Genomic DNA, 57671 nt, shown 5'->3' with positions numbered 1-57671 from the left:
CATTAAGTCCCCTTTCCATGAGTTTTTTGTTTGCTCAACACATTCCGTCCAAGCCGTTCTAGAGCTTGGCGCAAATCGTCATTATCAACCCCAGTCGCTACCTTGGCAGCCTCAGCCACATCTTGCGAATCGGGTTTGGGTTTATCTTGCACCTTGGGTGCATACTGAAACTGCGCCTGACCATCCGCAAAGCCGGTGGGCGCTGTTTGGGTAATCCGCACTTTGGAAATGGCGTTATAACCATAGACTGAGTTCACTTTTTCACGCAGCCGCTCTTTTTGCATCTCCAGCATGGGGGCCTGAGCCCCAGTGGTCAGCACCGTCAGGGTGGCGCCAAAACCGCCGCGCCCATAGCCGACATTTACCGGGCGGGCGATGGAGGCTATGTCCTCGCCGGCAATATCTGCCCAATGGGTCAACAGACGCGACACCGCAAAACCGCGGCTTTCGCCAGCTTTGCGGATCTGCTCGTTGAGCAGCGATGCGGTGCGTTTGAAACCGCGCGTTGAAGACCGTCTAAATGCCATGACCATGGTTTTGCGTGACTGTTGGGCCTATTGTAAAGACCGCAGAAGCGGGAACCAGTGAAACCGCACCACAAGGGGTAAAGAATGCGTGACCTAAAGGATGATCCATTGGAGCTGAGTGATCAGATTCTCACTTGGTACGACAACCATGCCCGTGCCCTACCCTGGCGGATCAGTCCGAAAGATCGTGCCCTGGGAATACAGCCCGACCCTTACCGAATCTGGCTGTCTGAGGTCATGTTGCAGCAAACCACTGTGGCTGCGGTAAAAGACTACTTTCACCGTTTCACTCAACGCTGGCCAACCGTGCAAAAGTTAGCCGCAGCAGAAGATGGCGACGTGATGGGGGAATGGGCCGGGTTGGGCTACTATGCTCGCGCCCGAAACCTGTTGAAATGCGCTCGTGTGGTTACAGATGAATACGCCGGTGTATTTCCAACGACCCATGATAGCTTGCTGAAGCTGCCGGGCATCGGCCCCTACACCGCCGCCGCGATATCCTCGATCGCCTATGACCTACCGGAGACTGTTCTGGATGGGAACGTCGAACGTGTCATGGCCCGGCTGTACAACATTGATGCACCGTTGCCGGGGTCCAAACCTCAGTTAAAGATACTGGCCGCGGCATTGACCCCGAACCGCCGCCCCGGCGATTATGCGCAGGCGGTAATGGATCTGGGCGCAACCATTTGCTCTCCGAAATCTCCGGCTTGTGGTATTTGCCCGTGGCGCGACCCATGTCTGGCCCGCACTGCAGGCACCGCGCAGTCGCTGCCCCAAAAGACCCCGAAAAAACCAAAACCCACCCGGCGGGGTCATGTCTATCTGGCCCGAGCAAGTAACGGCGACTGGCTGTTAGAGAGGCGTCCGGACAAGGGACTATTGGGCGGTATGCTTGGCTGGCCCGGATCTGAGTGGTCCGAAGACCCCGCGCCGAACCCTCCGTTTGCATCGGACTGGCGGGACCTTGGGGGTGAAGTGCGCCACACATTCACCCATTTCCACCTGATATTGCAGGTCCTGGTAACGGAACTACCGACACAATACCCTCCAACCGAAAGGCATCTTCGCGTTGCCGCCGATGACTTTCGTCCCTCGGATCTGCCCACAGTCATGCGCAAGGCCTTTGATCTGTGGCATAGCTCATCAATCCAGCGTAGGATCTCCCGATCCCACACTGACACACCCGGAGTTGCCCGATGACTACCTCGAACACCCTTGCCCGCTGGCAAAGCGCGCTGCCGTTCTGGATGTCATTTGCGCTGCTCCCCCTCGTCTGGATCGGAGCGGTTTATGGCGGTTGGACCGTGTTTTTGGCCCCACTGGTGACCTGGTATCTGTTCGCCGTTCTGGATGGCGTTTTTGGCCTAAACCTAGACAATGCCGATCCACTAACTGATGAAGATGACCTGATTTGGTACACCGCCCTGACTTCAGCTTGGGTGCCTTTGCAATTTGTGACCCTCTACGGGTTGATCTGGTACGTCACCCGCGCCAGCCATTTGACAGGATTGGAAAAATTCGGTGCGTTTTTTGGAATGGGCGTCCTCACCGGCACTGTCGGCATTAACTACAGCCACGAGTTGATGCACCAAAAAAACAGGGTCGAGCGCTGGTTGGCGGACATTCTGCTGTCGATGGTGCTCTACTCACATTTCCGCTCTGAGCACCTGCTGGTGCATCATCGGTTTGTCGGCACACCTCGTGATCCGGTAACTGCGCGTTATAATGAAGGCTTTCACCTGTTTTACCCAAGGGTACTAAAGCAAAGCTGGCACTCATCTTTTCGTGCCGAGCAGGAAATGTTGGCCCGAAAAGACCTACCATGGAGCGATCTGTCTAACCCATTTTTTCGCTATTGGGGGCTTCAGGCCGTGATGCTCCTACTGGCGATGTTGTTAGGCGGTTGGGGCGGGCTAGTCCTGTTTCTGGTGCAAGCCGGAGTGGCCATCTGGCAATTAGAGCTGGTGAATTATGTCGAACATTATGGATTGACCCGTAAATATCTGGGTGACGGCAAGTACGAACATGTGCAACCGCGCCATTCATGGAACGCGTCTCAAAAGGCGTCGAACTGGTTGCTCATCAACCTGCAACGGCATTCAGATCACCATTACAAACCTAACCGCCGCTTTCCCTTGTTGCAGCACCATGCCGAAGGAGACGCACCTCAACTGCCTTATGGATATCCTGTAATGACTGTGGCAGCGATGATCCCACCGTTGTGGCGCCGTGTCATGAACCCACGAGTGCGCGGTTGGCGCCAAAAATACTATCCTGAAATCACAAATTGGGCCTCTTACAACAAGTCAAGCAACCCGATGCCAAAATAGATCCCGAACACATCAATCTAAATCCTATTTGCTTGTACACAGCCCACACTTCCGGCACTCGCAGTCATTTTAAATTTGCAGCCTCTGCTGCTCACCAAGCGCTGGGCCTGAGCCCTTGGCTTTGCAATCCTAGGCCGTATTTGACAACAGCTTACTAAAAGCGATCCTGCCATGTCGCACACACAGAATGGGGCATGTTGAGGGATTCTTTGAATCTCGGGGGAAATAAAGCCCGCCATCCCGGTTCCCGTAAGGAGGATACAGAAACCGGGTTGGCGGTGGCCATATTCTGGACAACCTTTCTTGACGGTACCAAACGTCAAAGCGGTAATCCGGCCTTTCTTTGCCTGTGTCTTCTACTGCCACCCAATCGAAGTCCATCCAAACTTAGGTAACATTTTTACCCACTTCCGCTTAGAAAGTGGTCTTTATTCACCGGGCCAAAACAGGCGCTTAACGTGACCCTGAACACCAATTGACTTGCTTGCGCCCTTCACTGGTTAACAACACAATTCTTACAACCTAGCGTTTCAATTTGGTTACCATAAGCGTCCTCAAGGTGCGATTTACGCACAAACCCTTAGTTCAATTGACTATTAAAATTACAGAAAAATCAAAGCCGCCTTAAAGGCGAAAAGATTACATCCAAAAGGAGGCCAATTTCAACTTAGCGTCCAGAGCGTCATGGTCTGATCCAACCCTCTGACCTCTTGATCGGAGTGCTTCACCAAATCATCAAACAGGCTAACCTCAACCTCTTCAGCCTCGACCTGAAAGCGGAGCTGCTCGCTGATCACTATATTCGCATTTAGCGCACGGGTCATCTCTTCCAGCCTTGCAGCCACATTCACAGCAGTACCAATCACCGCGTATTCCAACCGGTTGGCACCGATGTCGCCCAGAACCGTTTCACCGTAATGAATACCGATACCTACATGAATTTCTTTGTCCCCCTTTCGGCGGCGCTCCAGGTTCCACTGTTCCAGAACCTCCATCATATCTCTGGCACAGGCCAATGCATTGGTAGCATCCTGCGGACCTGCCATTGGTGTTCCAAACGTAGCCATCAGGCCATCACCAAGATATTTGTCCAAAGTGCCATGATGACGGAACACCTCTCGCTCCATCCGTCCATGAAACCCGCGCAACAGTTCAATTACCTCTAAGGCATCGAGTTTAGCCGCCATACGGGTAAACCCAACGATATCGATAAATAGAACCGCCACATCCTGCTTCCGCACCTGCTTCAACGGGTCGTCATTCTGCGAAAGCTGGTCCACTACATTGGGCGAGAAATACCGGGAAAGATTTGCTCGTTCGCGCGATAGGCTGGCGTTGTTCATCAGCAGCGCGTTGAACCGGCGTACAGAAAACCCAAGAGTCACCGCAACGATAACAAAAACAACCACTTCCTGTATCCTGAGGTGGAACATAAAGCTGGTTGGATCCATAAATCTCGCAAGCAAATCGTTGTCACCAAAGAGCTCGACTGCCGCCTGTTGCAAAGCCGTATCAACTGACGAAAACCACCAGGCAATTATCAAAGCGGTGGTCCACATCCCGGCGCTCCAAAAGCCGATAGCAATCACCGTGCGCCAAGAATAAGCCAGTGTCCCAGCCGCCAAAATCACATAAAAATAAATGAAATTGTCGAACCGATACTGCATCGCGATCGGAAAATCTTGCGGAGCAAACGGATTAGGCACCACCATCGTGACCGTCATAAGCAGCAGATCCAGAAAGATCAGGAACAACTCAGCCTTTGATCGGCCCACCTTCCCCATGCGGCCCATCATCCAGCCATTGGCGCACAGCAGCACCAATATTCCATGATAATATACTACGTCCCAGGCTGGATTAATGAAAACCAACATGATGCCAATAATCGGCATCGCAATCCATCTTGCTCGGACGGCCCACTCCAACCCTCGCTGCTTGTGCGCCTCCAGTGCAGCCTCGGCATAGGCGTTGTCGGCAACTGTGTCAGCGAGATCAACATGTCGCTCAGGTCGTTCAATTGCCTGCGTTGCAAAGGTAGTATCGGTCATATCTATTCCTCTGGGACGACGCCAAGATAAGTATCCATAGATCAAATTGAACCCCAAGATCCAACAATTAGAATCAAAAGACCCCGCCTGATAGGCGGGGTAAGGTGTGGTGCCACGCGACAAGTCGCGAGCACCGGCGGTGTTCCAGTATTTTTTGGTATTTTGTGAGGCTAGGCCTGCATCTCGGCGCGGATCTGTTGGCGCAGCACGTCAATCGGCACTGTCTTACCGTCGCGCTTAAAGCACCAATAGGTCCAGCCGTTGCACGACGGTGCATTTTCCAGCTTGGCGCCAACCTGATGGATTGAGCCTTTGACATCGTCGCCAACCAGTGTGCCATCAGCGCGCACTTTGGCCTTATGACGACCATTCATGCTCAGCAGCTGTTCGCCTGGGCGCAGCATGCCACGTTCGACCAGCTGGCCAAAAGGCACCCGCGGTTCAGCACGTTTAGAGGTGGAAACCTGTAGTGCGTCGCGGTCGAACTTTCGCACTGATGCGATGCGTTTTTCGGCTACTTCGCGGTACTCTTGCTCGCGTTCAATGCCAATAAATTCGCGGCCCAGCATCTTGGCGACTGCACCTGTTGTGCCTGTGCCAAAGAATGGATCTAGCACAACATCGCCAGGATTGGTTGAACCAACCATGATGCGGTGCAGCAGGCTTTCGGGTTTTTGCGTTGGATGAGCTTTCTCGCCAGCTTCGTTCTTCAGACGCTCGTGGCCAGTACAAATCGGTAGAACCCAATCACTGCGCATCTGAATACCTTCGTTCAGTGCCTTCAGCGCTTCGTAGTTGAAGGTGTATTTGCCGCCCTCGGCCTTAGAGGCCCAGATCATTGTTTCATGTGCGTTGGTAAAACGCTTACCGCGGAAATTGGGCATTGGGTTAGACTTGCGCCAAACCACATCGTTCAGGATCCAATAGCCTTGATCCTGCAGGGCAGAGCCGACGCGGAAAATGTTGTGATACGAGCCAATGACCCAGATCGCACCATTGGGTTTCAACAAGCGGCGGGCGGCTTTCAGCCAGGCCTTGGTGAATTTGTCATAGGCGGCAAAGCTGGAAAACTGGTCCCAATGGTCGTCAACAGCGTCGACCTGGCTGTTGTCAGGACGGTGCAGCTGACCCTTCAGCTGCAGGTTATATGGTGGGTCTGCAAAAATCAGATCGACTGACTCTGCAGGTAGACTGTTCATCACATCGATGCAGTCACCACCAAGAATCGTGTTTAAAGGGAGCGCGGATGCGCTCTTAACCATTGTTTTGTTCATGTCTCTGCCTCGATACCACGGCGCATTTTTGCGCTCATTAGGTTGTCCACAGGATGAGTCATCCGGGATTCGAGGTCAATTTCTTTTTTAAAACAAATACCTGCGGTTCAATCTTGATACAACATCTTGTGTATCGGCTTGAACGAACGCCTATGATGTTGTGTCACCCCCAGATCGACCAAGGCTTCTCTGTGTTGTTTTGAGGGGTAACCGGCGTTCTTTTCCCACCCATATCCCGGATACTGTTGCGCCAAATCCACCATCAACCGATCCCGGCACTGCTTTGCCACGATTGATGCGGCTGCAATTGATACCGATTTTCCGTCGCCCTTGATCACCGCTTCACATGGAATTGTCAGTCCTCTGGGGATCAGATTGCCATCGATCAGCAGGTAATCAGGCGCAGGGTCTAGCATCGCCACCGCACGTTCCATCGCCAAATGTGACGCACGCAGGATGTTGATCTCGTCGATCTCCTCCACTGAGGCGTGAGCAATCGCCACTTCAGCAGCATCAAATATCTCCTGTTCTACCGCGTCTCGTTTTTTTGCACTCAGCTTCTTAGAATCGTTCAAGCCTGTGGGGATGTTGTCTGGATCGAGGATCACCGCCGCAGCAGTGACTGGCCCCGCAAGCGGCCCGCGCCCCACCTCGTCAACTCCGGCAATTCGCACATGCCCGCGCTGAAGCGCGGCACTTTCAAAACTATAATCTGGCTGTTCCATACTCCCGTCAGACCCAATTTCCTGCATCCTTTCAAGAGCTAATTTTCATACAGAAAAGAGGGCAAGATGCCCCCTCCTCCGACTGCTCAATTTTTGTTGCTGGGATTTTCAGCGACGAACGATGCGATATCCATTGCGGCGCAAACAGCGAGGTTTGAAAGCGTTCTTATGACGGCGGCCGTTCCAGAATGTAACTCTACATTGCTGAGGCAGCGCCTTTGCATGGTGGTAGTTCTTGCGCAGACATTTTTGACCCATCAAGTTACGGCCATCTTTGTAGGCAGGGAAAAACCGCAGGCAATGAGCTGGCAGGTCGTAACGCGACACCTGCGGCGGTAAGGGTCGAGGTTTTGGGTGAACCGGCTCCGGATCAACAATTGTCCGGGTTACTGTTCTGTTGCGTTTGCGGTCCTTGTTGATCGCAACGCCTATAATCCCCAACACGGCCAGGCCAGTAAGAATTTTGGCGACATTTTCGTCTGCGCGAGCTGGTGCGGCAGAGAACCCGGTGATTGCAATCGAGGTGGCAAGAACAAAGGCAATGAACTTACGATGCAGGTTGACGTGTTTGGCGGGTTGCATGGTGTGACCTTTCCATTCTGGGTGCGGTAGTCGGCACTTGGCCGGTATGCCTCAAACTGGTCCAACCCCGTCCAGACAGGCAATAACACTCCACTGTTATCGAATATCTACGCCTTCAAATGCTTGTGGTTATTGAATATCACCCAAGCTTTGCGCAGGATGTGCCTTATGAAACATCTGGCTCTCAAACCCGCTCTGATTGCTGCTTTACTGGCGCTGGCGGCGCCCGCACAAGCAGCGGAATGCTATGCCGATTACAAGGCAAAACAGGACAGTCCCTTGCGACTACACTATGGTGTAATTCAACTATCTGGCGCTTGCCAAAAAGGTGCCGCTAAGGCCGAGATTGGTGGCCGCATTGGATCACAAGGCTGGACCTTACTAAATGTTCTGTCCGTTTTCGGACCTGAGGGATTGCAGCAAAGGAGAGCAGATGCCGGATCCTACTACCTCCGTTTCTGAGGCCCGCAGCGCCGGCAGCCGGGTAATCACATTGGGCATTATTGCAATTGTTGGTCTACTGGTAGTGGCTGGCACTCTGTTGTTATTGACTCTGCCTGATGCCAATGCGTTCAACGCGCGGGTTGAACAATTGTTTATTGAAAACGATCTGACCACCCAGGCTGAAATCAAACTGCTCGAAATCCTGGCCCAATCCGGAACCTCATTTGCGGATACACTCAGCAGCTATCGTATGGTGATTTTTGTCCTGCTGGTCTTTGCCACCGCAATGATGGTTGCTGCTTTGGTCGTGCTGGCCATGTTAATGATGCTGAACCGACGCATGGCACAAATTGAACGATCCGGTATTCAGGTGACTGAGCTGCTGATCAGCCGCGAAGAAAACACGGTTTACCTGAACAATATGGGGTTTCGCCTGACGCCAGCGGCGATGGAAACTCTATCAGTCCTGGCCGAAGCGCGGTTGGATGGCGACGTAATGTCAGGCGCGGAAATTGAGGGGGTCATTTCAGGTCGCGACGCGACCGATTGCGAAGAGGCTGCAGGCGCCACCCGCATCAAGCGCTTACGTGACACATTGGGCAACCAAATGATCAGCGAACTATTGGTCAAAAACATCGCCAAACGCGGTTATGTGCTGGCTATCAGCAAAGACGTGATCCGAATGATGTAAGAAACTGTCATCAGGGTTGAATATCAAAGCGTAGCAAATGAGGGTATCTTGCAGAAAGAAACGCTGCCAGAGACACTAATGTTCACGTGGCTTCAATATCGGGTGCTGGCTCTGGAAATCGCTGTACTGCACCCCACATATAGGCCAATCCAGACAAGCTGATGACCGAACACGGAAGGACCCGGCCAATGAATGTGCATGTAAAGCCGGAACATGATGGCTACGGGATCCTGATCGAGGCGCTTACTGGGACAGTAACTCTGCGCCACAACGGGATGTTACTTGCGCGCAGTGATCGCGCCAAGGTGATGTATGAAACCCGCCTGAAGCCGACAATATACTTCCCACCTGAAGATGTCAGCGCCGATTTGTCCAAACGCACTGAGTTGCAAACCTTCTGTCCGTTCAAGGGTACAGCCATTTACCGCGACCTGTTGTTGCCGGACACCTGCATCAAGAACGCCACCTGGGCTTATGATAGTGCCCTACCCGAAGCCGCTGGAATTAAGGGCCATATTGGTTTCATGCCCAATGCCTTTACTGACTTGGATCTGGGGGACAATGAATTCCTGGAGCGCAACGATGGTAATATTTCAGGACCAGTAATTGATTGGCTGTTGCGCGAGGCTGCTTATCTTCCAACACCGGAAGAGTTCACCGCAGCGCTGGCCGTCAAACTGCGAGAACAGGGCGTCTTCCTCTCCCGAATGGCAGTAATGGTCTGGTCGTTGCACCCCATGATCGCGGGTAAGAATTTTGTATGGAAAAAGGACAGCGGCGAGGTCAACACCTACGCACCGTCTTATGAAATTCACGACCACCCATCCTATCAGAAAAGTCCGCTACGGCATGTTTCCAACGGCATGGGCGGGGTACGACACAGGATTGGGGGCGACCACCCAACTGATGCCTTCCCCATCCTAGAGGATCTTCGCAAGGAAGGTGCTACCGACTATGTGGCCATGCCGCTACGGTTTTCCGATGGACGGATCAACGTGATGACGCTGACCAGCGATCATCCCACCGGGTTTTCAACAGCGAACCTCGGCCTGATTTTCGAATGTTCAGCGGTGATTAGCCGCTACTACGAAGTTTTCATGCAGCGCGAGAATGCGCAGTCATTGTTGGAAACCTATGTCGGCAAACGCTCTGGCGCGCGGGTGCTCGGCGGCGAAATCCATCGCGGCGACGGTGATGACATCGACGCCGCCATCATGTTCTGTGACCTGCGCGGATCAACCCGGCTGGAAGAAGAGCTGGGGCGCGTGGCCTATATCAAACTGCTGAACCAGTTTTTTGAAACCACATCGACCATCATCCATGACCACGGCGGCGAAGTGCTCAAGTTCATCGGCGACGCGGTGCTGGCGGTGTTCCCGGCCGGAGATACTCCGGTTGAAGCGCGAAAGCAGGCTCTCAATTCTGCGCAAGCTATCGTTGCCAAGCTCAAAGAAATTGCCAAGGAAGAAGGCGGTCATCACTGCGAATGTGCCATTGGTATTGCCTATGGCGGTGTCACCTATGGCAACGTCGGCTCGCAAGAGCGGCTGGATTTCACCGTCATCGGGCAGGCCGCCAATATCGCGGCTCGGCTGGGCGACTATGGTAAGGCTCTTGGGCATCCAATTGTGGTCAGTGGCGACATTGTGAATGACGCGGTGAAGTCTAAACATCTGGGCGCGGTAAACCTTCACAATGTTTCGCAACCAGTCGAAAGTCACGCAATCCTGACCTAATGATCAGGCGACTACTACTTCGATCTCATGCTCCGCCAGATACTGAGCAATGTCGTCTGGTGGCGGAGCGTCTGAATAGAAAACATCCATGTCGCCCGAGCATTCCAATGCAACGGGCGCACGTTTACCGTATTTCTCGCTGTCAGCCACAATGATCTTGATCTGGGCATTAGCCGCAGCAGCGCGGGCGATATTGGCCTCTTCTAGATCATGCAGCATAAACCCCAGACCCGCGTTCACCGCACCAGCGGAAAACACTGCAAATTGCACGTTAAGCCGCCCAATCATCTCTAACGCTTCGGTACCAAAGGCCCCACCATCATGTGACCGCAGCTCTCCGCCTGCCATAAACACCCGGTTGTTGTTTCGTGTCGCGAGGGCCTGAGCCACAAAGGCGGAATTGGTGACAACATACAAATTGCTGTGCTGCTTCAACGCCAGTGCAACATAGGCCGTGGTAGAACCGATATCCAGAAACACGGAATCGCCATCGCTGATAGTTGCAGCCACCGCCGCCGCAAGCCTTGTCTTGACCGCCGCATTGGTATCCATACGGCTGTGGAACGGCGGTTCCGTCACATCTTCGACCAGATGCACACCACCATGCACCTTGCGTACAATAGCCTTGTCTTCAAGCGTACGGATATTGCGGCGAATGGTTTCAAGCGTCACACCCAGCTGGCCCGCTAAAAAGCTGATACGACATGAGCCGCCCACCAGGCGAATCTCTCGCAGGATTTCCTCTTCCCGCTGATTGGTGGTTTGTCCACTTGCCTGCATATGGTTTCTCGCTGAATTCGCATCGACGTTAGGACGTCTTACGCAACACTTAGCTTAGGTTCCTTCTCTGCACATCAGGAAAATGTTTTTTTTAGCTTATATGTGGCTTTATGTGGTTTCTTCTTGACGCACCCAAAGCCGCACCGCATGCTAGAACCATAATGGATGCCACCCTTTGTTGCAGAGGTTTCAGCATAATTACGCCAGACCACATAACCCGCATTCACGGCCTACCCTGCTGGCACGGCACCCTTACAGTTGATCCGCTGGACGGCGGCATCACTAACGTCAATTACCGGGTTACGGATGACACCGGCACCTATGTAGTTCGGCTGGGCGCGGATATTCCTGAACACCATGTGATGCGATTCAACGAATTGGCCGCTAGCCGCGCCGCGCATGCCACAGGGGTAGCGCCAGCCGTTGTCTATTCTCAGCCAGCCCTGACCGTGCTGCAGTTCATTCATAGTCAAACGCTCAGCCCTGCGGATGTGGCCCGTCCCGACATGCTCCCCCGCGTATTGGAACTGGTGAAACGTTTCCACCGTGAGGCGCCACAACATCTGCGCGGTCCTGCGTTAATCTTCTGGGTGTTCCACGTAATCCGCGATTATGGCTCTACCTTGGATGAGCGAAACAGCGTCCATGGTGCTCTGGTGCAAGAACTTGTGGATATTGGCGATGCGCTCGAACGGGCTGCTGGGCCTTTTGACATGGTGATGGGGCATAACGATCTATTGGCGGCCAACCTTCTGGATGATGGCACTCGGCTATGGCTGATCGACTTTGACTATGCCGGGTTCAACACACCACTTTTCGATCTGGGCGGATTGGCCAGCAACAACGGTCTGAGTAAAGCGCAGGAACTGGCCATGCTGGAGAGCTATTTCGAATGTCCAGTCACCGGTGATCTTGTTCACCGTTACGAGGCGATGAAATGTGCCTCACTGCTGCGCGAAACCATGTGGAGCATGGTCTCAGAACTCACCTCATCTCTCGATTTTGACTATACCGCCTATACCGCAGAAAACCTCGCCCGCTTTCGCGCGGCATATACCGATTTCCAGAACATCTAAGGCCACACCATGACCGAATTCCCAACCAGCGCAAAAACCATCGTGATTGGTGGCGGCATCATCGGCTGTTCGACAGCTTATCACCTCGCCAAATTGGGCGTTGAATGTGTGTTACTTGAGCGAAAAAAGCTGACCTCGGGCACCACGTTTCATGCTGCTGGGCTGGTGGGACAACTGCGCAGCAACGCCAATATTACCCAGCTGCTGGGCTATTCCGTTGATCTATACAACTCGATCGAACAGGAAACCGGGTTGGGCACCGGGTGGAAAATGAACGGTGGGCTACGACTGGCCTGCAACCAAGATCGCTGGACCGAAGTAAAACGGCAGGCCACCACCGCCCACAGCTTTGGTCTGGAAATGCAGCTACTCACGCCGCAAGAGGCGCTGGACCTGTGGCCGTTGATGAATATCGATGATGTCATTGGTGCCGCATTTATGCCCACCGATGGCCAGGCCAATCCGTCTGATATCACCCAGGCTTTGGCCAAGGGGGCCCGGATGGCTGGCGCACAGATATATGAGGATACAACGGTCACAGATCTTGAGATTAAGGATGGAAAAATATGCACTGTGATTACTGAGCTGGGCCGGATTGAGTGTGAAAAAGTGATCTGTTGCGCCGGGCAATGGACTCGCAATTTCGCCGCTCGCTTTGGAGTCAACGTTCCTTTGGTACCAATGGAACACCAGTATATGGTCACCGAGCCCTTTGACGGTGTGCCCGCCAATCTGCCAACCCTACGGGACCCTGACAGGTTGACCTATTACAAGGAGGAGGTCGGGGGGTTGGTCATGGGTGGGTATGAGCCCAATCCAATTCCATGGGCCACCGAGGGCATCCCAAAAGGCTTCCACTACTCTCTGCTCGACAGCAACTTTGATCATTTTGAGCAGTTGATGGAACTGTCCTTGGGCCGGGTGCCTGCGTTGGAGCATGCGGGCATCAAGACCCTGACCAACGGCCCCGAAAGCTTTACTCCCGATGGCAATTTTATCATCGGTGAGGCCCCCGAACTGGCGAATTTCTTTGTCGGTGCTGGTTTCAACGCCTTTGGAATCGCCGCAGGTGGCGGCGCTGGCATGGCGCTGGCAGAGTGGGTACATAAAGGAGAACCACCGTTCGATTTATGGTCCGCCGACATTCGACGGTTTGGACGCCCGCATTTCGACAGCGACTGGATCCGCACCCGCACAGTCGAGGCCTACGGCAAACATTACACGATGGACTGGCCACATGAAGAAAGCAGCTCGGGCCGCCCCTGCCGCAAGTCACCTCTGTACGAAATACTTAAGGATCAAGGCGCCTGTTTTGGTGAAAAACTGGGGTGGGAGCGCCCCAACTGGTTCGCGGATGCCGCGCTAAACGAAACGCCACAGGACCAATACAGTTTTGGTCGTCCCAACTGGTTCAACGCTGTGGGCCGCGAACACCATGCTGCGCGCAACAGCGCCGTTCTGTTCGACCAAACATCCTTCGCCAAGTTTGCCCTCAAAGGCCCCGATGCGTTAGAGGCCCTTAATTGGATTGCAGCCAATAATGTAGATCGGCCAGTTGGAACACTAACCTACACCCAGATGCTGAATGATCGCGGCGGCATCGAATGCGATTTGACCGTTGGTCGCGTGGCTGAAGATGAATTTTACATCGTCACAGGAACCGGATTTGCCACTCATGATTTTGACTGGATAAAGCGAAACATTCCCGTCGGTTCAAACTGCCAGCTGTTCGACATTACCTCCTCCAATGCGGTGTTGTCGCTGATGGGACCAAAGGCGCGTGATATTCTGACGGCTGTAACCCGCGACGACGTGTCAAACGAAGGGTTTCAATTTGGCACCCTGCACACCATTGGCATCGCTGGTTGCCCGGTTCAGGCCCTACGCATCACCTATGTCGGAGAGCTGGGCTGGGAACTGCACCTGCCGGTAGAATATGCCACAACCGTCTACACCGCGCTGATGCAGGCTGGACAGTCACACGGGCTGATCAATGCTGGCTACCGTGCAATTGAATCTTTGCGCTTGGAAAAAGGCTATCGCGCCTGGGGTGCCGATATCGGACCGGATCACACACCAGTTGAGGCTGGGCTGGGCTGGGCGGTCAAGCTGCGTAGCAACATCGACTTCAAAGGTCGCAACGCCATTCAGGCTCAAAAGACTCAGGGCGTGAAAAAACTGCTGGCCTGCTTCACTACTGATACTGATGTCGTGCTGTTGGGCCGCGAAACCATTTTTCGGAATGGGGAACGGGTCGGCTGGCTGTCCAGTGGTGGTTACGGGCATACAGTCGGGAAATCTATTGGCTATGGCTACATCCGCTCAGAGGGCGGTGTCTCTGCCGAATATGTGGCTTTTGGTGAATATGAACTGGAAGTGGCGACAAAGAGGGTGCCGTGTAAAGTTCACCTGCAGCCACTCTACGACCCAGCCATGAACAAGGTAAAAACCTGAGCCCCTTATGTAGAGGGGATGTTCGCTCACATTTGCCTTCACCCCTAAAAAGCGCCCAAAGAAATCGTTTCATATTTGAAACGATTTGAGTAACGTACCATCTTCCCCACGGGAAGTGGCCCTGCCCTTCCTCACAAGAGTAAAACCTCGGAGGTAGGAACATGGGAAAACCCACACTCCTTATCGTTTCAATGGGAGAACTTGGGACCAGCTTTCTGGAAGCTGTTGCCAGAACTGAAATATTTGAAACCATCGTGGTCGGAAGCCGTGATCTGACCAAAGCACAGCAGCGGGCAAACAACGCCCTGATTGGTGCTGGTCTAGAAGGTTACTTTCCTCAAATTACCGCCGAACACCTTGATGTTGCAGGTCCGGATTTTGCAACCAAACTTAAAGCGATCAATCCAGACTACATTTTCTCCGCGCCGTCCCTTTTGCCATGGTGGAAAGTCGACGATAGCAAAGTTCAATTACCCTTTGCTGGCTACATGGCGTTGCATTTGTCGCTGATGGCCATCTTCAGGGACAAGATAGAGGCTGCTGGAACCGATGCCTTCTGGATTGGCGCATCTTTTCCAGATGTCATCAACGCGGTGCTCAATCGGACTGGGTTTGGTCCAGATTGTGGTATCGGCAACGTTCAGGAACCAGTTGCCAAGATACAATCTGGAATTGGCAAAACCCTGCGCTGCAATCCTCAAGATGTGCGTGTGCAACTCGTTGCCCAACATGCTTTTGAATACTTTGTACTTGGTGATGCGACTAACAATGATCTGCCCCCATATCTAATGAAAGTTATGGTTGGGGATCGAAATGTTACCGACCTAGCAAACCATGTTCTGCGCACTCCGTTTCCCTTTCCTTATGATCTTAGCTTCAACCGGGTTACGGCCTCTGCAGGCGTTTCAGCAATGCGCGCCCTGACTTCGCCGACCCAAACCCCTGTTCATCTTCCCGGTATTGGCCCTCTGATTGGTGGCTATCCGGTCATGGCCAGTTCGGCAGATATCGAAATCGATCTGCCGCCTGAATGGTCCATGGAGCAAGCCATCGCTATAAACGAAGCATCGTTGAAATGGGACGGAATTGATGCCGTGGAGCCTGATGGAACGGTTCATTACTCCCATAAAACACGCGAAGCACTGCACCAGTTGCTGGGTCAAAGAATTGAAACTCTGAGCATCGCAACAGCTGAGGCACAGGCCAAAGCGCTTCTTTCCGCTCTCTAGCCCCTCCATACCAGCCCACAAATTGGAATAACTCACAATGAAAACTGAAAACTCCGAACAGCTGTTCAATCGCGCGATGGAGGTCCTTGTCGAAGGGTGCAGCTCAGCCTCTCGCGGGCCGATGAACTATAAACCTTTCCCGCCCTACATGCGCGAAGGCAAAGGCGCTCGCATTTGGGACGTGGATGGCAACGAATTCATCGACTGGCAACTGTCGTTTGGGTGCTTACCAATGGGGCATTCCCACCCAAAGATCGTTGAAATCGTCCAGGAAAAAGTCGCCGGGGGTACCCATTTTGCCACCGCGCTTGAAGTCGAAGTCGAAACCGCCGAATTGATGGTCAACATGTTACCACATGTGGACAAAGTTCGTTTTGCCAACACCGGCACCGAGGCCTGTATGACAGGTGTCCGAATGGCGCGTGGTATCACCGGGAAACGCAAAGTGCTCAAATTCGAGGGCCACTATCACGGATGGTATGATGGCCTGTTGGTCAGTACTAATCCCCAGCCCATCTCGACCTTGGGTCATCCAAACGACCCAATCCGCATCCCCGACAGCTCCGGACTGACCCCAGGTTCGCTCGAAGATACCTTGGTCTGTGTCTGGAACGACGAAGTCGCGCTGGAGCGGATGCTGGCAACCCACGGCCACGAGATTGCCTGCCTGGTGATGGAGGGTGCGATGTCCAATATGGGTGTGATCCCGCCGAAACCCGGATACCTGAAACGCGCGCAAGAGCTTTGCCGCGCCTACAACGTATTGTTCTATCTGGATGAGACCGTAACCGGGTTCCGCGTTGCGCCAGGCGGTGCGGCTGAGCTGTATGATTTGCAGCCCGACATAGTGACCTTTGGCAAAGCGCTGGGTCAGGGCTTCCCTGTTGCAGCAATTGCCGGGCCGGATCACATTATGGAAAGCATCGAATACGGCAAAGTTCTGCACTACGGCAGCCACAACGCCCCACGTTTGGGTCTCTATGCTGCCAAAACCATGCTTGAAGAAATGAGCCGGGATAACTTTGCGGGGTTCCATAAGATCACAGCTATTGGTGAACAGATGACCAAACGTTTGAACCAGGTGGCGCGCGATACTGGCCAAAACATGCGGGTGCAAAACGTAGGTTCCATGTTCCATCCGGTGTTTACAGATCTGGATGCCATCACTGGCTACCGCGAGTTTTGTGCGGCTGCGGATTTGGCAAAATACGCTGACTTCTCACAAAAAATGCGGGATCAGGGTGTCTTCTTCTCTGGTAACAAGATCCTGCACAACCTCAGCTGTACCGAACACACACAGGCCGATATCGACACTTCGATCGAGGCCGCCGGCAATGCGCTGGAACAGATGGCGCGTGACTAGGCCAACCAAACCCAAAGGAGACGGGCTTCCTCGTCTCCCTTATTCACCACTAGGTGCTCCACACTGCTGACAAAATATACGGAATCCCCAACGCTCATCTTACTGCTGCTTTCTTCTGCGCTGATGAATTCAACTTCGCCTGACAAAACAAAGAAAAACTCTTCACCGCCATGCGATGCCGGCCGTTTGAAGGTTTCAGTTTGTTTTGGCAGCACTGTTGTGACAAAGGGCACCATCTTGCGGTTTTGTAGTTCGGTGAAAAGAAACTCAAACTCATAGTGCCCCTCGGTCGCCTTTACACCCGTGCCCGCCCGGCAAAACGAAAGCACATCGCCGCTTTCTCCGCTTTGTGACAACAGATCAACGGCGGACAAGCCAAGCCCCATTGCAATCTTTTCGATCATCTCAAAAGTCGGAGAAATGACGTTATTCTCAACTTTTGACAGATTCGATTTCGACACATTCGATTTTGTGGCTAACTTTGAAAGCGAGAGCCCCTGCCCCAAACGCGAGCGGCGAATACCCCCGCCAACATCAAGTTTTGCTTGTGGGTCACTACTTTGTTTTGTTGGTAGCATAGATCACAGTCAGATTTGGTTCGAGCAGGGATGAGAACCACACTATTGAGCATGAAAGTGGCCTTGCACAAGCATATGTGCCGTATCGTCAGAGGCATTTCGGGCCTGATTACACCACGCAGCAGCACAACATCACCCAACTTATAGATTGAGAAATCCGCAGCGACGGCAACTGGCGTCACATCGGAACACCGGTAGCGTAGTGGGCTGAAAATAAACGTGTTTTCATCTCTCGCAGCTGTCGAAATTATCGTGCGGCTCTGCCTCCTTTTTGGAGCGTGTTCCTCTGCCCGACAGACGGCAGGAGCTCAAATTTCATGTTCACAAAATTCTTTTATGGATTTTGTATCCATTATCCCTTATCACACATCCAACGCCTACTTCAGGGCCCAACATACATCTCAAAACCCGCCAGCGCGTTGGCTGACAGAGATCCGAATCCGAAAGGGAAACCTATGTCCAAGAATGTTTTTTCCGGCACCATGCCTGCCCTGATGACCCCCTGCAAAGCAGACAGAACCCCTGACTTTGATGCGCTGGTCAAAAAGGGCAAAGAGATGATCGATGCCGGCATGTCGGCCGTCGTGTATTGTGGATCCATGGGCGACTGGCCGCTGTTGACTGACGCAGAGCGTATGGAAGGCGTGGAACGTCTGGTAGATGCTGGCCTGCCTGTGGTTGTTGGCACCGGGGCTATCAATTCCAAGTCGGCTGCGGCTCATGCGGCTCATGCTCAAAAGGTCGGCGCGGCAGGCCTGATGGTCATTCCCCGTGTCTTATCGCGCGGCTCATCTGCGACTGCGCAGAAACATCACTTCAAAGCCATTCTTGATGCAGCGCCAGATGTGCCGGCGATCATTTACAACAGCCCGGTCTACGGCTTTGCCACACGCGCAGATCTGTTCTTTGCCCTGCGCGCTGAGCATAAAAACCTTATTGGCTTCAAAGAATTCGGCGGCAAAGACGATTTGCGTTTGGCGGCTGAACACATCACCAGCCAAGACGATCAAGTCACACTGATGGTTGGCGTTGATACCGAAGTTTACCACGGTTTTGTCAACTGTGGCGCAACCGGGTCGATCACCGGCATTGGTACTGCTCTGCCAAAAGAGGCGCTGCTGTTGGCGGCGCTGGCGCAGAAGGCTGCCAAAGGACATGCCGAGGCACGCAAACGGGCGCTGGAGCTTGAAGAAGCCTTTGGCGTGCTGGCCAGCTTTGACGAAGGCACTGATCTGGTCCTTTACTACAAGCATCTTCTCGTTTTGAACGGCGAGGACGAATACATCCTGCATTTCAATGAAACTGACGTGCTGAGCGATGCGCAGCGGAACTATTGCGAACAGCAGTACACGCTGTTTCGCTCATGGTTTGCAGACTGGTCCGCTCAGGGCGGAATCATTGCAGAATGCATGTAATCGATAGCCATACCGGAGGTGAACCTACGCGGGTCATCCTTGATGGCGGCCCCGATCTTGGGTCGGGGCCACTGGCCAAACGAGCGCAACGGTTGGCAACCGACTATGTAGATTTCTACCACTCTGTGATGCTTGAGCCCCGAGGTCAGGCGGCAATGGTTGCGGCCATGCTTGTCGAGCCCGTCGACACCAGCTGCGTAACAGGGGTGATATTTTTCGACGCCGATGTGGTGCTCGGCATGTGCGGTCACGGAACCATTGGTTTGGCTGTAACATTGGCCCACCTTGGAATGATTAAGGTTGGAACGCATAAGATTGAAACCCCAGTGGGCGTGGTTCAGGTTGAACTGTCTGATGCCAATACCGTCACTGTCACCAACATTGAAAGCCGCCGCGTTCAAAAACAAGTTGCGGTCCAGGTTGATGTATTGGGTCGCGTCACCGGTGATTTGGCCTATGGCGGCAATTGGTTTTTTATTGTCGATCCCAGCCCAATCCGCGTCATGCCAGCCAATATCGGCGACCTGACCAACGCTGCCATCGCCATACGCGACGCCACCATATCCGCAGGCATTTGCGGCGAGGCTGGCGAACCCGTAGACCACGTCATTTTTCAGGACACATCGCCTAAAGAAGGGGTGCATAGCCGCAATTTTGTGCTTTGCCCGGACGATGCCTATGATCGTTCGCCCTGTGGCACTGGCAGTTCCGCGCGCTTGGCCTGCCTTGCCGCTGATGGGCTGCTTAGCCCCGGAGATGAAATCATCCAGGAAAGCGTGATCGGCAGCCCATATCGCCTGTCGTATCAACCCGGTCCCAATGGCGGGGTCATCCCGACCATCACCGGCCAGGCATTCGTTATGTCCGAAAGCACATTGATCTTCTCAAAGAAGGATCCGTTCAAAAACGGCATCTCTCTGAGGACAAACACAAAGAGCCCGGATTAACCGGGTCACATTTTCTGTCCGTTCACAAGACAGACCAAAAAGTTTCAACAAGAGGAATGCAAATGAAACTGATCTCTACACTTACCGCGGGTGCCGTTGCTCTCGCCATCGCCAGCCCAGTTACTGCTGCTGAAGTCGAATGGAAAATGACAGCAGCCATCGGCGAAGGGTCTTTCCTGTACCAAAACTTCATGGAGCGCTTCGCCAAGAACGTTGGCATGATCACCCAGGATCGCGTTGAAATTCAGCCCTTTGGTGCCGGTGTTCTGGCGCCTGCATTCAAAGCCTTCGAAGCGGTTCAGGATGGTATCGTTGAAGCCGGCCACTCGACACCATCATATCTGGTCAACCAGGATCCAACCAACGCCATCTTCGCCAGCTTCCCCGGCGGCATGTCCCCCGAGGCAACAATGCACTGGGTGTACGAAGGTGGCGGCGAGCAGATGTTGCAGGACTTCCGCCGCGCAGATATGGGGCTACACAGCCTTGTTGTAGGCATCGGCACCTCTGAAATCATGGCGCACTCGAACGTCAAAATCCAAACCATCGAAGACCTGAAGGGCGTAAAGTATCGCACATCCGGTGCTTTTGCAGCAGTTCTGCAGGAAGAGTTCGGCGGCGTGCCAACAGTGGTTCCGGGCAACGAAATCTACACGCTGTTGCAGCGTAAAGGCGTTGATGCCATCGAATGGTCCACCCCAGGTGCGAACATCTCCGAAGGTTTCCACGAAGTTGCGCCATATATGATCATGCCTGGTGTTCACCAGCCATCGTTCCTGTGGGAAGTGTTTGTGAAGCAGGAAACCTGGGATGCGCTGCCCGAAGATCTACAGAACCTGATCACCGCAGCCGCCAAGCTGAGTACCTATGAAAGCTTTACCCGTTTTGGCGACAGCGACATCAAAGCCATGGCTCAGTTCCGCGACACCAAGGTCGAAGTGGTTCTGATGGAGCGCGAAGCGTCTGAAACTATCCGTGAGGCCGGCCGCAACTGGGCCCGCGCCAAGGCTGCAACTCTGGCCGAAGGTGGCAACACCCGCATGCAGGACGTTCTGGACAGCTACCTGGCCTACCAGGCCGATTGGGCCGCCAACTCCAGTTACCTTGTTCGCGACTCCGCCGAATAATTTAACTGACCAAAGATGGCCGGCACACGAGTCGGCCATCTCACGACGGAGGCTTTCATGACATTCTTTCGAAACAGCGCCGAGATGCTATCAGCATTTCTAGGGGTTATAGGCAGGCTGACCATTTTCTGTCTGATTGCCGCAATGCTATATGAGGTTGTCGCGCGCTATGCCTTTGGCGCCCCAACCCTTTGGGCCTTTGACATTTCCTATATGTTGAACGGGTCTATCTTCTTGCTGGGGGCCGCCTATTCCCTGCGCGAAGACGCCCATGTGCGTATTGATTTTCTGTCACAGAAATTCCCACTGCGGGTGCAGCAACTCTTGAACGGGTTGATCTATCTGCTGGTGATGGCACCTATTTTTGGCGCGTTTACATGGGTGGCCGGCTCCAAAGCGTACAAGGCCTTTGCTAGCGGCGAAGTCGAAGCCGTCAGCCCCTGGGCCCCCTTGGTTTGGCCCTTCTATGCGGTGATTGCGATCGGACTGTTGGCCTTTGCCCTGCAATTCGCCTTGGAAGCCATCAAATATCTATCCGGTGAAAAGTGCCCTGGTGGCACCGATGCCGAACTGCAAGACTTGGAGTCTTAATCCATGACACCTCTGCTTATGTTTGCAGCACTGTTTGTGCTGGTTTTTGCAGGCATTCCTGTTGCCTTTTCGCTGATCATCATTGCGGTTGGCTTTGGCTATACTGTGTTTGGGGATCTGATCTTTCTTCAACTGTATGGGCCTTTGCTACATACGGCGTCGAACTTTGTTCTGGCTGCCATTCCGCTGTTCATCTTTATGGGTGCCGTGCTTGAACGGTCTGGCATTGCCAAACGTCTGTTTTTTGCCCTTCAGCTCTGGCTTGGCGGCGCGCCTGGTGGGTTGGCCCTGTCGACCATCGCCATGTGCGCCATATTTGCCGCCGCTTCCGGCGTTGTTGGCGCGGTGGAAATCGTTGTTGGCCTGATGGCGATCCCCGCGATGATGAAAGCCAAGTATAAAAACGATCTGATTGCCGGTACAATCTGCGCCGGTGGATCGCTGGGCACCATCATTCCGCCTTCCGTCATTGTGGTTGTCTACGCCTCGATCGCTCAGCTCTCGATCGGCCAGCTGTTTGCCGCTTCGATCCTGCCCGGCCTACTGATGGTGCTATTCTTTGTCGGCTATATTCTATTCCGAAGCATCAAAAGCTCAGCGGACGCGCCGCCACTGCCACCTGAAGAGCGCAGCATGCCGCTGCCCGAGAAGCTGAAGGTTACATTCACCGCACTAGTGCCGCCCCTTGCTCTGATTGGCATGGTTCTTGGTTCACTTTTGATGGGTGCTGCATCGGCAACCGAGGCTGCTGCTGTAGGGGCTGTGGGTACGCTGGTGCTGACCATGCTGTTCCGCGAGCTGAACCTGAAACTGCTGATGGATTCGCTGGGTGTGACCCTGCGCATCACGGCTATGATCATGCTGATCGTTGCAGGCGGCACCATGTTCACCAGCATCTTTGCTGTGACCGGCGGTGGCAATCTAGTACGCGACACCGTGGCCACCATTGGCTATGGCAATGCCGGGATTATCACTTTCTTCCTGTTGGTTGTCTTCTTCGCGGGCTTTGTTCTGGATTGGGTTTCGATTGTTCTGATCTTTATCCCGATCTTTGCCCCTATCGTCAGAAGCGCAGGCATTGACCCGATCTGGTTTGCGATGATGGTTCTAGTGGTGATCCAAACATCCTATCTGACTCCACCAATGGCCCCTTCAATCTTCTACTTGCGCTCTATTGCCCCCCGCAGCATGACTTACGGACAAATGTATCGTGGCGTGTTGCCCTTTGTCGGTGCGCAAATGCTGGTGCTGCTGGTGATCATATTGTTCCCGGCAGTTGCAACCTGGCTGCCGTCAATACTTGTTGGATTATAGAGGTGTCGATGAAGCGGGATGATATCATTGTAGTTGGTGCCGGTATTGTCGGCATCAGCACAGCCCTAGCGTTACAGGCAAAGGGGTATTCGGTGCGTGTGCTTGACCGCAAAGGCGTGGCCGCCGAGGCCTCTCAAGGTAATGCAGGTGCCTTTGCCTTTACTGATATCATTCCACTGGCTACGCCAGGGATTATGCGTAAAGCGCCGAAATGGTTGCTTGACCCAATGGGGCCGCTTTCGGTGCCTCTTGCCTATGCGCTGAAAATCGCACCGTGGATGCTGCGGTTTTGGCGCGCCAGTTGGCCGGATCGCTATGTGGCAGCTATCGCGGCTCAGACCAGCCTAATGGGGTTCTCGCGGGAGGCGCTGGAACGTCAGATCGTGGCGGTTGAAGGCCAAGACCTGATCCGGCGTGAGGGACAGTTGCAGCTGTATGAAGGTGAGAAAGAGTTTCAGGCCAGCCTGCCGGATTGGGAGGTGCGCCGCAAACATGGTGTGGAGTATACTTGTCTGGACGGGGCAGAGGCCATCGCCGAACTGCAACCCGGGCTTCATTCCCGCTTTACCCACGGGGTGTTCACCCCAGGATGGATGAGCACAACCGACCCCAAGGTATGGACCGAACATTTAGCCAAGGTGTTTTGCAACCGCGGTGGTGTGATTGATACGGCGGATGTTCAAAAGATGGAACAGCAGGGTGATCTTGTTTCTCTGCAGACCTCGGATGGGCCGATCATCGCGCAGCAGGTGGTGGTTGCCTGTGGGGCCTGGTCGCATCACCTTGCCCGCACAATCGGTGATCACCTGCCGCTGGAAACCGAGCGCGGCTATAACACGACGATTCCAAATGGCGATTTTAACCTGCGCACTCAGCTGACCTTTGGCGGGCACGGGTTTGTTATCACCAAAATCGGCGATGGTTTGCGGGTCGGCGGTGCGGTTGAACTGGGTGGGTTGAAGCTTCCCCCAAATTACAAGCGGTCGGAACACCTGCTGCAAAAAGCGGCACGGTTCATTCCGGAACTGGATACCAAGGGTGGTACTCAATGGATGGGCTTTCGCCCGTCGATGCCAGACAGCTTACCAGTGATTGGTCGCTCACCTCGTGCCAAAGGCGTATTGTATGCGTTTGGCCACGGGCATCTTGGCCTAACCCAGTCTGCCGGGACAGCTGAATTGATCGCTGCCCTTGCCGATGCTGCCTCGCCCGACATATCAATTGAAGCCTACGCCCCAACGCGGTTTTGAGCACAAGTGTCGCGCGTTGCCATTCGCTGACATAGAGGACCAGACATGCGAAGCTGCAAAACAATCCATGTGATCTCGGCCCATGCAGAGGGCGAAGTGGGGGATGTTATCGTTGGTGGTGTGTTGCCGCCACCGGGGGAGACCCTGTGGGAGCAACGCTCGTTCATTGCCGAGGATCAGGTCCTGCGCAATTTTGTGCTGAATGAACCGCGTGGCGGTGTGTTTCGCCATGTGAACCTGCTGGTTCCGCCAAAACACCCCGATGCCGACGCTGCCTTTATCATCATGGAGCCGGAAGATACGCCACCGATGTCGGGGTCCAATTCGATTTGTGTGTCAACGGTGCTGCTGGATGGCGGCATCATCCCGATGCAAGAACCCGAAACGCATCTGACGTTGGAAGCGCCGGGAGGTCTGGTGCGGGTGCGGGCCGAGTGTCACAATGGCAAGGCAGAGCGGATTTTTGTGCAGAACGTGGCCAGCTTTGCCGGGCAGATTTCTGTGCCGCTAGATGTGCCGGGACTTGGAACCATTACGGTTGATACTGCTTATGGGGGCGATAGCTTTGTCGTGGTCGACGCCAAAGCACTGGGGTTTGACATTGTCGAGCAGGAGGCCAAAGAGCTGGCTCGCCTAGGGGTGGTCATCACCAATGCGGCCAATGAGCAATTGGGTTTCACCCATCCTGAAAATCCCGATTGGAAACACATTTCGTTCTGTGCGTTCTGTGGACCTATCAATGAAACGGCAACCGGGTTTGCTGGTAAGTCGGCTGTGGCGATCCAGCCGGGCAAGATTGACAGATCCCCCACAGGAACCGCTGTATCTGCACGCATGGCGTTGATGGCCGCTAAGGGTCAAATGCAGGTCGGGCAGACGTTTGAGGCAACCTCAATCATCGGGTCACGCTTTACTGGTAAGATCATCGAACCCGCGCAGGTGGGCGATCGTGCGGCGATTATCCCAGAAATAAGTGGGCGTGGCTGGATCACCGGGACACATCAACACATGTTAGACCCGGATGATCCTTGGCCAGGTGGCTACCGCCTAAGCGATACCTGGGGCGCTTAATCCAGCATTGCCGTTAGTTCAGCGTGCAGCGCCGCTGGCATCTCGACGTAGCCGCGTGCTGTGTTGCGGGCGCGCGCTTCAAACCGGCGTTGGGAAGGCAACCGCGCGCCTTGGTCCAGAATGTCGGCAAACAGCCGTTCCGCGCGAGCATCATTATCCGCGACACGACCACCGCTGAAATGGTCCGGATCAAAGGCCAAAATGATCTCTCCGTGATAGGGCGCACCACCGGTTCCTTCGGCAAACGCCATGCTTTCCATGCTGGTCAGATCATCAATCAACGGCCCGGCCATCAGTTCGATCATGATGGACAGGGCCGAGCCTTTGTAGCCGCCAAATGTAAGCATCGCGCCATCCAGTGCCGCCTGCGGATCTGTGGTTGGATTACCCTCCGCATCCACCGCCACGCCCTCGGGCAAGGGTTTCCCGGCGCGCAGGTACAGTTCGATCTCGCCCCGGGCAAAGCCGCTGGTCGCAAAATCGAATGTAAACGGCGTCTGGTTTTGCCGAGGCCAACTGAACGCCAAAGGGTTGGTGCCAAGAGTACCACGCTTACCGCCCGCTGGGGCAACCCAGGAATGGCTGGGGACCATGGCCAGCCCAGCAAGGCCTGCGGCTGAAAGCTGCTCTACCTCAGGCCAAAGCGCTGAAAAATGGAAACAGCGATTGATTGCCATCGCAGCGATGCCGTACGAACGCGTTTTTTCGATGAGCAGCGGCATTCCAGCTTCCACAGCCAAGAGTGACATACCTCCTCTGGCGTCAACCCGAACAATGGCAGAATCACTAGCTTCAACCACTGGCAAGATGTGACCGTCAATCTTACCACCCCGCATGGTCTGACAACACATCAGTAACCGGAACAGCCCGTGCGATTGGCAATCGTCTATCTGACATGTTGATAACATTTCAGAAATCGCAGCTGCATGCGCACCACTGAACCCGGATCGTGTCAAGATAGCAGTGCTAAGCGCATACAATTCATCAAGTTCTACCTGGACCGACTCAACCATTTTCTATTTTGCTTCCTGAAACCATCGATGCTGGATATTGGATACATGTTTTTACCCAGAATTCACAGTCCATTTCTTGCAAGTCAGAGACAGATTTTGGTTTAAATAACAGCGTGAAATAGGTAAATGTATCCAAAATTCATATAGTCGAAGGAACCCAGTGTGGCAGGAAAACGTGCGATCCCAAGACTGAGCCTACCCGAAGTCATTGCAAATGATCTGCGTGAACGAATTCTGTCTGGTGATCTCGCAGAAGGTGAGACAATTCGGCAAGAGAACTTGGCTGAAGAGTATGAGGTTTCTCGCATGCCAATCCGCGAGGCGCTGAAGCGGCTTGACGCTGAGGGCCTTGTCAACCTGACCACAAACCGAGGGGCGACGGTGACCAAGCATTCGCTTGCCGAAATGGGGGAGATCTTTGATCTTCGCACGTTGCTCGAAGTTGACCTATTTCGACGCGCTATTCCACTGATGACAGAGAGCGACTTTGCACGCAGCACCAAGATCCTTGACCAGATGGAAGAGTCCTATGACGCTGACGATGTGAGCCGCTGGGGAGCGTTGAACTACAACTACCATTCGGCGCTGTATTCCGCAGCTGGCCGTGGCCTAACAAATGAGTTGTTGCAACGGATCAACCTGCAGACAGATCGCTATGTCCGCATGAACCTGAGCGTTATGAAACAACGGGAACCCGCCAAAGAAGAGCACCGCAAATTGCTAACTTTGGCGCAGCAAGGTCGAACCGAAGAGGCCTGCGCGCTATTGGCTGATCACATCAAACGGACTAAAGAGCAATTGCTTCAAATGGTTGCCGCTAAGCGGGAAGCCGAAGACCCCTAACAATTCAATCATTTGAGTGTGTGGCCTTGTAGTTTTTGGAGTTTTGGATACATTATCCACAAATAACCAACCACCCGCATTGCCACTGGCAGAACTCGAGGATTCCATGACGTTTGAACCCCACGGTAAACATCTGATTGCAGGCGAATGGATCGCCGGAGACAGCTCGTTCGCCTCATCTCCCGCATCGGGGCCGGCACATAATTTTGCCATCGGCCGCGTCGCGGATGTCGACACCGCTGTGCAGGCCGCCGAAGACGCATTCTGGAGCTTTGGCTATTCCACTCGCGAAGAACGCGCTGCATTTCTAAACGCCATCGCCGACGAAATCGAAGCCCGGGGCGAAGCGATCACTGAGATCGGCTCCCAGGAAACTGGTCTTCCCGAAGCGCGACTTCAGGGCGAGCGTGGTCGCACAACTGGCCAGTTGCGCATGTTTGCCCAGCACATCCTGCAGGGCGACTATCTGGACCGCCGCCATGACGCCGCGCTGCCAGACCGCGCGCCCTTGCCCCGTCCCGACATGCAGATGATCCAACGTCCAATCGGCCCGGTGGCTGTCTTTGGCGCGTCAAACTTCCCGCTGGCATTCTCGACAGCCGGTGGTGACACCGCTGCAGCACTGGCTGCCGGTTGTCCGGTTGTTGTCAAAGGCCACAGCGCCCACCCCGGCACCGGCGAAATCATCGCCGAAGCCATCCACGCGGCAATCAAAACCTGTGGCCTGCACGCGGGCGTGTTCAGCCTGATCCAGGGTGGTGACCGTCAGGTCGGTTCAGCTCTGGTTCAGCACGCGCTGATTAAGGCGGTGGGCTTTACCGGATCGCTGGCTGGTGGTCGCGCACTGTTTGATCTCTGCGCAGCCCGCCCCGAGCCTATCCCATTCTTTGGCGAGCTGGGGTCGGTCAACCCGATGTTCCTGTTTGACACTGCAATGAAAAACCGCGGTGATGACATCGCCAAGGGCTGGGCCGGGTCGCTGACCATGGGCGCAGGTCAGTTCTGCACCAATCCCGGCATCGCCGTGGTTCTGGCGGGTGAACAGGCCGACCAGTTTATCGAGACTGCACAGGGTGCGCTGGCCGGTGTGGGGGCCCAGACCATGCTGACCGATGGCATTGCATCGGCCTATCAGGACGGGCAAAAACGGATCGCGGCCACCAGCGGCGTGCGGGACGTGTTGACCACCTCCTGTGATCTGCGCGACGCAACGCCATATCTCTATGTCACCAGCGCCAAAACTTGGCTCGACAATGAAATACTGGCCGAAGAGGTCTTTGGCCCGCTAGGTCTGGTTGTTGTTGCCGACAGCCAGGAGGAGATGCGCGACATCGCCAAAAACCTGCAAGGTCAGCTGACCTGCACCGTTCACATGGACGACGCCGACACGGATGATGCCGCTGCAATGATGCCAATTCTGGAACGCAAAGCAGGCCGCGTGCTGGCCAACGGTTTCCCAACCGGGGTCGAGGTCAGCGACACCATGGTACACGGCGGCCCTTACCCGGCCTCAACAAACTTCGGCGCAACCTCGGTTGGGTCACTGTCGATCCGCCGCTTCCTGCGTCCGGTTTGCTATCAGAACATGCCAGCAGCCCTGCTGCCTGCTGATCTTTAACACAGCCTGCGGTGGATCTTGGATCCGCCGCAGCCCTCCATTCGCACAACTGCATTCAGCGTTTGCTCAGGTCGAAGTTTACTAAGTTGGGGACTCTCCTATTTCCCCAGTCTGGCGAAGTAGTTCCAGGCTGTTTGCACGCGAATTGGAAGGTGCCTTTGGGGTGCGCGAAGCAGGAACAGGGTCAATGGGGCTGCATCTTCGAACTGGTTTAGGTGGATCAGTTGCCCAGTTCGCAATTCAGCCTCCACAATTACCTTTGGGAGAAACGCGAGCCCTGCCCCATCCACTGCGGCACGCTTTAAGACAAAGCTATTGTTAGCCTGGAGAGCTATTTGAGGTTCTGCCCAGCCTTCGTTTTCACCCTGCCTCAGAAACCACATCATGGGTTTTTGCAACCCACTGAACATAAGCGCTTTGTGGGCCTGCACGTCCGCCAGTGTATCAATTGGCGGCGCTGTTCTTAGATAATCAGTTGAGGCACACAGGATCCGCGGAAGATCGGCAACCTGCCGGACAATGGCCGTACTGTCACTTAGAGAGCGTACAGCTCGAAAAACAATATCGACGTCCTCGTTCAGGACGTCCACAAATCGCTCAGATACTACTACATCAAGACTTAGTTTTGGGTACTTGACCTGAAACGCTGCAAGATGTGGCGCCAGTATATCTATTGCCACGATAGAGGGCACATTTATGCGAACCGTACCAGACACAAGCTTTGCATCACTGTGAATTTTGTTCTTGAGAGCCGTCAGTTCGTCGGCCACATTTCCCGCCGTCCGATAACACTCTTGCCCGGCATCTGTCAGCCGCAGAGAGCGGGTGGACCGGATCAACAGGGCCGAATCCAAAATTGCTTCTAGTCTAGTCACCTGCTTTGCCACCCAAGCAGGTGACATATTTAGCTCACGCCCGGCAGCGGAAAAACTGTCAGCATCCACTACTGCCCTGAAGATCAACAAAAGATCAGAGAGTTTCTCGCTGCCCATTACGTATCGATTTGGAAAAGATGACTGAACATTTTGACTAATTCTCACATTTTTCCAACCAAGTATAGCTGAAGGGACAGTAACAAGGATGATCAGATGCCCCACTCTCGCCTTTTTGAATCCGCCCTACTTGGCAAAATCGAATTACGAAACAGAACCCTCGTCGCACCAATGACACGTACCAGTGCAGAAGCAACGGGTGAGGTCAGCTCATTGATGCAACCTTACTACGAAGCCTTTGGCAGGGGTGGGTTTGGAGCCATTATTACCGAAGGTGTCTATACCGACCGCCAATTTAGCCAAGGTTACCAGTATCAGCCGGGTATTACGGATGCAGCGCAGACTGCCAGTTGGGCAGGCTTGATCAAAGGCATACACACCACCGGTGCAAAAGTCGTCCTGCAATTGATGCACGCTGGGGCATTATCTCAGTTCAATCGGTTTAAAAATGAAACCGGTGCACCATCGGCAGTGCAGCCCAAGGGCACCCAGATGGAGTTTTACCGTGGTCTTGGCGCATATCCAGTACCGGTCGAAATGACACCTGCTGAGATTGAAGCGGCAATTTCTGGTTTTGCTGAAGCTGCGAAACGTGCCCAGGATGCTGGCGCAGACGGGGTCGAAGTGCATGGGGCAAATGGATATTTACTAGATCAGTTCCTGACCGACTATACCAACTATCGAAACGACAAATACGGTCAGGACGTATTTGGGCGAATTCATCTGACCTGTGAAGTTATCGAACGTGTTCGCGAAGCCGTCGGAACAGATTTCACCATTGGGGTGCGCATCTCTCAGGGTAAAGTCAACGACTTTGATCACAAATGGGGAGGGCAGGATGACGACGCAAAGGTAATTTTCAACGCCGTTGAAACCAGTGGCGCTGACTACATTCATACCACGGAGTTCGCAGCCGATGCCCCTGCATTTGGCCAAGGAACGTCCCTGTCTAACCTGGCCAAAACGCTTACTTCGCTGCCAATCATCGCGAACGGTAACCTTGGTGACCCTCAGGTAGCCAATCGTATGATCGCTCAAGAACACAGTGACTTTGTTGCCATCGGGAAAGACGCCTTGGCCTCACCGGATTGGCCAAGCCTGGTAAAAAGCGGCCAACAACCCCGTGAGTTTGATTTCGGGATGTTTTCACCGCTCGCAAATCTTGAAACGGCCAACGCATTTATGCTGGCCAATGCGTAGAACGATAACAACCAAAAAAAGACACCGCATTCCGGAAATCCGGAGTGCGGCATGTCGTTAGGAATTGTACTTCTATTTCCGTTTTTCACATACATAGGGATTGGCTTTGTTGCTCAGCGATACTTGGATAAATCCGAGGCGGCGCAGGTATGGATGGATAGCTTTGTCTTTTACATCGCAATGCCTGCGCTTTTGTTTCAAACTATTATTCGGGCGGGCCATCCAACTGGCGAGATACTGGTACTTCTTGCAGCTACGTCTGCAGTAACTGCAAGCCTGTTTTTGGTTTCAGCAAGCGTCAGTCGCATAAGGAAAAAAGGACTCGATCCTGCCGTCTCCGGGCTCGTAGGGGCATATTCAAACATTGGATACATGGGGCCAATCTTGTCGGTTCAGATTTTTGGCAATGATGCCGGCCTCCCCGCGGCCATGATCTTTTTGTTCTGAGATTGTTGTAGTGCTGACTTTGTGGACTGTGACAACTGCTGGCCGAGTTATGTCAATTAGGGGCATTGGGAGAGAGATCGTCAAAGCAGTCTGTCATCCATTTGTCCTGACTGTCGTAATTGCACTGATTTTTGTCACAGCCGATCTATCCTTGGCCACGTCAATTGATGCGACTTTGACCGGTCTCCAAAATGCGGCGGCTCCCTGTGCCCTGTTTTCACTTGGCGTGACACTTGCACGGCAACGACGGTTGGATTTTTCGCTGGATATCACAGCGAGTATTTTAATGAAGCTGGTGCTACATCCAGTTTTGGTTGCTGTGGGACTATGGCCGTTGCTCGCGCATCAGCCGATTTGGCTGGGAACCGCCATTCTCATTGCATCGCTCCCACCTGCTGCGAATGTCTACGTGCTAGCCAGTGGCGCAGGACGCGGGGCTAGACAGGCCGCAACTGGGGTTATGTATGGGACTGTTGCTTCGGTTGTGACCGTACCGCTGGTCATAATGTTTCTGGTGCAAAAATTAGTGATTTAGACCAATGCACGTTCAGTGATCACGTTCCAAAGTCGGACGAGAAAATTATGCTCATCCATCACTGAATTCCATATCACGATTTGCTTTTGCCGGTTCTCACAGCTGCCGCCTTCACGAAGTTCACCTGGACGGTAAACCACATTTCCGAAGGGGTCCAAAATATCCGCAACAGAGGGTTTTCCATCGTACCAAAAGTCCCATTCGTTTGCTGTAAGATGTGAGCGTGTCGCGCTCGCAGCTGCCATGTAAGCCCCGTTTCGTGCCATGATGGCCCCGGCCGGCCCAGTCAACCACCAGTTCATATAGGCATAGGCCAGCTCTTCCGTTCGTTGATCCACGTGCTGCGATAAAGCCATTCCGCCGCACCAACCGCGATACCCCTCTGTTGGAGTACACATTCGGATAGAAGTGCCCTTTGCTTTTTGCGAAAGGTAATTGGACCACCACATTGTGGACAGTGTAGCGGTACCGTTGGTGCTCGGGGGATTATCATTCCAAAATCCCAGGAAATGATTTGATAGTTGATATTGTTTAACCAACCGAATGAAAGACTCGATTTCGCGCAAACTCAGATTTCCAGGATCGCTACAGGAATATTCATTTTGCGCGCGCAATGCCATCAAGAGATCAGGAACCCCAATAGCGGCGTCAGCCTGAATGGCAACTCGTCCACTCCAGCGATCTGATAGCAAATCGGCCCAGCTATTTGGCTCAGGTTCTGACGTGTCCCCGATGACCGCAAAACTGTCTGCATTGTATACGGTCGGCAGCATCGAGATTTGTCCAGTGGCCTGACACGATAGCTCGCCGCTGTCTTGCACATAGAGACGGCTAAATGGGGTGCCGCTGAGAGTTCCAGACACATGTTGTTCGTTCAAAACGGGCCAAGCCTGCAGTTCATCCCAAATGAGGATGCGGTCAATATCGATGGGCTTGAGTGATCTCGCCGGCCAGACCTGATCCAAATCGTGGAACCATTGATCGTAGATATCAAAAGTTTCAGGTGCCAAAACGCCCCTGCGTTGTGCTTGAATTCCATCCAACACAGTAAATTCCAAATGAATTCCTAAATCGGCTTCAGCAGCATTTTTGAGCGCACCAATCAGCGTAACGTCAGTCCCAAGTACACGCAATTTGGGTGTCTTGGTGTGAACGGATGGAGTTTTCAGCGAATCCGGCATTCAATTCCTTAGGCCTGTCGAACAGGTTTCACGTTCCTACAAATTTCTCAAAAGACAAGCGAAGTTGCGTCATATCGAGATCGCGGGCAATAAACACGAGGCGTGACTTCTCGTCGGATGCAACTTCACTGTCAAGGTGGCGAGGATGGTGAAGCGTATGCCCGACGCCGTCAATCAACACTGGGCCTGTCTCTTCAGTATTCAACAGGCACTTAACGCGCAGAAGCTTTGCACCGTGACGATGAATAAGCGCAGATAGCCAAACGATAAACTTCACCCAGTCCATTGGCCTCTCCAATGTTAAACTTAAGGTCTGCGCGCCAGTGCCGTCCTGGTGTTGACTAGATCTATCAAAATTGACTGTAGGCAGATGACTGTCCCCAGTGCCATCAATATCGCGAAAACCGGGGCAATCCTGTGCGACGAGCTGTTCAGCAGTTGGATTTACCAGCGCCAACCGCATCCGCAAAGCTTGCAATTTGGACGAAGACACCAAATCGGCTTTTGTCAGCAAGAGGACACTTGCCGCAGCGATTTGGCCGACCCATTCAGGTTGCGCTGAATGAATAGTTGCTCCGTTTTGAGCGTCAGCAACTGTCACAACATGCTGTAAGGACACTTGGTTATGCAGCACCGGATCAAACATCAGCGTCGACAGAATTTGAGAAGGGTCAGCAAGGCCGGTGGTTTCGATAACGATTTTCTCAAATGTTGGAATCTCACCGCGTTTAGCACGGGTGATCACATCCAAAATTGCGTCTTTCAACTCTCCTCGAATTTGGCAGCAGATGCATCCGGAGTTCAACAACACTGTGTCGGGCGCAATAGTGCCCACCAACAGATGGTCGATCCCGACCTCTCCGAATTCATTAACCAACACAGCCGTCCGACCCGCACTCTCATGCCTTAAAGCTCGCGACAGCCATGTCGTTTTCCCTGCCCCCAAGAAACCCGTCAACAGAATGATGGGAATTGGCGCTTGGCGCGTCATGTGCTTGGCCCTTCCGACGGGAAGTTAGCCACATCCAGCGGGTCAAACTTTTTGCCAAAATCATCCTCAAGGCTGGCCCAGACTTCAGTGACATTGCTCACTATGCTCTGTTGGCCCGTAGGCCCACGCAAGACGTAGCTTTGCCCTTGCCAATCAGACAGTTGAATGCGCTGCCGGGACAGCATCTGATTTACAGCAGATATGCGTGCATTCCTGTCACGACGCCTGCCGACAGGATCAGCGGATGCACTCAGGGTCAGACTAGCCGCACTCCAATGGTCATCACTTCCAAAAATCCCACATAAGCCGCACATTTGGTTCTCCTTGCCTGATAGGCAGGACCAAAACTGATCCTGCCCTTCGCTTCCCTTAGCCGCGTGGTGCACGTGCGTTATAGTCGTCTGCGATTTCGTCAAATGTGGCCCAGCGCACACCTTCGTGGCTGTTGATGTACTCGATCAGACGTTCGTGCATCATCAGGACCTGCGGACGGCCAGATACATCCGGATGGATCGTCATCGTAAAGACGGCATGGTCATTCTCGCGGTAGACATAATCGAACTGATCCTTCCACATCTGTTCGATATCGCGCGGGTTGACGAAGCCATGGCTGTTAGGGGATTTCTTGATGAACATCATGGGTGGCAGATCGTCCAGATACCAATTCGCTGGGATCTCAATCAGGTCAGTTTCCTCGCCACGCTCGAGTGGTTTCATCCACGTGTCAGGATGCTGCGAGTAGTCGATTTTGGTCCAGCTGTCGCCAACCCGCACGCGGTATGGGTGAAAATCGTTGTGCATCAGAGAATGGTCATATTTGATACCACGTTCCAACAATAGCTCGTTGGTAACATTTGAAAACTCCCACCACGGCGCAACGTAACCAGTCGGGCGTTTGCCACTCAGTTTGGTGGCCAACTCAATTGATTTATCAAGGATCGCCATTTCCTGTTCTCTTGTCATGGCGATAGGATTTTCATGAGAATAACCGTGGATACCGATCTCATGTCCGGCCTTTGCAACTGCGGCCATTTCATCAGGGAAAGTCTCCATCGAGTGACCGGGAATGAACCAGGTGGTCTTAAGGTCGTATTTCTCAAAGAGTTTTAGCAACCGGGGCGCACCGACCTCCCCGGCAAACATACCACGTGAGATGTCATCAGGAGAGTCTTCTCCGCCATAAGAACCAAGCCAACCCGCTACGGCATCTACATCAACGCCATAAGCGACCAAAATTTCTTTTGTCATATCATTTTCCTCGTTTTGATTGGGGTAAGTGTGTGATTTGCGGAATGATGTGCTTTGCTTGATCCAGCAAAAGTCCATCGTTTCCAGATGCTGCAGAAAGCAGGAACGACCCTTGGACGCGCTCCTCTGCATTTCGCAGGGGTACCGCTAGCCCGGGCCAATCCAGAAGGCTGCCAACCATGGTTGCGGCCAGCAACCGAGCATTCAACGCCTGCGCTGCTTTCAGATCATATTGATAGGTGGCAAGGTCGTGACGCAGAGATGGAACTGTGGGAAAGGCGACAAGCCTGTTGCCGATTTCAGACCGCGACTTTGCTACCAGCTGTGATCTTTTATCTATGTACTTTGCAATCCGGGCATCCGTGAGCACTGGAGCCTGAGACAACCGTGCGCGGATCATTGGATCAATTCGATCAGACTCGGATCCAGACAACAAACCTGAGTATTTCCGCCGAGCTTCGATCGCAACAAGCGGGCCTTCAGCCTTTAGCAGCGCATGTAGGTCATCGACAGATTGCAACCGCCCAATCTGAATGCGCCATCCAGCATTTGAAGCACATTTTAGGGCCTCATCATAAGCGTGGAAAACTTCCGGTGACCACGTTGGCCCCAACGTATCCGATAGGTCTAAGATCACAGCCTTCTCGTAGACCTTGGTCGCCAGAGCTGGGCTAGCCAATACCCGGTCAGCCGCCAGCAGCAGGTCGAACGAGCGAGAGAGGGTGCCAACAGTGTCAAGCGTCTGTGAAAGCTCGTGTACGCCGATTTTACTATAGCGGCTTGAGCTTGGCCGAAACCCTAGGATGCCATTCAGCGCTGCAGGTATCCGTATGGAGCCCGATGTATCAGTCCCCATACCCAAATCAGCAAGCCCATGGGCGACAAGCACAGCTGCGCCCGACGTGGACCCCCCCGGCACCAACGGCTTCGAGGTCGACAGAGCAGAAGGAGGGGTGCCAAAATGCGGGTTGATGCCCAGCCCCGAAAAGGCAAGTTCAGAAAGACCTGTACGCGCAAGTGACACCGCACCTGCGGCCTCAATCTGCTGTACACTACGAGCATCTTGCTTTGAGCGCGGCGCATCCCGTCGCAATGCTGACCCACAGGTGGTTACTTCACCTGCCTGATCAAAAATGTCTTTCCAAACCACATGAAAGCCAGCCAGTGGCCCAAGTGGTTCCCCCCTCATCTCCCGTGCGTCTGTTTCAACTGCCTGCGCCATCGCCCGTTTGGTGGTGATCGCAGTGCAGGCGCCGTTCCACTTATTTTTCTCCAGCTGGAACAATGCCTTAGCCGTTCGTGACCGACACGGTGGGACGTCGCCACCAGAGGCCAAGTCCTGATTTCTGATGTATGTATCTGACATGGCTGCCTCGTGGGTGGGCGCAATTGCACCCACCCGAGTTGGTTGGGTTACAAATCTTCACGGGCAATGGCGGCGGCTGGAATGTCTGCAGTTTTGACGCGCTGCATTCCTTTCTCCGCTGTGTAAACCCAGTTCAAGTTGACCGACGTTGCGAGGTATTTCTGGTCGTCAGGATCTATTACTTCTGCCTGCTGACACTGAGGCATGACCCAGGTTTTCATCAGGACATAGTAGACGACCATCGCAACAGGAAAGCCGACGACATATGCGTACTGAATGAGGTACAGCGCCAGTCCACCGCCGATGACCCAGGCGATCAAACCTGCCGGGTTCCACCCGCCGAAGTACCGGAATTGACCATTTTCACGGTATAGATCCACCACATTCAATCGACGGCCTCGGATCAGGAAATAGTCACAGACCATGATGCCACCAACGGCAGACAAAATCGCTCCGTACATTCCCAGATAAGTGAACAGATGGTTCAGGATTAACCACGGCATCGTTAGCGTCCCGACGATGCCTGCAAGAACGATGCCCACCGCGTAAGAAATACGTGGCGCCCCGGCATTCACAAAGGTCAGAGCGGCAGGGATGAGGTTCGCGCTGGTATTGGTTGACCATTGCGCCAAGATTACCATCGCCAAAAGAACAATGAGCGTAACACCCGTTCCCTGTTCCTGAATAACACTGATCGGGTTCCAGTCACCCGTTGCAATGAATGACACCGCACCGATAAGAGCGATCCAGCTTTGCGCGACTGGCAGTGCAATGAACTGCGCGACAAAGACGTTTCGGTTGCGACGAAAAAAGTTCTTCTCACCACCTTTAGTCTTCAAGAACCGTGTGATGTTCGGGATATCCACAGCAAGGGCAGACCAAAACGCCATGTTTGCAACGAACAATGCAACAATGCTCATTTCTGCATCACCCGCAAAGGTCCAGATGTTATGCCCCTCAGCCGAAGCCACGCCTTCCAAAGTGAAATACATCCAGATGGAGATTGCGATGATGGCTGGTGCAGCGATACTCGCCAGCAGTTGAACCGCACGAATACCCAATGCGGTGTTGATGATTTGGACAACACCAAAGACAACGTACCAGAACACCCAGCTGTCAAAACCGGTCAAATAGGACACGATCCCGTTGAGAGCCAGCGCTCCTAGATAGGTTTGTATTCCAAACCACGCCGATGCCACGATCCCACGTGTCACCGATGGCAAATGCGTCCCCACCGTTCCAAAAGGCGCTCTCAGGTAAACCGCAAAGCTAATGCCATGTTCGGTACCAATGTCAGCGGTCAACGCCATGACCAGACCCAACGCTAGGTTGGCCAGGAATATTGTCGCAATAACAGTTGCCAGTGGTAAACCTGCAACGCCCCCCGCGCCCAGCTGAAACGTCGCGATAATCACCGCCATCCCAATCCAGATCCAAACGTATCCCAGTCCGCCAATGGTCCGTTGATTAAGCCATGTTGGCAGGATCGACGCCTCCAACAAGCTCGACGTTTCACCCTTAGCTGACTGACTGTTCGTCATTTCCGATAGTGCCACTTCCATCCCTCCCTGAATTAATGATTTTTTGTATTCGTAAGTTCATTTTATAGAAAATGGAAGCCTTTTATTGCCCAGTCCGACAACCTAAGTTACACAGAACAGATAGTTGGAACGTTCAGATTGTACCGGTTGAAACGTGCTGCTCCGACTGAAAGCGGAAAGAAGAATCCTTAATTTGTCCCTTATTCCCAGATACATATCGATCTCAAAGGCAGTCGAAGACGCGATTCAAATCGGCCGTCTGAAACCCGGCTGGGTATTAACTGAAGAGCCACTGGCACGACATTTCAACACAAGCCGAACAACCATCAGAAAAGCACTTTCGGCCCTTCATGACGCAAATAGGATCACACGATTTGATGGTCGCGGTTTCTTGGTTGGGTCTGATTCTTCAGTTAACCCCCATCGCGGGTCCATTGAACGCGCCCTGTTCGATGCCACATCAAATGGATCGGTTCCGAGGGCCGTTTCCAATCCCGATCAAATCCTACCGGTGTTGCGGGAGGAGCTGATCCGCGCCTTACCATTTGGCCCTTTGCAGATCAGCGAAGCAAAACTAACAGAGCAGTTTTCTGTCAGTAGATCTGTTGTCCGAGATATGCTCTCTCAATTGCGAAATTCAGGGATCGTTCAAAAAAACGAACGTTCGAAATGGGTACTTCCGGTGCTAACTGCATCTGACGTGCGCAATCATTATCAACTCCGTATCCTGCTAGAACCAGTGGCCTTAGCCGAGTCCGGCCCTTTATTGGCAGATGCGCAAATCGAATTGGCTTTGGCCCGTTTGGCGAACTTGAACGGTCAAAAAGCAGAGCCCAGTTCAGAAGAGATTTCCGAGCTAGAGAACGCTTTACACGTTCGGGCCCTCGCTGGTTGCACCAATGACCACTTGCTTAAAACACTCCAGAAATCACGGTTAGTATTAGCAATAAACGAGATGTTTCGTTTGATCTTAGGACGATCCCCAGACGGCAAGCGCCTTATCCAAGAGCATCTCGTCATCTATGAAGCATTGGCTCGCAAAGATTTCCGAACCGCCTGCGAACTACTTGCGATTCATTTGTCTGGAGCAAGCGAAAGAACCAGTAAAAGACTGCAAACTCTTTCCGTTTTGCAACCCCCTGCTCTGCCTGAATATTTGTCGCCTGGTGCGCTAACGATAAATTAGACTTGGCTGTATGGTTCAGATGACATTCAACTACGTTGCCCTGGACAACCGTCCTGAGCCAAAAGTCCTATACAGCATTAGAGTTTTTGAGATGGTGGGCCGTGCAGGAATCGAACCTGCGGCTTCCAAATTAGGAATTTGGCACTCTATCCGGCTGAGCTAACGGCCCACACACTATGTGTTTTGAAAGAAACCCCTACTTATGTCAACTCAGTAGGCGCCTGCCAAATCCAATCGAAATAAGCCCTTGAAAACATTGCACTTACAGGAAATGCAAGACGAAGGCGGTTGTTTCGCTCTATTCCGTTGAACCACGGTGCCATGTAGCTGCATTAGTACCCTGTCCACTAGTAAGGAGCCCATGCTAGCCTGACTCCACGCAGAGAAGCCCGGTCGCATTTTGTAACACCGCGCGAATTGAGCTCAAAAACGCCTGTATATCAATCCACAACTGTTTCCCAAAAGGCGCTAAATTACCTACGCGCAAAGACGATATATCCACTTGCAATGGCCCCATTGTACTGTGAGGCTTGATTGCGCTAACCTCCTATAAACAACAACATGAGGCAGCCAACGTGACATCGGACAACAAACGCCCCCTGACCCTCCGCGATGTATCCGAAGCCACAGGGGTTTCCGAGATGACCGTCAGTCGGGTGCTACGCAATCGGGGCGACGTATCGGAAAAGACGCGCGTCAAGGTGCTCGCCGCCGCCAAAGAGCTGGGCTATGTGCCCAACAAAATTGCTGGTGCTTTAGCCTCTAACCGGGTCAATCTGGTTGCCGTGATTATTCCGTCACTGTCCAACATGGTGTTCCCGGAAGTCCTAACCGGTATCAATGAAGTTCTTGAAACCACCCAGCTGCAGCCAGTTGTCGGCGTTACCGATTATCAACCAGAAAAAGAAGAAAAAGTACTCTACGAGATGCTTTCATGGCGGCCTTCGGGCGTGATAATCGCTGGATTAGAGCACACAGATTCTGCGCGCGCGATGCTGAACGCTGCAGGTATCCCAGTGGTCGAAATCATGGATACCGACGGCAAGCCGGTGGATGCGATGGTGGGAATTTCACACCGCCGTGCAGGCCGTGAAATGGCCAAAGCCATCCTCAAGGCTGGTTATCGCCATATCGGGTTTATGGGCACAAAAATGCCACTGGACCATCGCGCCCGCAAACGCTTTGAAGGCTTTACAGAGGCCTTGGCCAAAGAAGGCGTCGAGATCGAGGACCGCAACTTTTACTCAGGCGGTTCAGCGCTGGCCAAGGGCCGCGAAATGACCGCCGAAATGCTGGAACGCTCCCCCGATTTGGATTTTCTCTATTACTCCAATGACATGATCGGTGCCGGTGGGTTGTTGTATCTGCTGGAGCAAGGCATTGATATTCCAGGACAGATCGGCTTGGCCGGTTTCAACGACGTTGAACTTCTCCAAGGGCTACCTCGAAAACTGGCCACCATGGATGCATGCCGACTTGAGATAGGGCGCAAAGCGGCTGAGATCATCGCTGCCCAACTAGACAACCCCGAGGAAGAAATCGAAACCCGGATTACGCTGAACCCGACCATCAGTTATGGCGACACGCTAAAGCGACGCTAATGGCCCTGCAACAACTCGACAATCGCACAGCGCGACGGCTGTTTATGGACCGGCACGCACTGATCGAGACTCCGACCGGCTCTGCCAAAGGCCCTGAACTACTGGAACTGATCACCCGGCTTGGCTTTGTCCAGCTGGACAGCATCAATACCGTGGCGCGGGCCCATGACATGATCTTGTATTCCCGGCGCCCATCATACCGCGCCCAAAACCTGAAACAGTTGTACGAAGGTGACCGGGAGCTGTTTGAACATTGGACCCATGATGCGGCCGTCATCCCAATGCAATTCTACCCTCAATGGCACCTACGATTCAAACGGGATGCCGCTCGTCTAAAATCGAGATACCGCAACTGGCACCGTGATAACTATGAGGCGCAGTTCGACACTGTGCTGCAACATATCCGAGATCACGGGGCCGTTGGGTCGTCCGACGTAGGCAAAGACGAGAAAAAGGGATCGGGTGGCTGGTGGGACTGGCACCCGTCAAAAACCGCACTGGAATACCTGTGGCGATCCGGCGCGCTAACCGTAGTTGGCCGCAAGGGGTTCCAAAAACAATATGACCTGACCGAACGGGTGATTGAAGAGCATCTATGCCCCGGTGTCTCGCCCTTTGACGAAGCCAAAACGCTCGATACCCTTTGCAGTGGAGCCTTAGATCGGCTTGGCTTTGCCACGTCGCGTGAGATCGCCGCGTTTTGGGATACTGTCTCAACCACCGAAGCCCGGGACTGGTGCAAAACGCAGCTGGAACAGGGCAACCTCGAAGAGGTCGACGTAGCCCATACCGATGGCAAGTTGCGTCGCGCCTTTGCCCGACCAGGAACAGTTGAGTCCGCTCAGGATATTGGACCAGCACCTGGCCGTATGCGGGTGCTCAGCCCCTTTGATCCCGCTCTGCGCGACCGAAAACGCGCCGAGCGGTTGTTTGGGTTTCACTACCGGATCGAAGTTTTTGTTCCCGCCCCCAAGCGCATCTACGGCTACTACGTTTTCCCCCTATTCGAGGGCGAGCGCATGGTGGGCCGGATCGACATGAAAGCAAAGCGCGATGCAGACATGTTGCAGGTCACAGCAGTCTGGCCCGAGCGCGGCATCAAATGGTCCCCTTCCCGCATTCGCAAGTTGGAAAGTGAACTACAACGCGTTGCACGGTTTGCGGGGCTATCGCAGGTCGTGTTTACGGAAGGCTGGCTACGAGAGCCCGTCTGAGTAACTCGAATGCCCACAGCATTCAAAGCTGTCAGAATAGGGTTGAACTAGCCTAAAAAACCTCGATCTCGGATCAGATCAACCAAACCCGCCAAGGTTTCTTCAACTTCCTGCCCCGAGGTATCCAGCTGCGCCAGCGCCTTGCCGTACAGCGCCTCGCGGCTGGTCAGGATAGACCGCAACTGCTCCATCGCTTCGGGATTGCCGGCCATTGGGCGTTCATCCCCCTGTGCACGGACCCGCGACATGTGTTCATCCGGGCTCGCCTTGATCCAAATGGTATGAAACCCGGTCAACAGGCTGTTGTAGGTCTCTGGTTCACCCACCACACCACCTGCTGCGGCCAGGATCAAACTGTCATGTGTGGCGGTAATCCGTGAAATCGCTTGCGCCTCCAGCTTGCGATATCCCTCTTGCCCATACAGCGCCATGACCTCGTCCACCGGCATGCCGCTTTGCGCCTCGATCTCGGAGTTCAGCTCGACAAAGGGCAGCCCCAGCGCCTGTCCGGCCATTGCCCCCAAAGTGGATTTTCCAGCCCCGCGCAGGCCCACTAGGCAGATCCGCCCGGCCCGCTGGTTGGCCTCGGGTTCAGGTGACAACAAACTCATCACTTTCTGCTGAGTAGCGACGCTGGAACTGCTAAACAAATCACCGACGCGCATTGCATCCGATGTCCACGGGTCCTCTTCACCCGTCAACCACTCAATACGATGATCCAGCGCAATTGCCACACGCTGTAACAACCCGATCGAGATATTGCCCTCACCACTTTCAAGCTGGGCCAGATAGCGCGGCGACACACCGGATTGTTCGGACAGAACACGGCGGGAAATACCTTTGCGTTCACGCGCTCGACGAACCCGCTCACCCACCCGCGCGATTAGGGCCGATACCGAAGTGTCGATTTGATCGCTATCCGACACCGAACTGGTCTCGCCGCGGAAATTGGTGATCTCACTCATAAGGCTGCCGAAATGTGTAACATATTGCACGAATCTAAAGCGACTAAGCCGCACGTTCAAACAGAAACCCGCCTAACAGCAGGGAACCTGCATTATTTTGCGGTTACAGGGTTACTCGGGCCGGAGGAGTGGGGTCACAATATCGCGAATGTCAGGCGGTGCAGGCTTCGTTGTGAACGTTTCGGGCGCGATGAAAACACAAACAAATTTGCCCTCAAAGCACAGCTTGCCGTCCTGCCGCGCGTTGACCCGAAACGCGATGGAGCTACCTCCCAGTTTACAGGGCCAAACTTCACAGATCAGCCTATGACGCGGTGTCACCGGTGACCGAAAATCGATGCTCATGTGTACAAATGGCGTTCCGGTTCCACGGTCCAACTCCATCTGAAACCAGCCATCACCACCTAGAACATGCTCCCACCAAGCGTCGATTGCTTCAAGCGCAAACCAAGGGAGCCGGCCCGTATAGGCAATCTGCGCCGGGTCACAGTCACCCCAGCCAACCCGAATTTGATGGGTGAAATTAGCTGGTTCTGTTGATGCTTCCTGCGATGTCATTCAGTAAGTTTCCACATGATATCTTCCGTCGTCACGCATGCTATCTCTCAACTCAGGCCAATTCAAATTGATACCACGGGCGATATCCCTCAAGGCCTCTTCGACCCCCTGTTCCATCGCCTTTAGTCCGCAAATGTAGATATGCCCATTCGGGTTCTGCAACAGCTTTGCCACCCGATCCGCTTCCTCGCGCAGGCGGTCCTGCACATATTGTTTGGGCGCATCCTCTTGACGGGAAAATGCAAAATGCTTGGCCATAAAACTGTCTGGGATTTTCTTGAGCGGCCCAAAGTAGGGCAATTCCCCCGGTCGGCGGGCACCGAATACCAATGTCATGCTGTCTTTGTCCTGCGGCGAGACCCTCTGTCGGCGCATAGTAAAGCCGCGAAACGGAGCTGACCCGGTGCCGGTGCAAATCATCAGTATGTCGGCCTGAGGATCGCTGGGCATTAGGAAGGTAGATCCAAACGGACCAGTTAGCTGAACTTCATCCTCCGCAGCCAGATCGCAAACGTAATTTGAACACACGCCCTGCGGTTCCCGTTTGACCGTCAGCGAAATGTTCAAATAGCCCGGGCGTTCACCGTCGCGAGGGCTTGAAACTGAGTACAGGCGCGGCAAGTGCGGCTGACCGTTGTCATCAGTACCCGGTGGAATGATCCCGATGCTTTGACCTTCGAGAACCGGAAATGGCAAGCCACCAAGATCAAGAATAATATGTCGGACATCGGCATCACTGGTCTCTTCAGTCAGCCGATAATTGCCCTGAACTCGTGCGGTAGCCGGTTTGCCAAGGTTATACATATTAATCGAGGGCTTGGAGGCACTGGCCGGGGCTTTGGCCTTGCCGCCCGCGCCCGCGTGCGCTTTGGCCAACAGCTCTGCCATAGCATCGTCCAGGGCTTCCAGGCCGCTTTCAGCTTCGCCACCTTCGGCGATATCGGCTTGTTCCGGCATTTCCTCCCAATCGAATTGATCATCAACTGAGTAAGGGCTTGTGACCACCCGCCATTCGTCGATCGAGCCGGTTGGGCAAACCGGGATACAATCCATGCAAAAATTACACTTGGATGCGTCAACAACCACATTGACATCATCATGCACGATCGCCTCTTCGGGGCATGTCATCTCGCAGGTATAACAGCGGATGCAAATCTCGGGGTCGATCAGGTGTTGCTTTACAGCTTGGGTCATTGGGGCCTGTTGGATTTGCTCAGAATTAGATCAGGTAGAGTTAGTGCATCAATCAATGCCTGACACATACCAGTGCAGTTGGTACAGCCCACACATGGCCCTTGAAGGCCGACAATTTGGTCTGACAGGTTATTGATATTAGGCGTCTCTGCTTTGGTGCGGCTGATCTTCATTGCGAATCCTCCGTGAAGTGAAACAACCCGGCCCCAAAAATGGCGCCGGGTCTGTGGGCATCAGGCCATGTGCAACTGTACGTACTCAAAATCGCCGGGCTTATTATCAATGCCTACTTTCGGCGGCGCAATCCAACTCGCGAATTTGCCCGGTTCCATGCAGGGTTTCATCAGTGATTGGATGAAATCGCCATCTGCTTTGGTTGGAAGCCAGTCTTTTGCTTTGGCATCCCATTCTTCTTTGGGAAGGATATCGCCATCAGGCGAGATGCTAACTGCAGCAAAGACACCAATCTTTCGGTGAAAGCCTTCGTGCGGGATGGTCATCTCAAACTCGACCCCCAGCTTGGAGATCAATTTGTTCCAGCGCCCAACCCCGCCAGCGGCATCTTTTACATAGTCATCACGCAACCGCATATTGATCGCGGTCAGTGCTGGGACTTCCTCTGAGACGATCCGGCCATCTTTTATCGAACGCACCATATAGCTGTCGTTGATCAACTTGTGATCGTCCTTGATCCGTTGCTCCATGAACCGGCCCTTGATGCCTGAGTTGAAAGCATTGGCCGCATTGGTCGATACTTCTTGGCCAAACAGGTCCAATGAAAGAGTGTAGTGCAGGTTTAGCTTTTTCTGGATCGTGGGCAGGTCGATGACACCCAAATCGCGGATCTTGTCGATGTCATATGGATCAGTAATCCCGGCCTTTTTCATTGCATCACAGGTGGCCTGAATAGTGCGCCCAACCCCGGTTTCACCCACAAACATGTGGTGGGCTTCTTCGGTCAGCATGAACCGGCAGGTGCGGCTGAGCGGATCAAAACCCGATTGCGCCAGACTCTCCAACTGCATCTTACCATCGCGGTCGGTGAAGTAAGTAAACATGAAGAAAGACAGCCAATCCGGCGTTTCTTCGTTAAACGCACCCAGCATCCGTGGCGCTTCTTCGGAACCAGAAGACCGGATCAGCATATCGTTGGCTTCTTCACGACCATCCCGGCCAAAATACTTCTGCAGCAGGTAGACCATCGCCCAGAGGTGGCGGCCCTCTTCGACGTTCACCTGGAACAAATTGCGCATGTCATAGAGAGACGGTGCGGTCAGGCCCAGGAAACGTTGCTGCTCAACCGATCCCGGTTCGGTATCGCCCTGAATGACGATCATCCGCTTCAGCATATTGCGATATTCACCTGGGACCTCTTGCCAAGCGGGTTCGCCGTAATGCTCACCACACGGAATAGTACGGCCTTCGACCTGTGGAGCAAGCAACACTCCCCAGCGGTATTCTGGCATTTTTACGTAATCAAACTTGGCCCAGCCCTTGGGATCGACAGAAACTGCAGTGCGCAAATAGATCATGCTCTGCTGGAACTGTTGCGGAATCAGGTCGTTCCACCAGTTGATGTACCCAGGATGCCATTTCTCAAGCGCCTTCAGCACCTTTTTGTCGCTGCTTAGGCCAACGTTATTTGGAATTTGAGTGTCATAGCTAACATTAATCAGGTCGAGCATGTTATTCCTCCTACTGGGCGGTGCGTGCAAGCACACACCCTACGGGTTCAATGTTGGGTGCGTATTTGCACGCACCGTTGTGTGTCAGACACGTTCCATGTTGTATTCGCCGCGCTTGCCTGTTCCGTAGCGCTGCAACGCGCCCTCAGGTCCTACTGCGTTGGGACGCTGGAAGATCCAGTTCTGCCAGGCGGTGAGGCGACCAAAGATACGGGTTTCCATGGTTTCCGGACCTGCGAAGCGCAGGTTGGCCTCCATGCCTGTCATCGCATCGGGCGAGAAGCTGGCACGTTCTTCCATGAAGATCCGCACTTCGTCTTCCCAGTCGATGTCGTCAAAGGCATAGGTGATCAGACCACAGTCATCAGAGGCGTCAGCATCCAATGGCTCGCCGATTTGCCCTTTCAGCACGTCAACGTTTTCCGGATCACCCAAGAAACGGGTTTGCAGGCGGGTCAGACCATTCCCCATTGGGTAGCAACCAAAGTTCGACTCACTAAGAGTTATGGTGGCAAGAGCCCGGTTGTCGCCTTCGAACTCTTCTAGCATCATGTAGCTGCGGTCGACTGACCACAGCAGTTCAGCCAACACTCCGGCAAAGCACGATCCATGTTCGACCAGTGCCACCATTGAACGAGACGTCATATCGACCCGCTTCAACACCCGCTTCCAATATTTCAGGATCTCGTTCGCCAGCCAGTGGTCACTGTTGGACAACAACAGTTCTTCATGGGCCAGCAAAACTTCACGGTCGCCCTGGGTGCGAAACACAACCAGACCGATTTCACGTTCGTTCAATCGCAGATGCAACAGGGCATCATCGAATTCACGAGCCAGCCGCAACATGTAGGCTTCAGCTCCCTGCGCCTGCAAGACGGCCATATCAGCCGGAGCAGCGCCGTCAGGCCCCTTCAGGGTGATATTGGCACGACCATTTTTACGATCAATATCGACCTCTACCGTAGAATAGGTCACTGAACCATCGTCACCAAAGCGGCGGTTCAGCGGTGTTAGTTCGATGCCTGTCAAACCCGGTGACTTAGAACTGGCCGCAGCAAGCTCTGCCGCGCGATCAGTGACCGCTGCGTCAAATTTGGAATTGGCAACCACTTCGTCGACCAGTTTCCAATCTACCGCGCGCTGGCCTTTGACACCTTCTTCAATCGAGCAGAACACATCCGCAAGATCGCGGCGCACTTTGCGCTTATCCGTCACCCGTGTCAGACCTCCAGTGCCAGGCAACACCGCCAGCAACGGCACCTCGGGCAGAGCGACCGAGGATGCGCTGTCGTTGGTCAGCATGATGTAATTGCAGGCAAGCGCGAGTTCGTAGCCACCTCCGGCGCAGGCACCTTTGATTGCTGCCATGTACATCTGCCCCGAATCCGCTTCGGCAGCTTCGAATGTATTGCGGGTTTCATTGGTAAACTTACAGAAATTCACCTTGTGCGCATGACTAGCACCACCCAACATACGAATGTTGGCCCCAGCGCAGAACACTTTCTCCTTAGCCGATTGCATCACCACCACTTTGATTTCCGGGTGCTCGAACCGCATCCGCTGCACCACATCGGCTAGCTCTATATCAACGCCCAGATCATAAGAGTTCAGCTTGAGCTGGTAGCCCTCAAACAACCCACCGTCTTCATCTACATCCATGAACAGGTTGGCGACTTCACCGTCATAGCTCACCCGCCAGTGGCGGTAGTTTGACGGGTCAGTTTGAAAGTCAATTATCTGTGTCATCACGCGCGTTCCTTATACCGGCCTTGAATGCAGCATATCGCACTTCAAAGATGCTCGCAAAGTATTTTATGCATGATAGTGCAGAATTACTTCACTCAACCTGATTGGATGAACATCGCTTTCCGCTCAACTCGCGCAATATAATGCACAAATTGAACAATTGGAGTTCACAACCTACCTCCTTCGTCCTTCTCGCGGAGTTTGAATCTTTGGATTTTGCCTGTGGCCGTTTTAGGTAAGTCTTCCGTGAACTCTACCCAACGGGGGTACTTCCACTTGCCGATCTTCTCTTTGACAAAGGCTTTCAGCTCGGCTGCCAACTCGGGACTGGCATCACCTTCCTTCAACACAATATGTGCTTTTGGTTTTTCCAGACCTTCCCCATCGCGAACTGCAACAACAGCTGCCTCCAACACCGATGGGTGCGAGACCAGAGCCTGTTCGACTTCAAATGGCGATAGCCAGATGCCCGAAACCTTGAACATATCATCCGTGCGACCGCAGTAGATGTAACGCCCCTGTGCGTCACGTTCGTATCTATCGCCGGTGCGGGTCCATTCACCCTCAAATGTTGCCCGACTTTTGTCTCGCTGGTTCCAGTATCCCTCTGCCGCCGAGTCCCCACGTACCAACAACTCACCAATCTCGCCCTGCGCAACCTCATCACCGGCCTCATCTGCCAGGCGCAACTGATATCCAGGCACTGCAACACCCGAGGTTCCATAGGTCACGTCTCCCGGTGCGTTAGAGAGAAAGATATGCAGCATCTCAGTGGACCCAACGCCATCGAGGATATCAACGCCCCAGAGATCTCGCCATTTTCGCCCAACATCTTTGGGCAGCGCTTCACCAGCTGAAATACAGCACCTTAGAGGCGCATCTGGTTTGGCTCCCACTTCGAGTTTCGCCAATGTAGCCGCATAGAGTGTTGGCACACCGCAAAATATTGTTGGCTGCTCGCTTTTCAGGATATCCAACACCACATCAGGCGTTGGGCGGTCAGGGAACAGGATCGTTGTCGCGCCCACTGCCATTGGGAATGTCATTGCATTGCCCAGACCGTAGGCAAAAAATAGTTTGGCGACTGAAAACACCACGTCAGTCTCACGAATTTGAAGCACTTGCGCGCCATATGTCTCTGCAGTAGCCCGCAGCGCCCCATGCACGTGCCTGACGCCTTTGGGCAGTCCAGTCGAACCCGAAGAGTAAAGCCAGAACGCTGTTTCATCCGCAGAGCAGGTTACCGCCTGCAACGGGTCTACATCCGCCATGAATTCGGCCATGCCAATGGTGCCATCGGGTGCTTCGCCACCTACGACCACAATCTGCTTCAATTCAGGTACGATCTGCGCAGCGGCCTTTACCACGGGCCATAGCTCTACACTGACAAACAAAGCACTGGCGCGACTGTCACGCAAAATGGCTTCGTACACCGGTGTTGCAAGCAGGGTGTTAAGGGGCACCGGTACCACACCTGACTTGAGCGCGCCCCAAAAAATCTGTGGAAACTCGATCGTGTCCAGCACCAGCATGGCTACGCGCGCTTCACGCGCAATACCTGCACTACGCAATGCCCCGGCGATCAAGTCACTGTCTTTGGCTAACTGACCATAACTTAAACTGCGCTGCTTGCCAGCAGCCTCACGAAAGGCAATTTTGTTTGGGCGTTCCTGACGGTGGCGGTCAACGAAGTAGCTGGCTGCATTTGAGCTGGCTGTCATTTGTAATTCTCCCTCTACGACGGCCGGATCAAGTCTCCGGCAATGTACCACCCTCCCCGATGATACGCATTCGAAGGGCCATAATGCACCCGCCTCAGAGATATGCAACATATTGCGCAATTTTCATGCATAATAATGCATCACAAGTTCACACGAACACGCTTAGCTGCTGATGAACTGTCGAAAACAACGGCCCATAAATGCTGTGAGCAAACACCAAGCCGGGCCGCTCCAAGTTCATCTTGCCAATAGAAAGTCGAAAGCATGACCAATCCGCAACGTGCAATCACCGATTACTCATTGCGGATTGGAGACTGTAGTCTATCCGGTCAGTGCATCAACATGAGTGGCAGCAACGTAATGACTGGGAACAGCACCAGTATGACCACCCGGATCAAGTCTGAGGCGACAAAGAACATCACCGCCTTGTAAGTATCGATCATCTTGGTCTTACGGTCCATCGCGTTGATAATGAACAGGTTCATCCCAACTGGTGGAGTAATCAAGCCAACCTCAACCACGATCAGAACCAGAATACCAAACCAGATGGCAACGTATTCTGCCTCAATCCGGTTTGCCATGCCTTCAGTCACCCGAATGCCCAGCTCTTTCATCTGGTCGCGGGTCAGCTCTACTCCGCCAGCAATAGCTTCCTGTATCGAGGCAAGCATACCATCCGCCATGCCGTCGGGCACCCCGGCATTTAGCACTTCCATTGCTGCGCTCGCCTGCATGGCAGGAAGCGAGACCATGTTAAAGTCCATTGCTGAGATCACCGGAAAGAAGATTGGGATGGTCAGAAGAATCATACTGAGACTGTCCATTAGACAGCCAAACAGCAAATAGAACACCAGGATCAGCGTGAGTACCATCCAGGGGCTAAGGCCCTGACTGACAACAAAATCAGCCAGTTCTTGTGGCACCTTGGTTAGAGCCAGAAAACCATTGTAAAAGCCCGCACCCAGCACGATGAAAAAGATCATCGCAGTTGAGCGAGCCGTGACCATAAAGCTATCAGTCAAACTCTCACGATTCAGGCCGCCATTCAGCCAGGCAATCAACCCGGTGCCAAAGGCCCCCACCGCAGCACCTTCGGTCGGGGTAAACCAACCCAAGTAAATACCTCCAACGACCAGACCAAACACCATCAACACTGGCCAAACCTTGAACAGCGCCGCAAAGCGTTCGCCCCAGGGAACTGCTGGTCGTGTTCCTGCAGATTCAGGAAACAAGCGAACATAAATAGAGATAACAATCACGTAGCCGAATGCTGCCAGCAAACCGGGAATAAAGGCCGCAAGGAACAGTTTGGCAATGTTTTGCTCGGTCAGAATAGCGTAGATCACCAGCACCACCGAGGGTGGAATCAAGATACCAAGAGTGCCGCCAGCAGCCAAAGTAGCCGCTGAAAATCCGCCTGCATAACCATATTGCTTTAGCTCCGGCAGCGCCACGCGCCCCATAGTGGCGGCAGTGGCCAGCGAACTACCGCAAATCGCGCCGAAACCAGCACAGGCACCAATGGCTGCCATCGCGACACCACCTTTGCGGTGGCCAAGAAACCCCTCAGCCGCCTTAAACAAGGCGCTGGACATACCGCCGAGTGTCGCAAAGTGCCCCATCAACAAGAACATCGGCACGATGGTCAGGGAATAAGAGGAAAACGTCGAATAGGTCTCGTTTTTAAGGCGACCAAACGCCACAAGCGTACCGTCTGTGACGATCATCAGCCCACCCAGACCAACAAGAAACATCGACAGGCCAATGGGGACACGCAGAAAGATCAGCACCATCAGGAGCGGGAAAGAGGCAATTCCGATTTCAAGAGCAGTCACTGTTCAGTCTCCACGCCGTCCCAGATCAGGATGCGGCCGGTAAGAAATTCGAAGGTGCGAATTGCACCCATGTATAGGCCAACTATGGCAGCAACCACTGCGGCAACCAGACTGGCGGCATAGGCCCACCAGACAGGGAATTCGAGTAGGAACGAAGTTTCACCATTATTCAGTTTGCTAATCATCCCAGCTTCAAGACGCCAAGCGATGAGAACCAAAACTCCAGCAAAAACAATTTCGGTCACCATGCGCAAAAATCTATTCACGCGAGCCGAAAAACTATTTGCCAGAATATCAACTGATGCGTGCCCTGAGGTGATTTGACAAAGCGGCAAGAAAGCGAAGATAGCAAAAGCTACACCTGCTTCGACCAGTTCAAAATCTCCATTGATTGGACCAACACCAATCGCGATCATCCACTCAGCAAATTCGGGCGCCATGCCCTGCATTAAATTACCATGGAAAAATCCATTTAGCAGGCGGCCGGAAATCGAAAGGCAGGTGAGTAGAATCAAGAGAGTGAGGACAAACCCACCGGTAGCAGCCATGAACCTGGCTAGCTTTAGCATGAACTTGTGCATAGTTACGCATTCCTTTCGCGTCACAAGTAAGGCCGCGGCGAAGTCATCGCCGCGGCCCTTTGATGAGTACCAGACTTACTTCGAGTACTTCTCGATCAGCATGGTTGCTTCGTCGATCAACGCCTGACCGTCGATACCTTTTTCAGTCATGTCAGCCAGCCATTTGTCATAGATAGGCTGAGCGCGCACACGCCATTCGGCAGTTTGCTCTGCATCCAGGGTGATGACATTGTTGCCCATGTCCAGTGCCATTTCACGCGAAGGACCATCAGAATCGGCCTGCGTACCACCGGCGAACACTGAGAATTCCAAGCCCGAGTTGTCATCGATGATCTGCTGCAGATCAGCAGGCAGACTATCAAACTTGGGCTTGTTCATCGCCAGAACGAAAGTCAGCGTATAGAGTGCCTTACCAGTGAATTCGGTGTGGTTTGTGACCAGTTCTGGAACTTTCAGTGCTGCGGTGACTTCCCAAGGGATAGTTGTACCGTCGATCACACCTTTGGACAGGCCCTCAGGTACAGCAGGAACTGGCATACCAACTGGCGTTGCGCCAAGTTCGGTCAGTAGTGAGTTGACCGAGCGCGAACCACCGCGGATTTTCATGCCACGCAGATCATCAGGTGTTTCCACCGGATCTGAAGTGTGGATCATACCAGGGCCGTGAACCCAAGTACCGAGGATTTTAAGATCCTTGAACTCGGTGTCTTTCATATGGGTTTCGAACATTTCCCAATAGGCACGCGACACGGCACGGGCGTCGGTCATCATAAATGGAAGTTCGAACACTTCTGTCGACGGATAGCGGCCTGGTGTGTAGCCAACCACAGTCCAAACAATGTCTGCAACACCATCAATAGCCTGATCCATCAGCTCTGGCGGCTTACCACCCAGCTGCATGGATGGATAACGGTCGATCTTGATGCGGCCTTCGGACGCTTCTTCGATCTTATCCGCCCAGACATCCAGGATCAGTTTTGGCACATTGGCCTGTGCAGGCAGAAACTGGTGCAGTTTCAAAGTAACTTCCTGCGCCATTGCTGATGATGCGCCCATCGCCATGATGGCTGCAGCACCAAAGGCGCCGAGTAGCTTTCTCCGAGTGGTCATGTGATTCCTCCCTAGGACCGTTATCACGCAATATAATGCCTTCATTTTTGAAGTTTGCAATATAATGCCAAATTATTCTCGTTTCTTTCTCCCAGTGACCGCGTACCTGCTCAACAGAGCTGCCGCCACCTATGTCTGGTTCATAAAACAAACCGGTTACACACCAGCTATTAGGCGCATTTGTAACTATCAACCATGAACATGCATTTTCCAATCAACAAAGTTTCCGGAAACTTCGCGACAAGCAAACAATATTTCAAGCATCATCTCAAATCCGTCAAACTAAGGGAAATAGGGTCAAGCCCATCGATCCCACCCTCAATGATATCACCGGCGACAACTGGGCCAACACCCGCCGGAGTGCCGGTGAGGACCAGATCGCCGGGGCGTAGGTGATAGAACTGCGATAAATGACAAAGGATCTCTTCGACCGACCAGACCAGTTCGGCCAATGTCGCATCCTGACGGATCTCGCCGTTGACGTTCAGACATATCCGCTGCGCATCAGGAGAGCCCCATTCCTTGGCGCGGGTCAACGGCGCCATAACTGTGCCGTTTTCGACATCCTTGCCGAGATCCCACGGTCGTTGTTTTTGCCTCTCTCGAATTTGCAAATCACGTCGGGTCATGTCCAATGCGCAGCCATACCCATAAATCGCGGCGCGCGCCTGCTCGGAAGTGGCACGAAACAACGGCGCGCCAATGGCCAGCGCCAGTTCCATTTCATAGTGGAAATTGTCGGTACCAAGTGGATAAGGGGTCTCCGCTCCGCTTAGAACCATGTTGGCTGGTGACTTTGTAAAGTAGAACGGTGCCTCGCGGTCTACTTCAACTCCCATCTCTGCGGCATGAGCGGCATAATTTCGTCCTACGCAAAAAATTCGCGCAACTGGGTACCCCGCCTCTTCATTTCTTACCGGCACCAAAGGTACTTCAGGTAGTTGAAATAGAGAATTTACCATTGATCGCGCTCCTCACCACGGTGGCTTATGGAATTCATAACATGACAACCAATGGCCTGCACCCTTGTTCATCCGCGCAGGTAAACTCTAGTCAGTCATAATCACATCCAATGGATCATGTTCAGCAACAAAATGAGCTGGGTTTATCTCCTGCAGCTTGGGAATATATCCGATTTCCCCAGTATTCAGTCGGCTGGGCAAAAACCGAAGTGCAGCAGACGGATCTAAAGGAGATGGTAGCTCGCCTGGTATTTTAAGGCGGTTTCGAGACCGCTCAATATCCGGGTCCGGAATTGGCACTGCCGAAATCAAAGATTTAGTATAGGGATGTAGGGGTTGCGAACAAATCGTTTCACCATCTGCCAGTTCAACTACGCGTCCCAAGTACAGCACCATAATCCTGTTAGAAATCGCCCGCACCACCGATAGATCATGACTGATGAAAATCATTGCAAGACCAAATTCAGCCTGCAAATCACGTAGAAGCTGAATAATCTGCGCCTGAATAGACACATCCAACGCCGATACCGCCTCGTCGCAGATGATCAATTTGGGCCGGTTGATCATGGCCCGAGCAATACCAACTCTTTGGTTCTGCCCCCCTGACAGTTCGTGTGGGTAACGGTTAAACAGATGCCGCTCCAACCCTACCTTTTCCATCATTGCCGCCACGTGCTCTTTTCGCTCACGCGTGGTCAGGTCGGGTCGATAAGTAAGGAGCGGCTCAGCAATAGACGCAGAAATCGTCATCCTCGGATCCAAGCTGGCCAGAGGGTCTTGGAAAACAATTTGTAGGTTTTTCCGGTACTTGTTCAGTTCGGACCGCTTCAAGCCCACAATTGGCTGACCCAACCAACTCACACCGCCGCCGGTAGGTTCTATCAGTTGCAAAACTGCACGTGCCAGAGTGGATTTCCCACAGCCACTCTCACCCACCACACCAAGAGTTTCACCCTGACGGATATCAAAACTGACGCCATCCACTGCCTTGAGCGGGACATAGCGACCAAATAACCCTCCTGACATTTTCATCTGGAAATGAACTTTAACATCATCAACCCGCAGGATTGGTTCAGCTTTGGCTTCGAACATCTGTGGCGCGTCAGCTGCATCAATGCGGGGCATCGCTTCTAGCAACGCACGCGTATAGGCATGTTTGGGGGCGTGAAAGATCTCACGAACATCGCCATCTTCGACAAACTCGCCCTGTCGCATGACCTGGATACGATCACACATCCGGGCAACCACTCCCATGTCATGCGTGATCAGTGCAATTGCAGTGCCCTGCTCTTTTTGCAGCCCAGCCATAAGGTCGAGTATCTCTGCCTGCACGGTCACATCCAGCGCCGTTGTAGGTTCATCAGCAATCAACAGTTTCGGATTACACAGCATAGACATGGCGATCATAACCCGTTGGCGCATACCTCCAGACAATTCGTGCGGAAACTGATCCAATCGACGCGCAGCTTCGGGAATCCGAACCCGGTCCAGCCACTCGAGGCAACGTTGCCGGGCCTCCCTGCCGACAATCCCCTCGTGAACCTGCAGAACTTCTCGCATTTGATCGCCGACACGAAGATGAGGCGTCAGCGCGGTTAGGGGATCCTGAAAAATCATGCCAACATCACTGCCACGTATGTGATTCAATTCCGGGATGGCCAAATTAAGGATCTCGCTGCCATTTAACAAAACAGAACCACTCGCCCGGCCATTTGGCGGCAGCAGTCCCATTGCCGCCATAAAAGTTTGACTTTTACCTGATCCACTTTCGCCCACGATGCCTAAACATTCACCTGGCTGGATATCAAAGGAAATCCCTTTGACTGCGGCCACGGCCCCATCTGGGGTGGAAAATTCAACGCTGAGGTCTTTTACACTTAGCAGGCTCATAATCAGCGGTCCTTGGGGTCAAGCGCGTCACGCAAGCCATCACCGATGAAAAACATGGTGATAATAATGGTAACGTAAAAGAAAAGAGGAAAGGCCAGTTGCCACAATGTGCCATAAGCCATCGTGCCTGCGCCTTCGGAAATCAGACTGCCCAGCGAGGTATAGGGTTCCGAAACCCCCAAACCGAGGAAGGAGATGAAACTCTCCGCCAGAATCATTTCGGGCACCAACAACGAGGCATAGACGATCACTACACCCAACAAATTCGGTAGAATATGTCGATACATGATGGTGATCTCACTGACACCAGAGGCACGTGCAGCTTCGATGAATTCACGGTGCTTCAAGGCGAGTGTTTGCCCCCGTACGATCCGAGCCATGCTGAGCCAACTGACCGCACCAAGGGCGATGAACAGCATAAAGAAGGAGCGGCCAGCGACCACCAGCAATAAAATAATGACTAGGACAGTGGGGATCGCCATCAGTATGTCCACAATACGCATCATGATGTTGTCGGCACGGCCACCCACAAAACCAGAAATGATCCCGTAAATCGTGCCAACGAACAGCGCCATTGCAGCGCCAACCAGCCCGACTAACAAGGAAGTTGTGGTTGCCTGAATGACTCGACTGTAAAGATCCCGTCCCAAGTCATCGACACCAAAATAGTGCCCCGTCGCAAAAGATGGCATTCCCCGCTCTGCAGCGCTCCCCATGATGTCCCAGTCGATTTCTTCATTGTTCCACTGCGCGAAGTAAGGTCCAACGATAGTGAAGACGACGATCAGGGCTAGGATTAAGACGCAGATACGCGCAGCCCGATTTTGCACAAAGCGCGTGCGCGCATCCTGCCAGAGCGAACGCCCCTGAACAGCTGTGAAATCAGTGACCTC

The 57671-nt window shown here is 53.4% G+C and carries 51 protein-coding genes and 1 tRNA gene (2 of these 52 cut by a window edge); 24 read left to right on the top strand and 28 right to left on the bottom strand.

The window, feature by feature from the left end:
* On the bottom strand, positions 1-3 hold the beginning of the coding sequence (locus tag FEE96_RS09965; protein WP_138162884.1) for a DsbA family protein. It extends 672 nt beyond the left edge of the window; the window shows 3 of its 675 coding nt (coding positions 1-3); the start codon lies at positions 1-3; its stop codon lies off the left edge, out of view.
* Positions 3-527: a DUF721 domain-containing protein gene (locus FEE96_RS09960; protein ID WP_138162883.1), complete on the bottom strand. Its 525-nt coding sequence runs from the start codon at positions 525-527 to the stop codon at positions 3-5. Before FEE96_RS09960 ends, FEE96_RS09965 begins: the two co-directional genes overlap by 1 nt.
* Before the next feature lie 84 nt (positions 528-611).
* Between FEE96_RS09960 and mutY the strand changes: the two genes are divergently transcribed.
* Together mutY and FEE96_RS09950 are read left to right on the top strand one after the other, a co-directional pair.
* Positions 612-1730, top strand: a complete 1119-nt coding sequence (gene mutY, locus FEE96_RS09955) for an A/G-specific adenine glycosylase (protein WP_138162882.1) — start codon at positions 612-614, stop codon at positions 1728-1730.
* Positions 1727-2860, top strand: a complete 1134-nt coding sequence (locus tag FEE96_RS09950; RefSeq protein ID WP_138162881.1) for an alkane 1-monooxygenase — start codon at positions 1727-1729, stop codon at positions 2858-2860. Before mutY ends, FEE96_RS09950 begins: the two co-directional genes overlap by 4 nt.
* Before the next feature lie 662 nt (positions 2861-3522).
* Here the strand turns inward: FEE96_RS09950 and FEE96_RS09945 are convergent.
* The 4 genes from FEE96_RS09945 to FEE96_RS09930 form a co-directional block, all read right to left on the bottom strand.
* Positions 3523-4908, bottom strand: a complete 1386-nt coding sequence (locus FEE96_RS09945; RefSeq protein ID WP_138162880.1) for an adenylate/guanylate cyclase domain-containing protein — start codon at positions 4906-4908, stop codon at positions 3523-3525.
* 170 nt (positions 4909-5078) lie between these two features.
* Entirely contained in the window at positions 5079-6182 is a 1104-nt protein-coding gene (locus FEE96_RS09940) for a site-specific DNA-methyltransferase (protein WP_138162879.1), read from the bottom strand.
* Positions 6183-6289: 107 nt separating this feature from the next.
* Complete coding sequence (locus FEE96_RS09935) at positions 6290-6907, bottom strand: ribonuclease HII (RefSeq protein ID WP_138162878.1); 618 nt, start codon at positions 6905-6907, stop codon at positions 6290-6292.
* Between the two features lie 108 nt (positions 6908-7015).
* Positions 7016-7489, bottom strand: a complete 474-nt coding sequence (locus FEE96_RS09930) for a hypothetical protein (protein WP_138162877.1) — start codon at positions 7487-7489, stop codon at positions 7016-7018.
* A 168-nt stretch (positions 7490-7657) separates the two neighbouring features.
* Here FEE96_RS09930 and FEE96_RS09925 point away from each other — a divergent pair, with 168 nt between their 5' ends.
* The 3 genes from FEE96_RS09925 to FEE96_RS09915 all read left to right on the top strand — a co-directional run bounded on the left by FEE96_RS09925 (position 7658) and on the right by FEE96_RS09915 (position 10360).
* Positions 7658-7951, top strand: coding sequence for a hypothetical protein (locus tag FEE96_RS09925; RefSeq protein ID WP_138162876.1), 294 nt, complete (start codon positions 7658-7660; stop codon positions 7949-7951).
* Positions 7923-8624, top strand: coding sequence for a winged helix-turn-helix domain-containing protein (locus tag FEE96_RS09920; RefSeq protein WP_138162875.1), 702 nt, complete (start codon positions 7923-7925; stop codon positions 8622-8624). The genes FEE96_RS09925 and FEE96_RS09920 overlap by 29 nt, the downstream gene beginning before the upstream one ends.
* A 188-nt stretch (positions 8625-8812) precedes the next feature.
* A complete protein-coding gene (locus FEE96_RS09915; RefSeq protein WP_138162874.1) occupies positions 8813-10360 on the top strand; it encodes a DUF427 domain-containing protein in 1548 nt (515 codons plus the stop codon).
* 3 nt (positions 10361-10363) lie between these two features.
* On the opposite strand, the gene FEE96_RS09910 is transcribed toward FEE96_RS09915, so the two are convergent.
* Positions 10364-11140 carry a DeoR/GlpR family DNA-binding transcription regulator gene (locus FEE96_RS09910; RefSeq protein WP_138162873.1) on the bottom strand — a complete coding sequence of 259 codons (777 nt, stop codon included), beginning with the start codon at positions 11138-11140 and terminating at the stop codon, positions 10364-10366.
* A 161-nt stretch (positions 11141-11301) separates the two neighbouring features.
* Between FEE96_RS09910 and FEE96_RS09905 the strand changes: the two genes are divergently transcribed.
* The 4 genes from FEE96_RS09905 to FEE96_RS09890 all read left to right on the top strand — a co-directional run bounded on the left by FEE96_RS09905 (position 11302) and on the right by FEE96_RS09890 (position 17262).
* Positions 11302-12216: a choline/ethanolamine kinase family protein gene (locus FEE96_RS09905; protein ID WP_171021674.1), complete on the top strand. Its 915-nt coding sequence runs from the start codon at positions 11302-11304 to the stop codon at positions 12214-12216.
* 9 nt (positions 12217-12225) lie between these two features.
* Positions 12226-14670 (top strand): GcvT family protein, encoded by a 2445-nt coding sequence (locus FEE96_RS09900; RefSeq protein ID WP_138162872.1) that lies wholly within the window; start codon positions 12226-12228, stop codon positions 14668-14670.
* 161 nt (positions 14671-14831) lie between these two features.
* The gene (locus FEE96_RS09895) at positions 14832-15899 is read left to right on the top strand and encodes a hypothetical protein (protein ID WP_138162871.1); all 1068 of its coding nucleotides are present in this window, start codon (positions 14832-14834) and stop codon (positions 15897-15899) included.
* A 37-nt stretch (positions 15900-15936) separates the two neighbouring features.
* Positions 15937-17262 carry an aspartate aminotransferase family protein gene (locus FEE96_RS09890; protein ID WP_138162870.1) on the top strand — a complete coding sequence of 442 codons (1326 nt, stop codon included), beginning with the start codon at positions 15937-15939 and terminating at the stop codon, positions 17260-17262.
* Here the strand turns inward: FEE96_RS09890 and FEE96_RS09885 are convergent.
* Positions 17259-17840: a helix-turn-helix domain-containing protein gene (locus tag FEE96_RS09885; protein WP_138162869.1), complete on the bottom strand. Its 582-nt coding sequence runs from the start codon at positions 17838-17840 to the stop codon at positions 17259-17261. The two genes, FEE96_RS09890 and FEE96_RS09885, sit on opposite strands and share 4 nt — an antisense overlap.
* Before the next feature lie 455 nt (positions 17841-18295).
* On the opposite strand from FEE96_RS09885, the gene FEE96_RS09880 reads away from it, so the two are divergent.
* The 7 genes from FEE96_RS09880 to FEE96_RS09850 all read left to right on the top strand — a co-directional run bounded on the left by FEE96_RS09880 (position 18296) and on the right by FEE96_RS09850 (position 25555).
* Positions 18296-19255, top strand: coding sequence for a dihydrodipicolinate synthase family protein (locus FEE96_RS09880; RefSeq protein WP_138162868.1), 960 nt, complete (start codon positions 18296-18298; stop codon positions 19253-19255).
* Positions 19246-20202 (top strand): 4-hydroxyproline epimerase, encoded by a 957-nt coding sequence (locus tag FEE96_RS09875; RefSeq protein ID WP_138162867.1) that lies wholly within the window; start codon positions 19246-19248, stop codon positions 20200-20202. The genes FEE96_RS09880 and FEE96_RS09875 overlap by 10 nt, the downstream gene beginning before the upstream one ends.
* Positions 20203-20264: 62 nt before the next feature.
* On the top strand, positions 20265-21329 hold the full coding sequence (gene dctP / locus FEE96_RS09870; protein WP_138162866.1) for a TRAP transporter substrate-binding protein DctP: 1065 nt from the start codon (positions 20265-20267) through the stop codon (positions 21327-21329).
* Positions 21330-21386: 57 nt separating this feature from the next.
* Positions 21387-21920, top strand: coding sequence for a TRAP transporter small permease subunit (locus FEE96_RS09865; protein WP_138162865.1), 534 nt, complete (start codon positions 21387-21389; stop codon positions 21918-21920).
* A 3-nt stretch (positions 21921-21923) separates the two neighbouring features.
* Positions 21924-23234, top strand: a complete 1311-nt coding sequence (locus tag FEE96_RS09860) for a TRAP transporter large permease (protein ID WP_138162864.1) — start codon at positions 21924-21926, stop codon at positions 23232-23234.
* 8 nt (positions 23235-23242) lie between these two features.
* On the top strand, positions 23243-24484 hold the full coding sequence (locus FEE96_RS09855) for an NAD(P)/FAD-dependent oxidoreductase (RefSeq protein ID WP_138162863.1): 1242 nt from the start codon (positions 23243-23245) through the stop codon (positions 24482-24484).
* 45 nt (positions 24485-24529) lie between these two features.
* Positions 24530-25555, top strand: a complete 1026-nt coding sequence (locus tag FEE96_RS09850) for a trans-3-hydroxy-L-proline dehydratase (RefSeq protein WP_138162862.1) — start codon at positions 24530-24532, stop codon at positions 25553-25555.
* Here FEE96_RS09850 and FEE96_RS09845 read toward each other — a convergent pair.
* The gene (locus FEE96_RS09845) at positions 25552-26568 is read right to left on the bottom strand and encodes an Ldh family oxidoreductase (RefSeq protein WP_138162861.1); all 1017 of its coding nucleotides are present in this window, start codon (positions 26566-26568) and stop codon (positions 25552-25554) included. The genes FEE96_RS09850 and FEE96_RS09845 overlap by 4 nt on opposite strands.
* A 162-nt stretch (positions 26569-26730) precedes the next feature.
* Between FEE96_RS09845 and FEE96_RS09840 the strand changes: the two genes are divergently transcribed.
* Both FEE96_RS09840 and FEE96_RS09835 read left to right on the top strand, forming a co-directional pair.
* Positions 26731-27411, top strand: coding sequence for a GntR family transcriptional regulator (locus FEE96_RS09840; protein ID WP_138162860.1), 681 nt, complete (start codon positions 26731-26733; stop codon positions 27409-27411).
* 106 nt (positions 27412-27517) lie between these two features.
* Positions 27518-29029 (top strand): aldehyde dehydrogenase (NADP(+)), encoded by a 1512-nt coding sequence (locus FEE96_RS09835; RefSeq protein ID WP_138162859.1) that lies wholly within the window; start codon positions 27518-27520, stop codon positions 29027-29029.
* A 98-nt stretch (positions 29030-29127) separates the two neighbouring features.
* On the opposite strand, the gene FEE96_RS09830 is transcribed toward FEE96_RS09835, so the two are convergent.
* Positions 29128-30021 carry a LysR family transcriptional regulator gene (locus tag FEE96_RS09830; RefSeq protein WP_138162858.1) on the bottom strand — a complete coding sequence of 298 codons (894 nt, stop codon included), beginning with the start codon at positions 30019-30021 and terminating at the stop codon, positions 29128-29130.
* A gap of 96 nt (positions 30022-30117) precedes the next feature.
* Here FEE96_RS09830 and FEE96_RS09825 point away from each other — a divergent pair, with 96 nt between their 5' ends.
* The 3 genes from FEE96_RS09825 to FEE96_RS09815 are packed head-to-tail and all read left to right on the top strand — an operon-like array spanning position 30118 to position 32203.
* Positions 30118-31221 (top strand): NADH:flavin oxidoreductase, encoded by a 1104-nt coding sequence (locus FEE96_RS09825; RefSeq protein ID WP_138162857.1) that lies wholly within the window; start codon positions 30118-30120, stop codon positions 31219-31221.
* Between the two features lie 51 nt (positions 31222-31272).
* On the top strand, positions 31273-31668 hold the full coding sequence (locus FEE96_RS09820) for an AEC family transporter (RefSeq protein ID WP_138162856.1): 396 nt from the start codon (positions 31273-31275) through the stop codon (positions 31666-31668).
* 49 nt (positions 31669-31717) lie between these two features.
* Positions 31718-32203, top strand: a complete 486-nt coding sequence (locus FEE96_RS09815) for an AEC family transporter (RefSeq protein WP_138162855.1) — start codon at positions 31718-31720, stop codon at positions 32201-32203.
* Here the strand turns inward: FEE96_RS09815 and FEE96_RS09810 are convergent.
* From FEE96_RS09810 to FEE96_RS09785, 5 genes are all read right to left on the bottom strand, one after another.
* Complete coding sequence (locus FEE96_RS09810) at positions 32200-33384, bottom strand: ABC transporter substrate-binding protein (protein ID WP_138162854.1); 1185 nt, start codon at positions 33382-33384, stop codon at positions 32200-32202. The two genes, FEE96_RS09815 and FEE96_RS09810, sit on opposite strands and share 4 nt — an antisense overlap.
* 28 nt (positions 33385-33412) lie before the next feature.
* Positions 33413-34375 (bottom strand): CobW family GTP-binding protein, encoded by a 963-nt coding sequence (locus FEE96_RS09805; protein WP_138162853.1) that lies wholly within the window; start codon positions 34373-34375, stop codon positions 33413-33415.
* Between the two features lie 369 nt (positions 34376-34744).
* On the bottom strand, positions 34745-35623 hold the full coding sequence (locus tag FEE96_RS09795) for a polysaccharide deacetylase family protein (protein WP_138162851.1): 879 nt from the start codon (positions 35621-35623) through the stop codon (positions 34745-34747).
* Between the two features lies 1 nt (position 35624).
* Positions 35625-36989 carry an amidase family protein gene (locus FEE96_RS09790; RefSeq protein ID WP_138162850.1) on the bottom strand — a complete coding sequence of 455 codons (1365 nt, stop codon included), beginning with the start codon at positions 36987-36989 and terminating at the stop codon, positions 35625-35627.
* 47 nt (positions 36990-37036) lie between these two features.
* Positions 37037-38545 carry an NCS1 family transporter gene (locus FEE96_RS09785; RefSeq protein ID WP_246079385.1) on the bottom strand — a complete coding sequence of 503 codons (1509 nt, stop codon included), beginning with the start codon at positions 38543-38545 and terminating at the stop codon, positions 37037-37039.
* A gap of 178 nt (positions 38546-38723) precedes the next feature.
* On the opposite strand from FEE96_RS09785, the gene FEE96_RS09780 reads away from it, so the two are divergent.
* Entirely contained in the window at positions 38724-39716 is a 993-nt protein-coding gene (locus FEE96_RS09780; RefSeq protein ID WP_171021665.1) for a GntR family transcriptional regulator, read from the top strand.
* Positions 39717-39808: 92 nt separating this feature from the next.
* Here FEE96_RS09780 and FEE96_RS09775 read toward each other — a convergent pair.
* Positions 39809-39885: transfer RNA gene (locus tag FEE96_RS09775), tRNA-Arg, on the bottom strand.
* Positions 39886-40291: 406 nt separating this feature from the next.
* Here FEE96_RS09775 and FEE96_RS09770 point away from each other — a divergent pair.
* Together FEE96_RS09770 and FEE96_RS09765 are read left to right on the top strand one after the other, a co-directional pair.
* A complete protein-coding gene (locus FEE96_RS09770; protein WP_138162848.1) occupies positions 40292-41317 on the top strand; it encodes a LacI family DNA-binding transcriptional regulator in 1026 nt (341 codons plus the stop codon).
* Positions 41317-42531, top strand: a complete 1215-nt coding sequence (locus FEE96_RS09765) for a winged helix-turn-helix domain-containing protein (RefSeq protein ID WP_138162847.1) — start codon at positions 41317-41319, stop codon at positions 42529-42531. The genes FEE96_RS09770 and FEE96_RS09765 overlap by 1 nt, the downstream gene beginning before the upstream one ends.
* A 47-nt stretch (positions 42532-42578) precedes the next feature.
* Here FEE96_RS09765 and FEE96_RS09760 read toward each other — a convergent pair whose 3' ends face one another.
* From FEE96_RS09760 to FEE96_RS09705, 12 genes are all read right to left on the bottom strand, one after another.
* Entirely contained in the window at positions 42579-43496 is a 918-nt protein-coding gene (locus FEE96_RS09760) for a helix-turn-helix transcriptional regulator (protein ID WP_138162846.1), read from the bottom strand.
* Positions 43497-43607: 111 nt separating this feature from the next.
* A complete protein-coding gene (locus FEE96_RS09755; RefSeq protein WP_138162845.1) occupies positions 43608-44054 on the bottom strand; it encodes an acyl-CoA thioesterase in 447 nt (148 codons plus the stop codon).
* On the bottom strand, positions 44055-45248 hold the full coding sequence (gene boxA / locus FEE96_RS09750) for a benzoyl-CoA 2,3-epoxidase subunit BoxA (protein ID WP_138162844.1): 1194 nt from the start codon (positions 45246-45248) through the stop codon (positions 44055-44057).
* Positions 45249-45481: 233 nt separating this feature from the next.
* Positions 45482-46933 carry a benzoyl-CoA 2,3-epoxidase subunit BoxB gene (boxB, locus tag FEE96_RS09745; RefSeq protein ID WP_138162843.1) on the bottom strand — a complete coding sequence of 484 codons (1452 nt, stop codon included), beginning with the start codon at positions 46931-46933 and terminating at the stop codon, positions 45482-45484.
* An 84-nt stretch (positions 46934-47017) separates the two neighbouring features.
* Positions 47018-48679, bottom strand: coding sequence for a 2,3-epoxybenzoyl-CoA dihydrolase (gene boxC / locus FEE96_RS09740; RefSeq protein WP_138162842.1), 1662 nt, complete (start codon positions 48677-48679; stop codon positions 47018-47020).
* 167 nt (positions 48680-48846) lie between these two features.
* Positions 48847-50400 carry a benzoate-CoA ligase family protein gene (locus FEE96_RS09735; protein WP_138162841.1) on the bottom strand — a complete coding sequence of 518 codons (1554 nt, stop codon included), beginning with the start codon at positions 50398-50400 and terminating at the stop codon, positions 48847-48849.
* Positions 50401-50729: 329 nt separating this feature from the next.
* Positions 50730-52235, bottom strand: coding sequence for a TRAP transporter large permease (locus FEE96_RS09730; RefSeq protein ID WP_138162840.1), 1506 nt, complete (start codon positions 52233-52235; stop codon positions 50730-50732).
* On the bottom strand, positions 52232-52816 hold the full coding sequence (locus FEE96_RS09725) for a TRAP transporter small permease (protein WP_138162839.1): 585 nt from the start codon (positions 52814-52816) through the stop codon (positions 52232-52234). Before FEE96_RS09725 ends, FEE96_RS09730 begins: the two co-directional genes overlap by 4 nt.
* Positions 52817-52891: 75 nt before the next feature.
* On the bottom strand, positions 52892-53926 hold the full coding sequence (locus FEE96_RS09720) for a TRAP transporter substrate-binding protein (RefSeq protein ID WP_138162838.1): 1035 nt from the start codon (positions 53924-53926) through the stop codon (positions 52892-52894).
* Positions 53927-54189: 263 nt separating this feature from the next.
* Entirely contained in the window at positions 54190-54888 is a 699-nt protein-coding gene (locus tag FEE96_RS09715) for a fumarylacetoacetate hydrolase family protein (protein WP_138162837.1), read from the bottom strand.
* Between the two features lie 87 nt (positions 54889-54975).
* Positions 54976-56778 (bottom strand): ABC transporter ATP-binding protein, encoded by a 1803-nt coding sequence (locus tag FEE96_RS09710; protein WP_138162836.1) that lies wholly within the window; start codon positions 56776-56778, stop codon positions 54976-54978.
* A 2-nt stretch (positions 56779-56780) separates the two neighbouring features.
* Positions 56781-57671: the 3' portion of an ABC transporter permease subunit gene (locus tag FEE96_RS09705; protein WP_138162835.1), read on the bottom strand. Its footprint extends 39 nt past the window's final position; the window shows 891 of its 930 coding nt (coding positions 40-930); the start codon falls outside the window, past its right edge; it ends in the stop codon at positions 56781-56783.

The organism is Parasedimentitalea maritima (assembly GCF_005771405.1).
In the GTDB taxonomy this organism is placed as follows: Bacteria; Pseudomonadota; Alphaproteobacteria; order Rhodobacterales; family Rhodobacteraceae; genus Parasedimentitalea; species Parasedimentitalea maritima.
The sequence above is the reverse complement of the archived record's forward strand: the minus strand, read 5'-3'. Positions and strand labels throughout refer to the sequence as shown.

What these genes read in the sequence shown, in the direction of transcription:
- FEE96_RS09960 (WP_138162883.1), bottom strand. Translation starts at nt 527, where the DNA reads ATGGCATTTAGACGGTCTTCAACGCGCGGTTTCAAACGCACCGCATCG.
- mutY (WP_138162882.1), top strand. Translation starts at nt 612, where the DNA reads ATGCGTGACCTAAAGGATGATCCATTGGAGCTGAGTGATCAGATTCTC.
- FEE96_RS09950 (WP_138162881.1), top strand. Translation starts at nt 1,727, where the DNA reads ATGACTACCTCGAACACCCTTGCCCGCTGGCAAAGCGCGCTGCCGTTC.
- FEE96_RS09945 (WP_138162880.1), bottom strand. Translation starts at nt 4,908, where the DNA reads ATGACCGATACTACCTTTGCAACGCAGGCAATTGAACGACCTGAGCGA.
- FEE96_RS09940 (WP_138162879.1), bottom strand. Translation starts at nt 6,182, where the DNA reads ATGAACAAAACAATGGTTAAGAGCGCATCCGCGCTCCCTTTAAACACG.
- FEE96_RS09935 (WP_138162878.1), bottom strand. Translation starts at nt 6,907, where the DNA reads ATGGAACAGCCAGATTATAGTTTTGAAAGTGCCGCGCTTCAGCGCGGG.
- FEE96_RS09930 (WP_138162877.1), bottom strand. Translation starts at nt 7,489, where the DNA reads ATGCAACCCGCCAAACACGTCAACCTGCATCGTAAGTTCATTGCCTTT.
- FEE96_RS09925 (WP_138162876.1), top strand. Translation starts at nt 7,658, where the DNA reads ATGAAACATCTGGCTCTCAAACCCGCTCTGATTGCTGCTTTACTGGCG.
- FEE96_RS09920 (WP_138162875.1), top strand. Translation starts at nt 7,923, where the DNA reads ATGCCGGATCCTACTACCTCCGTTTCTGAGGCCCGCAGCGCCGGCAGC.
- FEE96_RS09915 (WP_138162874.1), top strand. Translation starts at nt 8,813, where the DNA reads ATGAATGTGCATGTAAAGCCGGAACATGATGGCTACGGGATCCTGATC.
- FEE96_RS09910 (WP_138162873.1), bottom strand. Translation starts at nt 11,140, where the DNA reads ATGCAGGCAAGTGGACAAACCACCAATCAGCGGGAAGAGGAAATCCTG.
- FEE96_RS09905 (WP_171021674.1), top strand. Translation starts at nt 11,302, where the DNA reads ATGGATGCCACCCTTTGTTGCAGAGGTTTCAGCATAATTACGCCAGAC.
- FEE96_RS09900 (WP_138162872.1), top strand. Translation starts at nt 12,226, where the DNA reads ATGACCGAATTCCCAACCAGCGCAAAAACCATCGTGATTGGTGGCGGC.
- FEE96_RS09895 (WP_138162871.1), top strand. Translation starts at nt 14,832, where the DNA reads ATGGGAAAACCCACACTCCTTATCGTTTCAATGGGAGAACTTGGGACC.
- FEE96_RS09890 (WP_138162870.1), top strand. Translation starts at nt 15,937, where the DNA reads ATGAAAACTGAAAACTCCGAACAGCTGTTCAATCGCGCGATGGAGGTC.
- FEE96_RS09885 (WP_138162869.1), bottom strand. Translation starts at nt 17,840, where the DNA reads ATGCTACCAACAAAACAAAGTAGTGACCCACAAGCAAAACTTGATGTT.
- FEE96_RS09880 (WP_138162868.1), top strand. Translation starts at nt 18,296, where the DNA reads ATGTCCAAGAATGTTTTTTCCGGCACCATGCCTGCCCTGATGACCCCC.
- FEE96_RS09875 (WP_138162867.1), top strand. Translation starts at nt 19,246, where the DNA reads ATGCATGTAATCGATAGCCATACCGGAGGTGAACCTACGCGGGTCATC.
- dctP (WP_138162866.1), top strand. Translation starts at nt 20,265, where the DNA reads ATGAAACTGATCTCTACACTTACCGCGGGTGCCGTTGCTCTCGCCATC.
- FEE96_RS09865 (WP_138162865.1), top strand. Translation starts at nt 21,387, where the DNA reads ATGACATTCTTTCGAAACAGCGCCGAGATGCTATCAGCATTTCTAGGG.
- FEE96_RS09860 (WP_138162864.1), top strand. Translation starts at nt 21,924, where the DNA reads ATGACACCTCTGCTTATGTTTGCAGCACTGTTTGTGCTGGTTTTTGCA.
- FEE96_RS09855 (WP_138162863.1), top strand. Translation starts at nt 23,243, where the DNA reads ATGAAGCGGGATGATATCATTGTAGTTGGTGCCGGTATTGTCGGCATC.
- FEE96_RS09850 (WP_138162862.1), top strand. Translation starts at nt 24,530, where the DNA reads ATGCGAAGCTGCAAAACAATCCATGTGATCTCGGCCCATGCAGAGGGC.
- FEE96_RS09845 (WP_138162861.1), bottom strand. Translation starts at nt 26,568, where the DNA reads ATGGTTGAGTCGGTCCAGGTAGAACTTGATGAATTGTATGCGCTTAGC.
- FEE96_RS09835 (WP_138162859.1), top strand. Translation starts at nt 27,518, where the DNA reads ATGACGTTTGAACCCCACGGTAAACATCTGATTGCAGGCGAATGGATC.
- FEE96_RS09830 (WP_138162858.1), bottom strand. Translation starts at nt 30,021, where the DNA reads ATGGGCAGCGAGAAACTCTCTGATCTTTTGTTGATCTTCAGGGCAGTA.
- FEE96_RS09825 (WP_138162857.1), top strand. Translation starts at nt 30,118, where the DNA reads ATGCCCCACTCTCGCCTTTTTGAATCCGCCCTACTTGGCAAAATCGAA.
- FEE96_RS09820 (WP_138162856.1), top strand. Translation starts at nt 31,273, where the DNA reads ATGTCGTTAGGAATTGTACTTCTATTTCCGTTTTTCACATACATAGGG.
- FEE96_RS09815 (WP_138162855.1), top strand. Translation starts at nt 31,718, where the DNA reads ATGTCAATTAGGGGCATTGGGAGAGAGATCGTCAAAGCAGTCTGTCAT.
- FEE96_RS09810 (WP_138162854.1), bottom strand. Translation starts at nt 33,384, where the DNA reads ATGCCGGATTCGCTGAAAACTCCATCCGTTCACACCAAGACACCCAAA.
- FEE96_RS09805 (WP_138162853.1), bottom strand. Translation starts at nt 34,375, where the DNA reads ATGACGCGCCAAGCGCCAATTCCCATCATTCTGTTGACGGGTTTCTTG.
- FEE96_RS09795 (WP_138162851.1), bottom strand. Translation starts at nt 35,623, where the DNA reads ATGACAAAAGAAATTTTGGTCGCTTATGGCGTTGATGTAGATGCCGTA.
- FEE96_RS09790 (WP_138162850.1), bottom strand. Translation starts at nt 36,989, where the DNA reads ATGTCAGATACATACATCAGAAATCAGGACTTGGCCTCTGGTGGCGAC.
- FEE96_RS09765 (WP_138162847.1), top strand. Translation starts at nt 41,317, where the DNA reads ATGGCCCTGCAACAACTCGACAATCGCACAGCGCGACGGCTGTTTATG.
- FEE96_RS09760 (WP_138162846.1), bottom strand. Translation starts at nt 43,496, where the DNA reads ATGAGTGAGATCACCAATTTCCGCGGCGAGACCAGTTCGGTGTCGGAT.
- FEE96_RS09755 (WP_138162845.1), bottom strand. Translation starts at nt 44,054, where the DNA reads ATGACATCGCAGGAAGCATCAACAGAACCAGCTAATTTCACCCATCAA.
- boxA (WP_138162844.1), bottom strand. Translation starts at nt 45,248, where the DNA reads ATGACCCAAGCTGTAAAGCAACACCTGATCGACCCCGAGATTTGCATC.
- boxB (WP_138162843.1), bottom strand. Translation starts at nt 46,933, where the DNA reads ATGCTCGACCTGATTAATGTTAGCTATGACACTCAAATTCCAAATAAC.
- boxC (WP_138162842.1), bottom strand. Translation starts at nt 48,679, where the DNA reads ATGACACAGATAATTGACTTTCAAACTGACCCGTCAAACTACCGCCAC.
- FEE96_RS09735 (WP_138162841.1), bottom strand. Translation starts at nt 50,400, where the DNA reads ATGACAGCCAGCTCAAATGCAGCCAGCTACTTCGTTGACCGCCACCGT.
- FEE96_RS09725 (WP_138162839.1), bottom strand. Translation starts at nt 52,816, where the DNA reads ATGCACAAGTTCATGCTAAAGCTAGCCAGGTTCATGGCTGCTACCGGT.
- FEE96_RS09720 (WP_138162838.1), bottom strand. Translation starts at nt 53,926, where the DNA reads ATGACCACTCGGAGAAAGCTACTCGGCGCCTTTGGTGCTGCAGCCATC.
- FEE96_RS09715 (WP_138162837.1), bottom strand. Translation starts at nt 54,888, where the DNA reads ATGGTAAATTCTCTATTTCAACTACCTGAAGTACCTTTGGTGCCGGTA.
- FEE96_RS09710 (WP_138162836.1), bottom strand. Translation starts at nt 56,778, where the DNA reads ATGAGCCTGCTAAGTGTAAAAGACCTCAGCGTTGAATTTTCCACCCCA.